The 57,671-nt window shown below is 69.3% G+C and carries 49 protein-coding genes (1 of these 49 running past the window's edge); 37 read left to right on the plus strand and 12 right to left on the minus strand.

Translation table 11 applies throughout. From position 1 onward, the window contains the following. Positions 1-85: 85 nt before the first annotated feature. Positions 86-1,072: a Gfo/Idh/MocA family protein gene (locus RUR49_RS03755; RefSeq protein ID WP_409144952.1), complete on the minus strand. Its 987-nt coding sequence runs from the start codon at positions 1,070-1,072 to the stop codon at positions 86-88. A gap of 521 nt (positions 1,073-1,593) precedes the next feature. On the opposite strand from RUR49_RS03755, the gene RUR49_RS03760 reads away from it, so the two are divergent. The 9 genes from RUR49_RS03760 to RUR49_RS03800 all read left to right on the plus strand — a co-directional run bounded on the left by RUR49_RS03760 (position 1,594) and on the right by RUR49_RS03800 (position 13,074). After that, positions 1,594-2,523, plus strand: coding sequence for a 3-keto-5-aminohexanoate cleavage protein (locus RUR49_RS03760; RefSeq protein WP_409144953.1), 930 nt, complete (start codon positions 1,594-1,596; stop codon positions 2,521-2,523). 75 nt (positions 2,524-2,598) lie between these two features. Further along, complete coding sequence (locus RUR49_RS03765; RefSeq protein WP_409144954.1) at positions 2,599-4,395, plus strand: hydantoinase B/oxoprolinase family protein; 1,797 nt, start codon at positions 2,599-2,601, stop codon at positions 4,393-4,395. Beyond that, the gene (locus tag RUR49_RS03770; RefSeq protein ID WP_409144955.1) at positions 4,392-6,455 is read left to right on the plus strand and encodes a hydantoinase/oxoprolinase family protein; all 2,064 of its coding nucleotides are present in this window, start codon (positions 4,392-4,394) and stop codon (positions 6,453-6,455) included. The genes RUR49_RS03765 and RUR49_RS03770 overlap by 4 nt, the downstream gene beginning before the upstream one ends. 51 nt (positions 6,456-6,506) lie before the next feature. After that, positions 6,507-7,490 carry a sugar ABC transporter substrate-binding protein gene (locus RUR49_RS03775; RefSeq protein ID WP_409144956.1) on the plus strand — a complete coding sequence of 328 codons (984 nt, stop codon included), beginning with the start codon at positions 6,507-6,509 and terminating at the stop codon, positions 7,488-7,490. After that, on the plus strand, positions 7,487-8,995 hold the full coding sequence (locus RUR49_RS03780) for a sugar ABC transporter ATP-binding protein (RefSeq protein ID WP_409144957.1): 1,509 nt from the start codon (positions 7,487-7,489) through the stop codon (positions 8,993-8,995). The genes RUR49_RS03775 and RUR49_RS03780 overlap by 4 nt, the downstream gene beginning before the upstream one ends. Then, entirely contained in the window at positions 8,992-9,975 is a 984-nt protein-coding gene (locus RUR49_RS03785) for an ABC transporter permease (RefSeq protein WP_409144958.1), read from the plus strand. Before RUR49_RS03780 ends, RUR49_RS03785 begins: the two co-directional genes overlap by 4 nt. After that, positions 9,972-11,009 (plus strand): ABC transporter permease, encoded by a 1,038-nt coding sequence (locus tag RUR49_RS03790; RefSeq protein ID WP_409144959.1) that lies wholly within the window; start codon positions 9,972-9,974, stop codon positions 11,007-11,009. Before RUR49_RS03785 ends, RUR49_RS03790 begins: the two co-directional genes overlap by 4 nt. Beyond that, positions 11,006-12,337, plus strand: coding sequence for an aspartate aminotransferase family protein (locus RUR49_RS03795; RefSeq protein WP_409144960.1), 1,332 nt, complete (start codon positions 11,006-11,008; stop codon positions 12,335-12,337). The genes RUR49_RS03790 and RUR49_RS03795 overlap by 4 nt, the downstream gene beginning before the upstream one ends. Continuing rightward, positions 12,334-13,074, plus strand: coding sequence for a GntR family transcriptional regulator (locus RUR49_RS03800; RefSeq protein ID WP_409144961.1), 741 nt, complete (start codon positions 12,334-12,336; stop codon positions 13,072-13,074). The genes RUR49_RS03795 and RUR49_RS03800 overlap by 4 nt, the downstream gene beginning before the upstream one ends. A gap of 12 nt (positions 13,075-13,086) precedes the next feature. Here RUR49_RS03800 and RUR49_RS03805 read toward each other — a convergent pair whose 3' ends face one another. After that, the gene (locus RUR49_RS03805; RefSeq protein WP_409144962.1) at positions 13,087-13,776 is read right to left on the minus strand and encodes a GntR family transcriptional regulator; all 690 of its coding nucleotides are present in this window, start codon (positions 13,774-13,776) and stop codon (positions 13,087-13,089) included. Between the two features lie 132 nt (positions 13,777-13,908). Here RUR49_RS03805 and RUR49_RS03810 point away from each other — a divergent pair, with 132 nt between their 5' ends. The 9 genes from RUR49_RS03810 (at position 13,909) to RUR49_RS03850 (ending at position 24,153) form a co-directional block, all read left to right on the plus strand. Next, positions 13,909-15,237 carry an FAD-dependent oxidoreductase gene (locus tag RUR49_RS03810; protein ID WP_409144963.1) on the plus strand — a complete coding sequence of 443 codons (1,329 nt, stop codon included), beginning with the start codon at positions 13,909-13,911 and terminating at the stop codon, positions 15,235-15,237. 13 nt (positions 15,238-15,250) lie between these two features. Then, positions 15,251-15,994 carry an enoyl-CoA hydratase/isomerase family protein gene (locus tag RUR49_RS03815; RefSeq protein ID WP_409144964.1) on the plus strand — a complete coding sequence of 248 codons (744 nt, stop codon included), beginning with the start codon at positions 15,251-15,253 and terminating at the stop codon, positions 15,992-15,994. Continuing rightward, entirely contained in the window at positions 15,991-17,622 is a 1,632-nt protein-coding gene (locus tag RUR49_RS03820; protein ID WP_409144965.1) for an acyl CoA:acetate/3-ketoacid CoA transferase, read from the plus strand. The genes RUR49_RS03815 and RUR49_RS03820 overlap by 4 nt, the downstream gene beginning before the upstream one ends. A gap of 60 nt (positions 17,623-17,682) precedes the next feature. Continuing rightward, complete coding sequence (locus RUR49_RS03825; protein ID WP_409144966.1) at positions 17,683-18,777, plus strand: dihydrodipicolinate synthase family protein; 1,095 nt, start codon at positions 17,683-17,685, stop codon at positions 18,775-18,777. Positions 18,778-18,816: 39 nt separating this feature from the next. Next, positions 18,817-19,881, plus strand: a complete 1,065-nt coding sequence (locus RUR49_RS03830; protein ID WP_409144967.1) for an NAD-dependent epimerase/dehydratase family protein — start codon at positions 18,817-18,819, stop codon at positions 19,879-19,881. Positions 19,882-19,972: 91 nt separating this feature from the next. Beyond that, entirely contained in the window at positions 19,973-20,806 is an 834-nt protein-coding gene (locus RUR49_RS03835; protein ID WP_409144968.1) for an ABC transporter permease, read from the plus strand. After that, on the plus strand, positions 20,806-21,570 hold the full coding sequence (locus tag RUR49_RS03840) for an ABC transporter ATP-binding protein (protein ID WP_409144969.1): 765 nt from the start codon (positions 20,806-20,808) through the stop codon (positions 21,568-21,570). Before RUR49_RS03835 ends, RUR49_RS03840 begins: the two co-directional genes overlap by 1 nt. Before the next feature lie 9 nt (positions 21,571-21,579). Next, positions 21,580-23,079, plus strand: coding sequence for a mandelate racemase (locus tag RUR49_RS03845; protein ID WP_409144970.1), 1,500 nt, complete (start codon positions 21,580-21,582; stop codon positions 23,077-23,079). Positions 23,080-23,133: 54 nt separating this feature from the next. Next, positions 23,134-24,153, plus strand: a complete 1,020-nt coding sequence (locus RUR49_RS03850) for an ABC transporter substrate-binding protein (RefSeq protein ID WP_409144971.1) — start codon at positions 23,134-23,136, stop codon at positions 24,151-24,153. Between the two features lie 95 nt (positions 24,154-24,248). Here the strand turns inward: RUR49_RS03850 and RUR49_RS03855 are convergent, their stop codons facing one another. From RUR49_RS03855 to RUR49_RS03870, 4 genes are all read right to left on the minus strand, one after another. Next, complete coding sequence (locus RUR49_RS03855) at positions 24,249-25,274, minus strand: Bug family tripartite tricarboxylate transporter substrate binding protein (RefSeq protein ID WP_409144972.1); 1,026 nt, start codon at positions 25,272-25,274, stop codon at positions 24,249-24,251. 13 nt (positions 25,275-25,287) lie between these two features. Continuing rightward, positions 25,288-25,794, minus strand: coding sequence for a tripartite tricarboxylate transporter TctB family protein (locus tag RUR49_RS03860; protein ID WP_409144973.1), 507 nt, complete (start codon positions 25,792-25,794; stop codon positions 25,288-25,290). A 35-nt stretch (positions 25,795-25,829) separates the two neighbouring features. Then, positions 25,830-27,347 (minus strand): tripartite tricarboxylate transporter permease, encoded by a 1,518-nt coding sequence (locus RUR49_RS03865; RefSeq protein WP_409144974.1) that lies wholly within the window; start codon positions 27,345-27,347, stop codon positions 25,830-25,832. Positions 27,348-27,801: 454 nt separating this feature from the next. Further along, positions 27,802-28,941: an alpha/beta hydrolase family protein gene (locus tag RUR49_RS03870; RefSeq protein WP_409144975.1), complete on the minus strand. Its 1,140-nt coding sequence runs from the start codon at positions 28,939-28,941 to the stop codon at positions 27,802-27,804. 572 nt (positions 28,942-29,513) lie between these two features. Between RUR49_RS03870 and RUR49_RS03875 the strand changes: the two genes are divergently transcribed. Beyond that, a complete protein-coding gene (locus RUR49_RS03875) occupies positions 29,514-30,389 on the plus strand; it encodes an NAD(P)-dependent oxidoreductase (protein ID WP_409144976.1) in 876 nt (291 codons plus the stop codon). A gap of 253 nt (positions 30,390-30,642) precedes the next feature. After that, positions 30,643-32,124 carry an NAD-dependent succinate-semialdehyde dehydrogenase gene (locus RUR49_RS03880; RefSeq protein ID WP_409144977.1) on the plus strand — a complete coding sequence of 494 codons (1,482 nt, stop codon included), beginning with the start codon at positions 30,643-30,645 and terminating at the stop codon, positions 32,122-32,124. A gap of 33 nt (positions 32,125-32,157) precedes the next feature. Here the strand turns inward: RUR49_RS03880 and RUR49_RS03885 are convergent, their stop codons facing one another. Then, positions 32,158-33,267 (minus strand): LLM class flavin-dependent oxidoreductase, encoded by a 1,110-nt coding sequence (locus tag RUR49_RS03885; protein WP_409144978.1) that lies wholly within the window; start codon positions 33,265-33,267, stop codon positions 32,158-32,160. A gap of 251 nt (positions 33,268-33,518) precedes the next feature. Between RUR49_RS03885 and RUR49_RS03890 the strand changes: the two genes are divergently transcribed. After that, positions 33,519-34,043, plus strand: a complete 525-nt coding sequence (locus tag RUR49_RS03890) for a flavin reductase family protein (RefSeq protein WP_409144979.1) — start codon at positions 33,519-33,521, stop codon at positions 34,041-34,043. Positions 34,044-34,059: 16 nt separating this feature from the next. Here the strand turns inward: RUR49_RS03890 and RUR49_RS03895 are convergent, their stop codons facing one another. Beyond that, positions 34,060-34,968 carry a MurR/RpiR family transcriptional regulator gene (locus RUR49_RS03895; RefSeq protein WP_409144980.1) on the minus strand — a complete coding sequence of 303 codons (909 nt, stop codon included), beginning with the start codon at positions 34,966-34,968 and terminating at the stop codon, positions 34,060-34,062. 448 nt (positions 34,969-35,416) lie between these two features. On the opposite strand from RUR49_RS03895, the gene RUR49_RS03900 reads away from it, so the two are divergent. The 16 genes from RUR49_RS03900 to RUR49_RS03975 all read left to right on the plus strand — a co-directional run bounded on the left by RUR49_RS03900 (position 35,417) and on the right by RUR49_RS03975 (position 54,276). Then, positions 35,417-36,520 (plus strand): sugar ABC transporter substrate-binding protein, encoded by a 1,104-nt coding sequence (locus RUR49_RS03900; RefSeq protein WP_409144981.1) that lies wholly within the window; start codon positions 35,417-35,419, stop codon positions 36,518-36,520. A gap of 46 nt (positions 36,521-36,566) precedes the next feature. Further along, on the plus strand, positions 36,567-38,225 hold the full coding sequence (locus RUR49_RS03905; protein ID WP_409144982.1) for a sugar ABC transporter ATP-binding protein: 1,659 nt from the start codon (positions 36,567-36,569) through the stop codon (positions 38,223-38,225). Then, positions 38,225-39,232 (plus strand): ABC transporter permease, encoded by a 1,008-nt coding sequence (locus RUR49_RS03910; RefSeq protein ID WP_409144983.1) that lies wholly within the window; start codon positions 38,225-38,227, stop codon positions 39,230-39,232. The genes RUR49_RS03905 and RUR49_RS03910 overlap by 1 nt, the downstream gene beginning before the upstream one ends. Beyond that, positions 39,232-40,188: an ABC transporter permease gene (locus RUR49_RS03915; RefSeq protein WP_409145017.1), complete on the plus strand. Its 957-nt coding sequence runs from the start codon at positions 39,232-39,234 to the stop codon at positions 40,186-40,188. Before RUR49_RS03910 ends, RUR49_RS03915 begins: the two co-directional genes overlap by 1 nt. A gap of 131 nt (positions 40,189-40,319) precedes the next feature. Next, complete coding sequence (locus tag RUR49_RS03920) at positions 40,320-41,420, plus strand: LLM class flavin-dependent oxidoreductase (RefSeq protein WP_409144984.1); 1,101 nt, start codon at positions 40,320-40,322, stop codon at positions 41,418-41,420. A 75-nt stretch (positions 41,421-41,495) separates the two neighbouring features. Continuing rightward, a complete protein-coding gene (locus RUR49_RS03925; RefSeq protein WP_409144985.1) occupies positions 41,496-42,578 on the plus strand; it encodes an SDR family oxidoreductase in 1,083 nt (360 codons plus the stop codon). 122 nt (positions 42,579-42,700) lie between these two features. Then, on the plus strand, positions 42,701-44,362 hold the full coding sequence (locus tag RUR49_RS03930; RefSeq protein ID WP_409144986.1) for a thiamine pyrophosphate-binding protein: 1,662 nt from the start codon (positions 42,701-42,703) through the stop codon (positions 44,360-44,362). Positions 44,363-44,382: 20 nt separating this feature from the next. Further along, a complete protein-coding gene (locus RUR49_RS03935; RefSeq protein WP_409144987.1) occupies positions 44,383-45,495 on the plus strand; it encodes an Ldh family oxidoreductase in 1,113 nt (370 codons plus the stop codon). 193 nt (positions 45,496-45,688) lie between these two features. Next, the gene (locus tag RUR49_RS03940) at positions 45,689-46,630 is read left to right on the plus strand and encodes a helix-turn-helix domain-containing protein (RefSeq protein ID WP_409144988.1); all 942 of its coding nucleotides are present in this window, start codon (positions 45,689-45,691) and stop codon (positions 46,628-46,630) included. Positions 46,631-46,829: 199 nt separating this feature from the next. After that, positions 46,830-47,129, plus strand: a complete 300-nt coding sequence (locus tag RUR49_RS03945; protein WP_409144989.1) for an ABC transporter permease — start codon at positions 46,830-46,832, stop codon at positions 47,127-47,129. 60 nt (positions 47,130-47,189) lie between these two features. After that, positions 47,190-49,427: a N,N-dimethylformamidase beta subunit family domain-containing protein gene (locus RUR49_RS03950; protein WP_409144990.1), complete on the plus strand. Its 2,238-nt coding sequence runs from the start codon at positions 47,190-47,192 to the stop codon at positions 49,425-49,427. 47 nt (positions 49,428-49,474) lie between these two features. Beyond that, positions 49,475-50,839, plus strand: a complete 1,365-nt coding sequence (locus tag RUR49_RS03955; RefSeq protein WP_409144991.1) for an ABC transporter substrate-binding protein — start codon at positions 49,475-49,477, stop codon at positions 50,837-50,839. Between the two features lie 26 nt (positions 50,840-50,865). After that, positions 50,866-51,660, plus strand: coding sequence for an ABC transporter ATP-binding protein (locus RUR49_RS03960; protein WP_409144992.1), 795 nt, complete (start codon positions 50,866-50,868; stop codon positions 51,658-51,660). After that, complete coding sequence (locus RUR49_RS03965; protein ID WP_409144993.1) at positions 51,657-52,373, plus strand: ABC transporter ATP-binding protein; 717 nt, start codon at positions 51,657-51,659, stop codon at positions 52,371-52,373. Before RUR49_RS03960 ends, RUR49_RS03965 begins: the two co-directional genes overlap by 4 nt. Before the next feature lie 5 nt (positions 52,374-52,378). Further along, positions 52,379-53,257, plus strand: a complete 879-nt coding sequence (locus RUR49_RS03970; protein WP_409144994.1) for a branched-chain amino acid ABC transporter permease — start codon at positions 52,379-52,381, stop codon at positions 53,255-53,257. Continuing rightward, on the plus strand, positions 53,254-54,276 hold the full coding sequence (locus tag RUR49_RS03975; protein WP_409144995.1) for a branched-chain amino acid ABC transporter permease: 1,023 nt from the start codon (positions 53,254-53,256) through the stop codon (positions 54,274-54,276). Before RUR49_RS03970 ends, RUR49_RS03975 begins: the two co-directional genes overlap by 4 nt. A gap of 27 nt (positions 54,277-54,303) precedes the next feature. Here the strand turns inward: RUR49_RS03975 and RUR49_RS03980 are convergent, their stop codons facing one another. The 4 genes in view from RUR49_RS03980 to RUR49_RS03995 are tightly spaced (at most 23 nt apart) and all read right to left on the minus strand, a layout consistent with a single transcriptional unit that may run on beyond the window. Further along, on the minus strand, positions 54,304-55,197 hold the full coding sequence (locus RUR49_RS03980; RefSeq protein ID WP_409144996.1) for a carbohydrate kinase family protein: 894 nt from the start codon (positions 55,195-55,197) through the stop codon (positions 54,304-54,306). Between the two features lie 3 nt (positions 55,198-55,200). After that, positions 55,201-56,409: an SIS domain-containing protein gene (locus RUR49_RS03985; RefSeq protein WP_409144997.1), complete on the minus strand. Its 1,209-nt coding sequence runs from the start codon at positions 56,407-56,409 to the stop codon at positions 55,201-55,203. A gap of 23 nt (positions 56,410-56,432) precedes the next feature. After that, positions 56,433-57,314, minus strand: coding sequence for a polysaccharide deacetylase family protein (locus RUR49_RS03990; protein ID WP_409144998.1), 882 nt, complete (start codon positions 57,312-57,314; stop codon positions 56,433-56,435). Between the two features lie 8 nt (positions 57,315-57,322). After that, positions 57,323-57,671: the end of an amidohydrolase family protein gene (locus RUR49_RS03995; protein ID WP_409144999.1), read on the minus strand. 1,196 nt of this gene lie beyond the right edge of the window; the window shows 349 of its 1,545 coding nt (coding positions 1,197-1,545); the start codon falls outside the window, past its right edge; the stop codon is at positions 57,323-57,325.

Consider the following 57,671-nt stretch of genomic DNA (forward strand, 5'->3'; position numbering starts at 1 on the left):
GGCACGCCGGGAGTACGGCTTCTGCACGGCTGGAAAACCATGGCGGCGCCGCCGGGGTGTGCTCGAGCCTGCTCGCGAAGGCCGGTCAGACGCCCTCCCAGTCTCCGCTGGTGCCGGAGCGGAAGACGGCGTCGATGACCTTCTGGTTGTTGACCGACTCTTCCAGCGTGAAGACACGGTCGGCACCGCCACGGGCTGCGCGCACGAACGTCTCGACCTCCAGCTGGTATTGCTGCGTGCCGGGGAAGCGGAAGACCGTCGCCTCGGTATGTGACGCGTTGTGCAGTTCGATCCGGTGATGGTCGTAGCGGCCGGCGTTGAAGGGCGCGTGCACCTCGATGAAGCCGCGGTCTCCATGAAACACCATCACCTGCCGGGCGGCGAGATGCGTCGCCACGTAAAAGGTGAGGTCGATGTCGCCGAAGTCGGCGTGGACGTTCGAATACATGTCGGTGCCGTAGGCCGCGTGGCGCTCGACGGAGGCGTGGACGCGCAGCGGCTCCCGGTCGGTGACGAACCGGGTCGAGACGACGGGATAGACGCCGATGTCCGGCAGCGCGCCCCCGCCGAGCGCCAGGATGTTGCGCATGTTGGTCGGGTCGTCGTTGAAGTAGGTGAAGGCGCCCTGCACGTGCCGCAGCCGTCCGATGGCACCGTCGCGCACGAGCTCGCGGACCTTGATCCACTGCGGGTGGTAGATCACCATGAAGGCCTCGCAGACGAGGACCCGGTTGCGGTCGCGCGCTGCGATCACCGGCGCGATGTCGGCGGCGTCGAGAGCGAGCGGCTTTTCGACGAGAACATGCTTGCCGGCCTCGGCCGCCCTGATCGCCCATTCGACGTGCTGTGACGTCGGCAGCGGAATGTAGACGCCGTCGATCAGATCGGACGCGAGCAGCGCCTCATAGGATGAGAAGGCATGCGGTGCGCCGAACTGCTCGGCCAGCGCCCGCGCCCGCTCGCCGTCGCGGCTGGCGATGGCGCTGAGGACGCCGTTCTCCGAAGCGACGATGGCCGGGATCACATGCTCGCGCGCGATCCTGGCGGTCGACAGCACGCCCCATCGAAACATCAGTCGGTCCTGTTCCTTGCGCCGTCGGACCGCCGTCGCGCGGGGGCGAGAGGCCGCCGGTGGCGTGGCGATGAGGGCGTCGGTTGTGAAAGTCGGTCGGCGGGCGGCTTGCGGGACGGCTCCGATCCGGCAGGCGGACGGTTCCCACCACATCCTCCTTCAGGTTCCCACCGTCGCGCAAGTCGTTGATCTTGCGCGTCACGAAGCGGGGTGGGGGGCGAGACCGCGGCTGCCATGGAAGGCGTCATCGACTCTTTTTGATCAAAAAATCGCCGCCGGGTCTTGATCAATCCCTCTGACTCATGATGGACTGCATCTCGCCGACAGAGCACACCAGATTGTATCTGATCAAATCAGGTACTTTCGTGACGACCCGAGGCCGAGCGTGTGCTGGACGCTGGTGTTGCGGCGTAGTCCACGCAACTGATGGCTGATGACGGCGAAGCAATGTGCGCAGGAAGCCGCGGACGGGCTGTCGTCCTCGCCTCGTGCGGCAGGCAACCTGAAGAGCGAGACGGCGGATGTCGCAGAAAGTCATCATCACCTGTGCGGTGACCGGCTCGATCCACACGCCAACGATGAGCCCCTATCTGCCGATCACGCCGGACGAGATCATCGAGGCGTCGGTCGGGGCGGCGGAGGCGGGGGCTGCGATCATCCACCTGCACGCCCGCGATCCGGAGACCGGCAAGCCGTCGCCCGACCCGAAGCTGTTCATGCAGTTCCTGCCGCGCATCAAGCAGCAGACCGATGCGGTGATGAACGTCTCGACCGGCGGCGGTCTGACGATGTCGCTGGAAGAGCGGCTCGAGGCGGCGCACGTCGCCAGGCCGGAGCTCTGCTCGCTCAACATGGGCTCGATGAACTTCGGCCTCTACCAGATCGCTGACAAGCACAAGGACTGGCAGCAGCCGTGGGAGCGCGACTATCTGGAGGCGACGCGGCACGGCATCGTCTCCAACACCTTCGGCCAGATCGAGCGCATCATCTCCGAGGTCGGCGGGGCCTACGGCACGAAGTTCGAGTTCGAGTGCTACGACGTCTCGCATCTCTACACGCTGGCGCACTTCCTCGACCGCAAACTTCTGACGCCACCCTTGTTCGTGCAGACGATCTTCGGCCTGCTCGGCGGCATCGGCCCGGCCGCCGAGGACCTGATGCACATGCGGCGGACCGCCGACAAGCTGTTCGGCAAGGACTATCTCTGGTCGGTGCTGGCGGCCGGGCGGCACCAGATGAACCTCTGCACCATGGGCGCCATCATGGGCGGCAACGTCCGGGTCGGGCTCGAGGACAGCCTCTACATCGCCAAGGGTAAGCTCGCGACGTCGAACGCCGCGCAGGTCGCCAAGATCCGCCACATCATGGAGGAGCTGTCGCTGGAGATCGCGACGGCCGACGAGGCGCGGCAGATGCTGGACCTGAAGGGCGGCGACCAGGTGGGCTTCTGACGACGCCGAGCCCGGCGAGATGCTTCCGCGAGGACTTTGATCAAGGCAAGACCGACCAGGGAGACCGCGTCCACCATGCCGATCGGTGAACCTTCGCAGACCGACTTCGACCCGCTGCTGCTCGCGGTGCTGTCCAACCGGATGGCCTCGATCGTCCGCGAGATGTCGAACATCGTGAAGAAGGCGAGCCGGTCGACTGCGATCACCAACGCGCGCGACTTCTCCTGCGGGCTGCTGACCTTCGACCACCGCCTCGTCTGCGTCGAGGAGGCGATGCCGGTGCACGTCACCGCGATGGACCTGTCGACGCGGCCGATCGGCGAACTCTTCGACGACGTCGCCGAGGGCGACGCGTTCTTCTCCAACAGCCCGTACCACGGCGGCACCCACCACGCCGACATGACGCTCTGCGTGCCCGTCTATCTCGGCGGCGTGCCGATGTTCTGGACAGTGGCGCGCTCCCACCACGCCGACACCGGCGCTCATATCCCGACGACGATGGATGCGCACATGCGCTCCGTCTACGAGGAGGGCATGCACATCCCGGTCGTCCGCTTCCAGGCGGACTACCGCGACCGCGCCGACGTCATCCGCTGGTGCCGCCACAACATCCGCGAGAGCCATATCTGGTATGGCGACTACCAGGCCCAGGTGGGGGCGACGCGCACGGCCGAGACGCGCCTCAAGGAACTCGGCGAGCGCTACGGCCGCGAGACCATCGCCGCCTTCGTCGAGGCGTGGATGGAGTACGGGCGCCGGCGCGCCCGGGCGGCGATCGCAGCACTGCCGAAGGCGGAGCTCTCCTGGACGACGCGCCACGACCCGGTGCCCGGCGTTGCCGAGGCGGGCGTCGAGATCACCGCGAAGGTGTCGATCGAGCCGGAGAACGGCCGCATCGTCGTCGACCTCCGCGACAACCCGGACTGCGTCGACGGCGGCATCAACCTGTCGGAGGCCTGCGCGGCCGGCGCCGGGCGCATCGGCGTCTTCTACAATCTCGACCCGTCGCTGCCCCACAACGACGGCTCGGCGAGCTGCATCGAGGTGCTCTTGCGCGACGGCTGCATCGTCGGCCGCCCGCGCTATCCGGCCGGCACGTCGAACGCCACGATGGGCATCAACGACCGGCTGATCAACGCCGTGCAGTGCGCCTTCACCGGCCTCGGCGCGCCCTACGGCCTCGCCGAGGGCGGCACCGAGTTCGGCGCCAACATGGGCGTCGTCGCCGGCACCGACACCCGCTCCGGCACCCCGCGCCCCTACATCAACATGGTGTTCTTCGGCCTCTCCACCGGCCCCGGCCTCTCCGGCCACGACGGCTGGCTCACCTACGAGGCGCCGAACGGCGGCGGCGTGCTGGCGCTTGACCAGATCGAGATCGACGAGATGACCTATCCGATCCTCGTCGAGGAACGCCGGATCTCCACCAACGCCATCGGCATGGGCGAGTGGAATGGCGCCCCGGCGATGCAGGGCGTCTACCGCTCGCTGTCGGGCGACATGACCGTCGCCTACTGCAGCGACGGCGACGTCAACGCCCCGCGCGGCGTCCTCGGCGGCCTTCCCGGCGCCTGCGCCATCAACGCCAAGCGCGACTGCGCCGGTCACACGGCGACACTGCCCGCCTTCCACATGGAGACGGTGCAGGAGGGCGAACGGGTGATCTTCCGCACCGTCTCGGGCGGCGGCTACGGCGATCCGCGCCGGCGCGACCCGGCCCGCGTCGTCCGCGACGTCAACCGCGGCTGGATCGACGCGGCCACGGCCCGCGACACCTACGGCGTCGCGGTGCGGCACGCCGCCAACGGCGTCGACTTCGAGCTCGACGCTGCCGCGACCGCTGCGGCTCGTGACGCGGAGGTCCCGGCATGACCTTCCGCATCGGCATCGACATCGGCGGCACCTTCACCGACTGCGTCGTTCAGACGCCGGACGGGGCGATGGTGATCGTCAAGGCGCCGTCGACGCCGCCGGCCTTTGCCACCGGCTTCATGAACGCGCTGTCGCGCGCCGCAGAGCGCTTCGAGCTGCCGCTCGCCGACTTCCTCGGCCGCGCGAGCGTCATCGTCCACGGCACCACGGTGTCGACCAACGCCCTCGTCACCGGCCGCACCGCGCCGACGGGGCTGATCGCGACGAAGGGCCATCCAGACGTGCTGACGCTGCGCGAGGCGCCGCGCAAGCAGGCGTGGAACTGGCGGCTCGACTATCCCGACCCGTTCGTGCCGCAGAACCGCACCTGCGAGGTCGGCGGCCGCATCGATTCCCTCGGCAACGAAGTCGAGCCGCTCAGTGAAGACGACGTCCGCGCCGCCGTCCGCCGGCTGCGGCAGGCCGGCGTCGAGGCGATCGCCGTCAGCCTGCTGTGGTCGTTCGTCAATCCGGCGCACGAGCGGCGCGTGGCGGAGATCATCGAGCAGGAGTGGCCGGGCGTGCCGGTCAGCCTCGGCCACCGGGTCAACCCGATCCCGCGCGAGTACCGCCGCACCATCGCCACCGCCATCGACGCCTCGCTCCGGCCGGTGGTCAACGGCTATGTCGAGGATCTCTCGAAGGCGCTGGCCGCGGCGGGGTTCACTGGCCGGCTGCTGATCGCCAACTGCGGCGGTGGCATGATGCCGCCGGACGAGATCGTCGCGAGCCCGATCCAGTCGGTGATGTCCGGCCCGACGCTCGCCCCCGTCGCCGCCCGGCACGCCGCCCCCGGCCAGGACGTCGTCGTTGCCGACATGGGCGGCACCACCTTCGACGTGGCGGCGATCCGCGGCGGCCAGATCCTCGTCACCGCCGAGGCGATGATCTACGAGCACGACATGCTCGGCCTGCCGAAGGTCGACGTGCGCTCGGTCGGCGCCGGCGGCGGCTCGATCGCCTGGGTCGACGACGGCGGCCTCCTGCACGTCGGCCCGCAGAGCGCCGGTGCGCGGCCGGGCCCCGCCTGCTACGGCACTGGGGGCACCGAGGCGACCGTCACCGACGCCAACGTCGTGCTCGGCATCATCGACCCCGATTTCTTCCTCGGCGGTTCGATCCTGCTCGACCGGGCGCTCGCCGAACAGGCCGTCGGGCGCATCGCGGCACGGCTCGGGCTCGACCTCGTTGCGGCGGCGCACGCGATCCATGCCGTTTCGAACCACAACATGATCGGCGCGATCGAGAACATCACCGTCAGCGAGGGCCTCAACCCGCGCGACAGCCTGATCGTCACCGGCGGCGGCGCCACCGGCTGCCACATCGCCGGCATGGCCGAGGCGCTCGGGCTGCCGCGCTTCATGGTGCCGCGGCTCTCGGCCGGGCTCAGCGCCTTCGGCGGCCTCGTCTCGGACCTGCGCTGGCAGGCCGCGACCAGTGCCTATTCCGACAGCGAGGGCTTCGCCTTCGACCGCGTCAACGCGGCGCTCGCCGTCCTCGTTGGCCGCTGCCGCGACTTCCTCGAGCGGTCCGCCGTGCCGGAGGCCGACCGGGCGATCGAGGCCTCGTTCATGGGGCGCTACCAGTTCCAGTCGTGGGAGATCGAGGTCCCGTTCGAGCTGCCGGCGGACGGCGTGCTGGCGGAGGCCGACCTGCCGCGCCTCGTCGCCGCTTTTCATGCCACGCACCGGCGCATCTACGGCATCGCCGACGAGGGCAACATGGTCGAATTCGTCGCCTGGAAGGCGACGGCGGTCGGCCGGACGCGGCCGCGCGCCGCCGCCCCCGCGCCGGACGCCGACGGGCCGGTCCGGACGCCAGCACCGAAATCCTCCCGCCTCGTCTACCTGCCGTCCGCCGGCTGGCAGGAGAGCGTGCCCGTGTATGCCGGAGCGAGCTTTGGCGTCGGCGGCGGCGTCACCGGGCCGGCGATCATCGAGGAAGAGACGACGACCCTGTTCCTGTTGCCCGGCATGACCGCGCGGGTCGACGGCGACGGCAACTACTGGGTCGCGTGCTGAAGAAGAAGGCCGAGAAGGCGACATCCAGAGGCAGAGAACAGGAGAAGCACCATGACGAAGACCACCAAGGGGGCGATAGCCCTCGCTTTCGCCACCACTTTGCTGTCGACGCCGGCGCTGAGCGCCACGGACCTCTCCTCCAAGCACGTCATCCTGGTGACGTGCGGCCCGTCGAACCCCTGGTGCAAGGTCTACAACGAGCGCATCGTCGGCCTGCTCAAGGACGCCACGGTGAAGGTGACGGTGCTCGAGAACGACCTCGACCCGGTGCAGGTCAACCAGCAGATGGCGCAGGCGGTGTCGCAGAAGCCCGACCTCGTGATGGTGGAGCCGGCCGACGACAAGTCGCTGATCGGCGCCGTCAAGAAGGCGAAGGCCGAGGGCGTGCCGGTGCTCTACATGGACAGCCCGGCTGACGCGGCGATCATGGACGACATCGCCTTCCAGGTGGTCGCCGACAACTATTCGCTCGGCAAGTATGCCGGCGAGAACATCATCGAGGGGCTGAAGGCGCAGGGCCGCACCGAGGCGAACGTCATCTCGATCACCGGCTCGGCTGGCACCGCGATGGTGTCGGACCGCCAGCGCGGGTTCATGGACGCGATGGCCAAGGAGCCCGCCTTCAAGGTGGTCGAGGTGGTGTCGAACAACTGGGATCCGGTCGAGAGCGGCCGTCAGGCACAGCAGCTCTTCGCCAAGTACGCTGCCCAGGGCGGCATCCAGGCGGTGCGCGCCGACGCCGACTACATGGCGATCCCCGTCCTCGAGGCGGCCCGTCAGGCCGGCATGACGCTCGGCGGCAAGGATGGGCTCATCGTCTCCGGCTCCACCTGCTCGCCGGAAGGCATCGCGGCGATCCGCGCCGGCGACATGATCGGCACCGTGACAGCCGATCCGTGGACGCAGGGCGGCGCCAGCGCCGAGGCGGCGATCAAGTTCCTCTCCGGCGAGACGATGGAAAAGACGATCATGGTGCCGGAGTTCCGCGTCACCGCCGCGAACGTCGAAGAGTACGCGGAAGTCTGCGAGAAGTGACGGCGACGCTGCCGCTCCTGTCGGTCGAAGGGGTCTCGATCCGCTACGGCCGCTTCGAGGCCGTGCGCGACGCCAGCTTCGCGCTGGCGCCGGGCGAGGTGCTCGGCCTCTGCGGCCACAACGGCGCCGGCAAGAGCTCGATGGTGCGGGCGCTGTGCGGGCTGGTCACGCCGGCGAGCGGCCGCATCGTCCTCGCCGGCCGGGAGCGGCAGTTTGCGAGCGTGCGCGACGCCCAGAAGCAGGGCGTCGCGCTCGTCGACCAGGAGCTCAGCGTCATCCCCGCCTTGACGGTGGCGGAGAACCTCGCCCTCGGCGAACCGGGGCTCGGGCTACGCGGCCGGCTGCCGGCGGCCGAGGCCCGCCGGCGGCTCGACGCCGTCGGCCTCGCCGCGCTCGACCCGGCGCTGCCGCTCGAGGACCTGTCGATCGGCGAGCGCCAGCTCGTCGAGATCGCCCGCGCCATCGGCCGAAAGGCGCAGCTCTTCATCCTCGACGAGCCGACGGCGACGCTCAGCGCCGCCGACATCGCCCAGGTGTTCGCCGCCGTCCGGCGCGTCACCGCGCAGGGGCACGGCGTCATCTACGTCTCGCACCGCCTCGACGAGGTGCTGGAGCTCTGCGACCGCATCGTCGTCATGCGCGACGGCGCGGTGGTCGCGCGCGAAACGACTGTCGGTCTCAAGGCAGAGCGGCTCGTCACGCTGATGCTCGGCGAGACGCCGGAGCGCGCCGCCCCCGCCGCTGCGGCCGCCGCGACCCGGCCGCCAGTGCTCGCCGTGCGCGGGCTCGCCGTCGGGGCGCAACTGAGCGACCTCGACCTCGCGGTGCGCCCCGGCGTCGTCACGGCGCTCGCCGGCCAGGTTGGCTCCGGCGCGAGCGAGGTGCTGCGGGCGCTCGCCGGCCTGTCGCCGCACGCCGTCGGCGACATCCGCGTCGCCGGGCGCCGCGTGCCGCTCGGTGACCCGCGCGCCTCGCTCGCCGCCGGCATCGGTTTCCTGTCGTCGGACCGCAAGGCCGAGGGGCTGTTCCTGACGCGGTCGATCGCCGAGAATCTTGTGGCGACGCGGCTCCCGGCGCTGTCGCCGCGGGGCATGCTGTCGCGCCGCCGAGTCCGCGACACGGCGCGCCGGATCGCCGAGCGCGCGGGCGTCGACCGCACCCGCCTTGGCGAGGCGGTCGGGCGCCTCAGCGGCGGCAACCAGCAGAAGACCTTCCTCGGCCGCTGCCTCGAGCGCGACGACGTGCTCGTGCTTCTGCTCGACGAGCCGACGCGCGGCGTCGACGTCGGCGGACGGGCCGACATCCACGCGCTCCTGCGCGGCCTCGCGGCAAACGGCAGCGCGGTCGTCTTCGCGTCCTCCGACCTCGACGAGGTGCTGGCGCTCGCCCACGAGGTGGTGGTGATGCGCGCCGGCCGCATCGTCTCGCGCCGCCCCGTGGCGCAGACCGACAGCGTGCGACTCTTGTCTGACATGACGCACGGCGAGGAGGCGGTGGCGCCATGAGCGAGGCCGCCCTGTCGCCCGCCACCGTCCGCCAGCGTGCGTCCCTGTCCGCGACCCTGCGGCGGGCGCTGCTGCCGGCGCTGGTCGCTGTCCTCGTCGTCGCCATCCTCGCGACCGCCGTGACGACGCAGGGCTTTTTCACGCTCGCCAACCTGCAGGCGATCCTGTCGTCGATGATCTTCGTCGGCATGGTGTCGGTCGGCATGACGCTGGTGATGGTCTCCGGCGCCTTCGTTTCGCTGGCGCTCGCCACCACCGCGACGGTGTCGGCGATGATCTTCATGGCGAGCCTGTCACTCGGCCTGCCGGCGGCGATCGCACTGACGCTGCTCGCGGCACTCGCAGCGAGCGCCGTGCAGGGCGTCGTCATCAGCGGCTGGAACGCCAACCCGATCATCGTCACGATCGCCGCGGCGGCGGTGCTGGAGGGCGTCGCCGTCGCCTTCTCGCAGGGCGCCACCATCAACCCGGCGAACACGTCCTACCAGCTGCTCAACGGCCGCCTGCTCGGGCTGCCCGTCGGCCTGTTCGCGCTCGCCGGTCTCGTCGTGCTGACGGAAGCGATGCTGCGCTTCACCCGGCTCGGCCCGATGATCTACCTGATGGGCGACAACCGCGTCGCCGCCGTCGCCGCCGGCCTGCCGGTCGACCGCATCGGCGCCGGCGTCTTCGCCATCGCGGGCGTCTCGGCGGCGATGGCCGGCATGTTCATGGCGAGCTTCAACCACTCGGCCTCGCTGCTCCTCAACCGCGGCAGCCTCGGCTTCGACGCCATCGCGGCCGTGCTGATCGGCGGCGCCGCCATTTCCGGGGGCCGCGGCACGGTGTTCGCCACGATGATCGGCGTCGCCGTCATCGCCGTCGTCAACGACCTCGTGCTGCTCCGCGGCTTCTCGACCGGATCGCAGATCCTGCTGAAGGGCCTCGTGGTGATCGCCTTCGCCCTGGCGGCGCACCTGCGCCAGGAGCAGCGCCGATGAGCGCGGCCGCCGCCACCTCCGCCGCCCGGCAGCGGCGCATGCGGGCGATCCTGCCGCCGACGATCCTGGCCGTGATCGCGGTCCTCGCGGTCACCGTGCCGCTCGCGGCGGGCGTGCCGCTGACGACCTTCTCCGTCTTCAACACCTTCCAGAACGCGGCGACCCTCGGCCTCGTGGCGCTCGCCGTCGGTCTCACCGTGATGGCGGGCGAGTTCGACCTCTCGACGATCGCCGTCTTCACCCTCGGTGGCCTGCTCGCGGTGAAGTTCGGCGAGGCCTCGCCGTTCCTCGGCGTCGCCGTTGCCGTCGGGGCCGGCATGGCGCTCGGCGCCGTGCAGGGTGGCATCCAGGCGGCGACCGGCATCAGTTCGGTGCCGCTCACCCTCGGCGGCTACATCGTCATCGCCGGCCTCTGCCACATCGTCGCCGGCGAGAGCATCCTCGTCTATGGCGACTACGACGTCGGGCTGTGGCTCGACGGAACGGTGGCCTTCGTCTTCTCGCCACGCAGCCTCATCGTGCTTTCGCTCTTCGTCCTCATCTGGCTGGCGATGCGCCACACCGCCATCGGCCCGATGGTCCGCTCGGCCGGCGCCGACCGGCGGGCTGCGCGGGCGTCGGGCGTGCCGGCAGGGCGTGTCGTCACCGGCGTGTTCACCCTGTCGGGCGCGCTCTGCGGGCTCGGCGGGGCGCTGTTCGCCTATTCGACAACGGCGGCGAAGTACGACCTGGGGCTCGACCCGTTCATCTTCGCCGTCACCGCCGTGCTCGTCGGCGGCATCGACGTGCGCGGCGGGCGGGGCAGCGTCATCGGCATCCTCGTCGGCGTCCTCGCCCTGAGCCTGCTCGACACGATCTTCATCCAGCTCGCGATGCCGACCTGGGTGATCGACCTCGCCCGCGGCGGCATTCTGCTCGTCGTCGTGCTCGTCGAGGCCCCCGATCTCGCCAAGCGCCTCGCCGCCTGGCGCAACGACCGTCGCAGCCGCGAGGCGGCCGCGAGGCTGAACCAACGGGATACACAACAGCCATGAGCAACGCCGCGCCGCTCCGCCGCAATGCCGATCTCGGACAGGCGATCTCCGATGCCTACGCCCGCTACACGGCGGCGAACCCGAAGAGCCACGACCGCCACCGCGCTGCGATGGACGTGCTGCCGGGCGGCAACACCCGCGCCGTCCTCTACTATCCGCCGTTCCCGCTGACCTTCGTCGCCGGCGAGGGCTGCCGCGTCACCGACCTCGACGGCCACGTCCACGTCGACCTGATCTCCGAGTATTCCGCCGCGCTCTACGGCCACTCCAACCCGGTGATCGCCGCCGCGCAAAAGGCGATCATCGACGGCGGCCTGTCGCTCGGCGCGCCCAACATGATCGAGGCCGAGTACGCCCGCGCCCTCGTCGAGCGCTTCCCGGCCTTCGAGCGCGTCCGCTTCTGCAATTCCGGCACCGAGGCGAACATCATGGCGATCGCCACCGCCCGCGCCGTCACTGGCCGGTCGACCGTGATCGCCATGCACGAGGGCTATCACGGCGGCGTGCTGACCTTCGCCCATGGCGGCTCGCCGCTGAACCTGCCCTATCCGTTCGTCTTCGCCGACTACAACGACCTCGAGGGAACGCGTGCGCTGATCCGCGCCCACGCCGCCGACCTCGCGGCCGTGATCCTCGAGCCGATGATGGGCGGCGGCGGCTGCATCCCGGCGACGAAGGCGTTCCTCGACCTCGTTCGGGCGGAGACGGAGGCCTGCGGTGCGCTGATGATCCTCGACGAGGTGATGACCTCGCGCCTCGACTTCCGCGGGCTTCACGGCCGCCATGGCCTGACGCCCGATCTCGTCACCATGGGCAAGTATCTCGGCGGCGGTGCAAGCTTCGGCTGCTTCGGCGGCCGCGCCGACGTCCTCGACCGCTTCGACCCCTCGCGCCCCGGCGCCTTCTCCCACGGGGGCACCTTCAACAACAACCTGCTCAGCATGGCCGGCGGCATGGCCGGCTTCACGCAGGTGCTGACGGAGGCCGCGAGCCGCAGCGTCAATGACCGTGGCGACCGCCTGCGGTCCGACCTGCAGGCCTGCTTCGACCGGCACGGCGTCGCCGCCACCGTCACCGGTGTCGGCTCGCTGATGAACATCCACTTCATCGCCGGCCCCGTCGACGACCCTCACGTCCTCGACACCGTCGACCCGCAGTACCTCGCCCTGCTGCACGTCGACCTGCTGCTGCGCGGCTTCTACATCGCCCCGCGCGGCATGATCGCCCTGTCGATCCCGTTCGGCGACGCCGAGGCGAAGGCCTTCGTGGACGCCGTCGACGAGATCGTCACCGTCAACCGGCCCCTCCTGCCGACGGTGACCGGATGACCGCGGCAAAGCCGGCGATGCCCCCGGCCGCGCCCGAGGCGGGCCGCGAGGTGCGTGGCACCGCCCACGCGGCGATCTACGCCGAGCTCAAGGCGGCGCTGATGAACGGCGACTTGAAGCCGGGCGATCGCCTCGTGGTGCGCGAGCTTTCCCAGCGCTTCAGCACCAGCGCGATGCCGGTCCGGGAGGCGCTTCGGCAACTCGTCAACGACGAGGCGCTGATCGATCACCCGAACCGCGGCGTCTCGGTGCCGGACGTGGACGTCGCCCAGGTCGCTGATCTCTTCCGCATCCGCTGCGCCATCGAGGGGTCGGCGGCCGAGTGGGCGGCCTCGACCATCAGCCCCGAGGAGCGCCGGGAAATCCATGCGATCAACGAGGCGATGAAGCTCTGCGTGCAGTCGGGTGGCGTCGCGGACTATCTCGCCCTCAACCGCCGCTTCCACTTCACGATCTACCGGGCGGCGCGCTCGCAGGGGCTCTTGCCGATCATCGAGAGGCTGTGGCTGCGCGCCGGCCCGCTCCTCAACGTCATGAGACAGGAGGCGACGATCCGCCAGGGCCTCGACCACCACACCGAGATCCTGGAGGCGCTCGACATCGGCGACGGTGCCCGCGCCCGCCGCGCCGTCAGCGCCGACATCTCGGACGCCGGCAACATCATCCAGCGCGCCGTGCCCCACTGGGACGCCGGCCGTCGCCACCGCGTCCCGAGACCCTCCGCCGAGACCGTCTGACGCTGTCGCCGGTCACAGCCGCCGGTGCAGCGCCCGCTGGGTGAGGTCGTTGAGGAAATCGAGCAGGCGCGCCGCCCCGTCGGCCGCGCCGGCGGCGTCACCCGCCGCGATCGCCCGCAAGGTCACCGCGTGCAGGCGGGCGCCGGTGTCGAAGGTGCCGGTGTCCTCGATATAGGCGTACCAGAACCGCCGCGACAGGCCGTGGATGACGCCGATGGTCTTGGCGAGCACGGCGTTGCGCGCCGCCCGCGCCTCGATCTCGTGGATCGACCGGTTGGCGGCGAGGTAGCCCGCCTGGTCCGCCGCTGCTGCGGCCGCCACGATGGCGTCGGCGAGCCGCAGCATCTCCGCCCGCTCGGCGGCGTTGGCGCGCTCGGCGGCGAGGCGCACCACGAGGTCCTCCAGCGAGCGCCGCACCTCGAGAAGCTCGATCTGGCGCATCACGTCGATCGAGCTCACCAGCGCGCCGCGGCGCGGGTGGATCTCGACGAAGCCCTCGTTGCGCAGCCGCTGCAGAGCCTCGCGGACCGGCGTGCGGCCGCACTTCAGCTCCTCGGCCAGACCGTTCTCCGAGATCATCGAGCCCGGCGGCAGCGCCCGCGTGACGATCATCTCCTCGATGCGGCGATAGGCGAACTCGGCGAGCGATTCCGGCGCCGCGTCGGGGGTGGGCGGTGTCGGGGAGAGGTTCGGGACCGGCATCGAGCCACCTGCTGCACGGGGTGCGACGCCCGCAACATACGACTTGACCATCAATCGGCACAACTGATATGTCAGTTGCATAGCAAGGACGGCGCGACCGCAAGCGCCGCCGGTTCGGGTCGAGGAAACGCCGTGATCGATCGCCGTCCCCGCGAGCGCCTGGATGTCGACGTCGCCGTTCTCGGCGGCGGTGCGGCCGGCGTCGCGGCGGCGGTGGCCGCGGCCGGGCAGGGGCTCCGCGTCGCCCTGATCGAGCGCTACGGCTTCTGCGGCGGCGGTGCGGTGGCCGGTCACTCGGGCACGATCTGCGGCCTCTACGAGGCGAGCGACGACGCGGGCGCCCCGCCGCGCCAGGTCGTCTTCGGCTTTGCCGCCAGCTTCGCCGACCGCCTCCAGGCGATGGGCGGCCTCGCGCCACCGGTCCGCTACGGCAAGACCTACACCCGTGTCCACGATCCGCTGGTCTGGCGCGAGACGGCCGACGCGCTCCTGGCCGAGGCGGGCGTGAAGGTGATCTTCCACGCGGTCGCGACCGGCGTCCACCTCGACGGTGACCGTGTCGACGGCCTCGAGGTATGGACCAAGCAGGGCCCGCTCGACCTGCGCGCCCCCGTCACCATCGACGCGAGCGGTGACGCCGATGTCGTCGCCATGGCCGGCCTGCCCGACTTCATCGGTGACAACGGCCGCGTGCAGAACCCGACGATGATCTTCCGCCTCATGGGCGTCGACACCGCGCGCTTCCTCGCCCGCTACGGCACCGATACCATCATGCCGGCGGAGGTGACCGCGCTCATCCAGGAGGCCGGCGCCGGCAACAACTACCGGCTCCCGCGTGCAAAAATCTGGCTGTTCACGACGACGCGGCCCGGCGAGCTCCTGTGCAACTGCACGCGGGTCATCGGCGCCGACGGCCGCGAGCTCAATCCCCTCCTGCGCGACGACTTCACCGAGGCCGAGATCGAGGGTCGCCTGCAGGTGCGCGAGTACGCGCGCTTCTTCCGCGACCACCTCGCCGGCTGCGAGGAGGCCTTCGTCGAGGACACCGGCGTGCAGGTCGGCGTCCGCCAGACCCGGCAGATCGAGGGCGTCGCCAAGCTCACCAATGCGGACGTCGTCGCGGGCACCAAGTTCCGCGACGGCATCGCCCGCTCGCCTTGGCCGATCGAGCTGCACGCCGGCGCCAAGCCCAAGGTCGAGTGGCTGATCGAGGACGTCTACGAGGTGCCCTACGGCTGCTTCGTGCCCGTCCAAGGCGAGGGGCTCATCGCCGCCGGGCGCTGCCTCTCGGCCGAGCACGAGGCCGTCGCCTCGGCCCGCGTCACCGCCCAGTGCTTCGGCTACGGCCACGCCGTCGGCCACGCCGCGGCGATTGCGGTCCGCGATCGCGTCGCCCCGCGGGCGATCGACGGCGCCGACCTCCGCCTCCTCCTCAACCGCGACGGCGCCCGCCTCGACTGACGAGAGTTCCGAGATGATCCTGAGCGAACGACAGGGCGGCGTGATGCGGCTCACCATCGACCGGAGCGAGCGCCGCAATGCGCTCGGCACCGAGCTGATGGCCCGCCTCGCCGACGCGCTGGCCGCCGCCGACGCTGATCCAGCCGTCGGTGCCGTCGTGCTCACCGGCGCGCCGCCGGCCTTCTGCGCCGGCAGCGACCTGAAGGAGCTCGGCCGTCTCGACGTCGCCGGCATGGGCCGCCACGAGGCCGAGACCGCCGCCGTCGCCCGCGCCATCGGCGCCCTCGACGTGCCGGTCGTCGCGGCGGTGGAAGGCTATGCGCTCGGCGGTGGCTTCATCCTGGCGATCTCCTGCGATCTCGTCGTCACCGCCGCCGACACCCGCTGGCACCTGCCGGAGGTCGTCAACGGCTGGCTGCCGCCGTGGGGGCTCGGCGCGCTCGCCGCCCGCGTCGGACCGGTCCGCGCCCGCGCCCTCGTCTGGGGCGCCGAGCTGATCGACGGCACCGAGGCCCACCGCCTCGGCGTCGCCGACGTGCTCGCGCCGAAGGGTGAGGCGCTCGCCCGCGCCACCGCACTCGCCGAGCGGCTGGCGGCGCTGCCGCGCGCGGCTGCGGTGTCCACCAAGCGCTTTTTCGAGCCGCTGGTGGCGGCCGAGGGCGAGCGGCTCGACCGCGAGGCCGGCCGCCGCTTCGTCGCCGACTGCGCAAGCGCTGAAGCCCGCACGACGCTCGCCCGCTTCACGGTGAAGGCATGAACACGCACGTTTCTCCCCGCGCCCCCGGCCGCAGCGCCAAGGTCGTCTCGGCCGAGGCGGCCGTCGCCGCCATCCCCGACGGCGCCACCGTCGCCTCCGTCGGCGTCATCGGCTGGATCACGCCGGACCGCGTGCTGAAGGCGCTCGGCGACCGCTTCGCCGCCACCGCCGCGCCGCGCGACCTCACCTTCTACTTCCCGTGCGGCACCGGCGACGCCCAGGGCATCCGCGGCATGGACCACGTCGCCCGCGAAGGGCTGATGAAGCGGATCGTCTCCGGCTCCTACATCAACCCCGTCGATCCCGTCACCGGGCGCCGGCCGGAGCTGATGCGGCTCATCCGCGAGAACCGCATCGAGGCCTATTCCTGGCCGATCGGCGCCTCGATGCACTGGCTGCGCGAGGTGGCGCGCCGCGGCCCGGGCTACCTCACCCGCGTCGGCCTCGGCACCTACATCGACCCCGACCACGGCGGCGGCCGCTTCACCGAGCGCGCCCGCGAGGAGCTCGTCCGCAAGGTCAGCTTCGAGGGCGAGGACTTCCTCTACTACCCGACCTGGCCGATCGACGTCGCCATCCTGCGCGCCTCCAGCGCCGACGAGCACGGCAACCTCTCCTTCGAGGACGAGGCGCTGGTCTCCTCCAACATCGGCCTCGCCCTCGCCGCCAAGGCCTCGGGCGCCCGGGTGATCGCGCAGGTGCGACGCATCGTCGAGGCCGGCGCGCGGGCGGCGCCGGACGTGCGCATCCCCGGCATGCTGGTCGATGACATCGTCGTCGACGCCGGCATGATGATGACCACCGGCACGCCCTTCGACCCCGCCTACTTTTCCGGCAAGCGCCGGCCGCTCCACGAGCTGCCGCGGCCGGAGGCCGGTCCCGACCGGCTGATCGCGGCGCGGGCGGCGCGCGAGGTCAGGCCGCGCGAGCTGTCGATCTTCGGCTTCGGCGCCGCCGCCGACATCCCCCTCGTCATGGCCGAGCAGGGCCTGTTCGACGACGGCCGCCTCGCCGACTACTGGTTCACCACCGAGCACGGCTCGTTCGGCGGCGTCGTCATGTCGGGCTGGCAGTTCTCCGCCAACATCAACCCCGACGCGATCCTCGACGGCCTCTACCAGTTCGACGTCATCGACGGTGGTCTCTGCCGGTTCGCGGCGCTCGCCTTCGCGCAGTTCGACGGCGACGGCATCGTCAACGTCAGCCGCTTCGGCACCGCCAATCCCGGCGCCGGCGGCTTCACCGACATCGCCCAGAACGCCGCCCGCCTCGTCTTCACCGGCACCTTCACGACCGCGGGTCTGGAGACGGTGATCGAGGACGGTCGGCTCCGGATCGTCCGCGACGGCAAGGTGTCGAAGTTCGTCAAGACCGCCGAGAGCATCACCTACCGCGTCCGCGACGGGGTGCGGAACCACGGCCAGCAGGCGATGATCGTCACCGAACGGGCGGTGTTCGAGGTCGCCGCGGACGGCCTCGTCCTCACCGAGATCGCCCCCGGCGTCGACGTCCGGGCGCACGTGCTCGACCGCATGGAGTACGCGCCCGTCCGCATCCTTGACCCGCTGCCGGTGATGGACCCGGCGCTGTTCACCGCACCCGCCGCGCCGCTCGCCACCGCCGTCTGATCCGCGACCACTGGTCCGCTGAAGAGACCAGTTCCGCACGCACCCCTTGGGAGGCCGCCCATGATCCGAACCATCAGCGACATCCCGGTGCCGATCCTGGATGCGATCCGCCGCGGCGCGGTGCTGCCCGCCCATCCGCTGGCGCTCGACGCCTCCCGCAAGCTCGACCGCGTCCGCCAGCGCGCGCTCACCCGCTACTACATCGACGCCGGCGCCCACGGCGTCGCCGTCGGCGTCCACACCACCCAGTTCGCCATCCGCAAGGCCGGGCTTTACGAGCCGGTGCTTGCGCTCGCCGCCGAGACGGCGACCGACTGGAGCGGCGGCAAGGCCGTCCTCGTCGCCGGCGTGACGGGGCGGACGGCGCAGGCGATCGGCGAGGCGGAGATGGCCCGCGGGCTCGGCTACCACGCGGCACTCGTCAACGTCGCCGCCTTCCGCGGCGCCGGCGAGGACGAGATCCTCGCGCACTGCCGCGCCATCGCCGGCGTCATGCCGATCATCGGCTTCGCGCTGCTCCCCGCCGTCGGCGGCATCCACCTCTCCTACGACTTCTGGCGCGGCTTCGCGGCGATCGACAATGCGGTGGCCATCAAGATGGCGCCCTTCGACCGCTACCGGACGATCGACGTGGTCCGTGCCGTCGCCGATGCCGGCGCGGAGGATCGCGTCACCCTCTACACCGGCAATGACGACCACATCGTCCTCGACCTTCTCCAGCCGTTCGTCGTGCGCGACGGCCAGGGCGGCGAGCGGCGGGTGCGCATCCGCGGCGGCCTGCTCGGCCACTGGAGCGTCTGGACGAAGTCGGCGGTGGCGATGCTGGGTCGCATCCACGCGCTCGCCGACGACGCCGACGTGCCGGCGGACCTTTTGGCGCTCGACTCCATCGTCACCGATTGCAACGGCGCGATCTACGACGCCCACCACGACCTCAGGGGCTGCATCCCCGGCTGCCTCGAGGTGCTGCGCCGGCAGGGCCTCGTCGCCGGCACCTGGTGCCTCGACCCGGCCGAGACGATGAGCCCGGGGCAGGAGGCGGCGATCGACCGCGTCTACGCCCAGTATCCCGAGATGAACGACGACGCCTTCGTCGCGGAGCACCGCGACCGCTGGCTGTCCGACCGCGGCGCCGCCCTGCCGCGCGTCGCCTGATCCATCCGTTTCGACCAACAAGACGCCCGGGAGGACCCCATGCTCGACCGATCCGCGACCCCGGTCACCCTCGACCCCTCGATGTTCCCGACCCACTTCGAGGACGTCGCCCACCTCGAGGACTTCATGTCGACGCCGACGGCGGCGCTGGTCGCGGACCTCGCCCGCATCGACGGCGACGTCATCATCCTCGGCGTCGCCGGCAAGGTCGGCATCTGCCTCGCCCGGATGATCAAGCGCGCCGCTCCCGACAAGCGCGTCGTCGGCGTCGCCCGCTTCTCCGAGGCCGGCCTCGCCGAGAACCTCGAGCGCGCCGGCGTCGAGACGATGCGCTGCGATCTTCTGGACGAGAAGGCCGTCGGCGAGCTGCCGAAGCTGAAGAACGTCATCTACATGGCCGGCCTGAAGTTCGACTACAAAGGCCGCGAGGACCTGCTCTGGGCGATGAACGTGCTGGCGCCTGCGATCGTCGCCAAGCACTTCGCCGGCTCGCGTATCGTCGCGTTCTCGACCATCCACGTCTATCCGTGGGCGAACCCGCTGCACGGCGGCGTCACCGAGGCCTCGCCGCCGTTCGCGCGGCCCGGCGAGTACGCCAACTCCGTCGTCGGCCGCGAGCGCGTCTTCCAGCACTACTCGCGCCTGACCGACACCCCCGGCCGCATCGCCCGCCTCGTCTACGCGATCGACATGCGCTACGGCGTCTTCCAGGAGATCGCCGGCTGGGTGCTGAACCGCAAGCCGGTGCCGCTCGCGACTGGCCACGTCAACGTCATCTGGCAGGGCGACGCCGCCGCCCAGATCGCCCGCCTGCTTCTCCACTGCGAGGTGCCGTCGTCGCCGATCAACATCGGCGGGCCGGAGTGCGTCAGCGTCCGCCGCATCGCCACCGCCTTCGGCGAGCACTTCGGCATCGAGCCGAATTTCGTCGGCGAGGAGCAAGCCGACTGCCTCTACGTCAACTGCGACGCGGCCGCCGACCTCCTCGGCAACCCGGTGGTGCCGATCAACACCATGGTCCGCTGGGTCGCGGAATGGGTGAAGAGCGGCAAGGACGCCTACGGCAAGCCGAGCAAGTTCGAGGTCCGCTCCGGCGTCTTCTGAGCCGGGGCAGGGGGCTCGTTCGGCCGTCCCCCGCTCGCTGCTCTTCCCACCCACGCGAAACCGCACGACCGACGCGGAGGCCCTGCCGCCCATGTCGCCCACCACCCTCGACGCCGGCAACACTGCCGGCACAGCCCCGGAGCGGCGCGGTGTCGACGCGGCCGCCGTCGGCGCGTGGTTCGTCCGCGCGCTGCCGGCGGTGCTCTCGCACCTGGCGCTGCTCGCTCTCTGGCAGGTCGCGAGCATGCGCCTGCCGGCCTACATCCTGCCCTCGCCGATGGCGGTGCTCGAGACGCTCTGGCAGCCGAGCTACAACTGGGGCCTCCACATCGGCACGACTTCGGCCGAGGTGTTCGGCGGCTATGTCCTGGCCGTCGCCGTCGGCATCGCGCTGGCGCTGGCCTTCTCCTGGTTCCGGCCGCTGCGCAACCTGCTGATGCCGCTGCTCGTCACCCTCAACATGATCCCGAAGGTGGCGATGGCGCCGCTGTTCGTCGTCTGGCTGAGCTACGGCATCGTGCCGAACATGGTGATCGCCTTCACCATCTGCTTCTTCCCGATCGTGCTGACCACCGTCCGTGGCCTGAAGGAAGTCGAGCCCGATCTCCTCGACCTCGTCCGCTCCCTGCACGGCACGCGCTGGCAGGTGTTCGTCAAGATCCAGCTGCCGAGCGCGCTTCCTTACGTCTTCTCCGGCATGAAGGTCGCCGCCATCCTGGCGGTGGCCGGTGCGGTCGTCGGCGAGTTCATCGGCTCGGAGAAGGGCCTCGGCTACCTGCTCTTGAGCGTCCAGGCGAGCCTCGACACCGCCGCGATGTTCATGTCGCTGATCCTCATCACGCTGATCGGCATGGCGCTCTACGGCGCGGTGCTGGCGCTCGAAGCCGTCTGCGTCGTCGGCGACGCCCGGGCGGAGGACGCGTGATGGGCGAGCCCTTCATCCACCTCGACGGCGTCCGCAAGGTCTACGAGACGCGCGCCGGCGACTTCCTCGCCGTCTCCGACGTGACGATGGACATTCAGCCCGGCGAACTCGTCTCGCTGGTCGGGCCGTCCGGCTGTGGCAAGACCACGCTCCTCAAGATCCTCGCCGGCCTGCACTCCTACGACGCCGGCACGGTCAGGATCGGCAACGCCGCCTTTCCCTTCGACCCGAAGCGCGACGTCGGCATGGTCTTTCAGCAGGCGCTGCTCCTGAAGTGGCGGCGCATCCTCGACAACGTGCTGTTGCCGGCGGAAATCCTCGGCCTGCCGATGAAGCCGGCCCGCGACCGGGCGCGCGATCTCCTGGCGATGGTGGGCCTCGCCGGCTTCGAGCAGAAGTACCCCTACGAGCTCTCCGGCGGCATGCAGCAGCGCGCCGCCATCGCCCGCGCCCTCGTCCACGACCCGAAGCTCGTCCTGATGGACGAGCCGTTCGGGGCGCTCGACGCGCTCACCCGCGAGAAGATGAACCTCGAGCTGCTGCGCATCTGGAAGGAGAGCGGCAAGACCATCATCTTCGTTACCCACGGCATCCAGGAGGCGGTGTTCGTCGGCTCCCGCGTCGCCGTGCTGACGGCTGGCCCGGCGCGCATGGCCGACCGCTTCGAGGTCGAGCTGCCCTATCCGCGCACCCTCGACATGAAGACCCACGACGTCTTCGGGGCCTACACGCGGCGCATCTACGCGCTGCTCGGCATGCACTGAGCGGTGCCGGTGACCGCGCTCCTCATCACCGTGCGGGAGGCCGAGGCGTTCGAGCGCCCGGTGCGCTTCCGCCTGCCGTTCCACTACGGCAGCGTGGTGCTGGAGGCGGCGCCGGAGATCGTGCTGCGCGTCGTTGTCGAGACGGCCGACGGACGCCGCGCCGAGGGGTTTTCGGCCGAGCTCGCGGCGCCGAAGTGGTTCGACAAGGACCTAGCGCTCAGCCACGCCGACAATTTCGACCAACTGCGCGACGCCACCGACGCCGCCGCCCGCTCGGCGTCCGAGGTGGGCGAGGCGATGACGCCCGCGCGGCTCTCCGTGGCGGTGGCGATCGACCACGTCCGCCACCGCCGCCGCCCGGCCGGAAACGGCCTCGTCGATGCCTTCGGCGTCTCCCTCGTCGACCGCGCCGTCGTCGACGCGCTCTGTCGGCTCGAGGGCCGGTCGCTGACGGAGATGTTCCACGCCAACGCCGTCGGGCTGGACTTCGCCCTGTTCGCCCCCGATCTCGCCGCCGTCGACGCCGGCCGCTGGCTCGCCGCGCGCGAGCCGCTGGACCGCGCCGCCATCCGACACACCGTCGGCTTCGACGACCCGCTGCGGTCCGCCGACGTTCGCCCCGGCGGGCGGCCGGACGACGGCTGGCCGGTGGCGCTGTCGGAGGTGATCGCCGCGGACGGCGTCCGCCGCTACAAGATCAAGCTCAGCGGCACTGTCGCCGCCGACATCGCGCGCCTGACGGCGGTGGCGGACCTGCTCGACAGGGCGCTGCCGGCCTACGGCGCGACCCTCGATGCCAACGAACAGTTCGCCGACGCCGGCGCGCTCGCCGAATTCTACGCCGCCGTCGCCGCGGAGCCGCGGCTGCGGCGGCTGTGGGCGTCCGTCGACTATGTCGAGCAGCCGCTGCCGCGCCACCGCGCGCTTGCCGGTGACGTCGCGGCGCTGTCTGCGTCAAAGCCGATCATCATCGACGAGTCCGACGACGGCTACGGCGCCGCGCTCGAGGCGCGTCGGTGCGGCTACCGAGGCGTTTCCGTGAAGACCTGCAAGGGCTTCTACAAGTCCCTCGTCAACGCGGCCCGGGCCGAGGCGTGGAACGCCGAAGCTCGCGGGGCAGGGGGAAACGGGGCAGGGGGCTTCCTGCTCTCTGCCGAGGACCTCAGCGCCCAGGCGGGCCATGCGCTCCACCAGAACCTGGCGCTGTGGTCGTTCCTCGGGCTCGAAGACAGCGAGCGCAACGGCCACCACTACGGTCCGGGCCTATCGCGGCTGCCGGCGGCGGAGCGCGACGCCTTCGCAACCGTCCACGGCGATCTCTACGCCGGCGGCCGTTTGCACATCACCGGCGGCTCCGTCGCGCTCGGCACCGTCAGCGCCGCCGCCGGCTTCGGCACCGCCGTTCCTGTGATCGTTCCTGACAGTCCCGCCATGGCGGGAACCGCCAATGACGGAGCGGGCACTGGCGCTGAACTGACCGGCGGCGGCGGCAACACGCAACACCCATGACCATGATCACGGATCACAGATCACGGTTCCAATAAACGAAGTAGGGAGGATGAGATGATGAAGCCGACATCGAAGGCCAAGACCGGGACGCTCGCCGCCGGCCTCGCGACGGCCCTCTTCACCGCCGCGACCGTTCTGCCGACCGGCGGTGCGAGCGCGGCCGAGAAGGTCAACTTCGTGCTGAACTGGGTCGCCCAGGGCGACCACAGCCCCTACTACTACGCGAAGTCGCTCGGCTGGTACGAGCAGGCCGGCATCGACCTCGAGATCGAGAGCGGCCGCGGCACCGCCGTCGCGATCCAGAAGGTGGCCGTCGGCCAGAACCAGGTCGGCATCGCCGACTTCACCAACGTGCTGCAGGCGCGCGCCAAGGACGTCGACGTCACCGGCATCATGGCGATCTACTCCAACACGGCCTTCGGCCTCTACTGGAAGAAGAGCGCCGGCATCGGCTCGCCGGCCGACCTCGCCGGCAAGAAGATCGGCAGTCCGCCCGGCGACGCCGTCCGCCAGATCTGGCCGGCGATCGCCGACGCCATCGGCGTGCCGGCCGATAGCGTCACCTGGGTCAACATCGCCCCGGAGGCGAAGGTCGCTTCGCTGCAGTCGGGCGTCATCGACTTCACCCAGCACATGTATTCCGTCCACGACGTCTACGAGACCACCTTCGGCGAAGACCTCGGCTTCGTCCTCCTGAAGGACACGAAGTTCAACCCCTACGGCCTCTCGATCATCGCCAACCCGGCGTTCCTGAAGGACAAGCCGGAGGTGGCGAAGGCCTTCGTGCAGGTGTCGCAGAAGGCGTTCCTCGCCTGCTTCAAGGAGCCCGAGCCGTGCACCCGCGCGCTCGCCGAGGCGACCAGCCAGAAGCCGGAGGACGTCCTGAAGAACTGGCGCCGCGTCGAGACGCTGATGGAATCCGAGACCAACCGCACGGTGGCCCTCGGCGCCTTCGACGCGAAGCACGTCGAGGCCGACGCCACGACGATCGGCTCGATTTTCGGCATCGAGATCCCGACGGTCGACGCGTCGTTCACCAACGACCTGCTCGACCCGGCCATCCGCCTGCCCTGAGGGCTGCAGGACTGCCCTCCGGGTCTCCCCGGGGGAGCAGCCTGGCGGCGAGATGATGAGCCCCGCCGCCCTGCGGCGGCGGGGCGGCAGTCTGACTACTCGAGGCGCTTGCGCGCGGTCTCGAGCGCCGGGACGACGACGTCGGAGGCCTTGTAGATCGCATCGATCTTGGCTTCCACGTCGGCGCCGTTCTCGTACATGATCGGCAGACGGACCTTTTCGGCCTGGGCGATGAGTTCGGGATCGGTGTGAACCGCGTCCATCACCTTGCGCAGCGCCGCCGTCGTCGCCTCGTCCATGCCCGGAGGGGCGAGGAAGCCGCGATCGAGACTGAGCACCGCGATCATCGCGTTGAGCGCGGCGTTGTCGCTGCCGGCGATCTCGGTGACGGCCGGAACATCCGGGTAGGCGGGCAACCGCTCGCTCGTCATGGACATCAGCGGGACGAAGTCGCCCGCCTCGATGATCGCGGCGGCCGTGGACGGGGCGAGCAGGACGCCGTCGGTATCGCCGTTGAAGACGGAGAGGTTCGAGTCCGAGGCCCCCTCGTAGCCGGTCACCAGCGCCAGCTTCAGGCCGATGGCATCGGCGAAGGTGTTGATGATGTAGAAGTCCTCGTCCGTCCCCTGCACCGGATAGATGAACGGGCGGTCGAGCGTCTTCAATTCTTCTGCGCTCTTGATCGTCGAGTTCTTGCCGACGAGAAAGAGGCGGGGCTGCGAGGACGAGCGGCCGAGATAGGTGATCTCGTCGATCTTGTACTGGACGCCTTCGTTGCCGGAGAGATCCGCGAGGATCACCGACGGCATCGCCGTGAACGACATGGTCAGGCCGTCGGGGGCGCTCGACCACATGGCGTTGTTGCCGATGACGCTCGCGGCGCCGACCATGTTCTCGACCTGGATGCCCTCGGCGCCGGAGTGCTTGACGATGTAGGGCGCGATCATGCGCGCGTAGCTGTCGAGCCCGCGGCCGGCCGAGTGCGGCACGATCAGCCGGAACGTCTTGCCGGCGAAGGGCTTGTCGGCATCCTGAGCGAACGCGGGCGGCAAGGCGAACGTCGAGGCGGCGACGGCAACTCCGGCCGCCAGCAGGACAAGGCGTCTCGTGAGATTTTTCATTTTTTCCTCCCTTTCAAGAAAGCAGCGTCAACAGGATGCCCTGGTTCATCCTCACGCCGAGGGCCGCCACGAAGAGCCCGTAGACGACGACCTCGGTGGCGACAGCGGCCAGCAGCGAGCGGACGAGCCCGAATTTGCTGATGAACAACAGGAAGCCGAAGGTGAACAGGAACACCGCCGGCAACATGCCGACCAGGAAGATCAGCGCCGGAAAGCCGGCGATGATCGCCAGCCCGCTGGCGAGCGAGCCGCCCTGGTAGGTGACGATCTGCCGGCCGTCGTGGGCGGCGAGCGCCTGCTCCTCCGCCTCGGCGGTCTCGGCTGCCCGCCGCACGTCGCGCCCCATCAGTTCGCGCTGGTCGATGTCGAGGGAGGCCCCCCGGATCTGCAGCCCGATGTGCACCAGGAGGAACATCGCCGAGCCGATGGTGACGATGACCGGCACCATGCGGGCCCGTGCCGTGTACTCGCTGGCGATGAAGGCCGCCGTGACGAAGACGGCGAGGACCACGAGGTCCATCACCGTGATCCCCTGGGGAAGGCGCCATCGCATGGTCAGCGGTCCTCGTCGAGGCTGCGCGTCGGTGCCGCGATGCCGAGCTTCTTGCGCCGCCACATGCGCCAGAACGGCCAGGCGACGGTCACCACCACGAAGATGAGCAAAAGCAGCGTCGCCGGCCGCGTCAGCCAGAAGAACGGGCCGTGCAGCGTGAGGGAGATGTGCAGGTATCGCTCGAGGATGGTGCCGAGGACGAAGCCGATCGCGACGTTCGCCAGCGAGTAGCGGTGGACGCGCAGCGCGTAGCCAATGACGCCGAAGATGGCGGCGGCGACGATGTCCATCGGCTGCTGGTTGATCGCGTAGACGCCGACGAAGCAGACGACGAGCACGAACGGCACCAAGAGGTTGGTCGGCAACGCCGTCAGCCTGGCGAAATAGGGCGCGGTGAAGAGGCCGATGCCGGTGGTCAGGATGTTGGCGAAGACGATCGTCCAGATCATCGTGAAGACGAGCGGCAGGCCGGTCGTCAGCATCTGCGGGCCCGGCACGACACCGACGACGATGAAGGCCGCCAGCAGGATCGCCATGCTCTCGCCGCCCGGAATGCCGAAGCCGAGGGTCGGAAGCAGCCCGCCGCCCTCGTTGGCGCCGAGCGTCGTCGCCGGCGCGATCACCCCGGCGACGTTTCCCTTGCCGAAGCTCTCGGGCTCCTTGGAGGTGGTGGCGGCCTGGCCGTAGGCGGCGATGGCGCCGACGTCGCCGCCGAGGCCCGGCAGCACGCCGACGAAGATGCCGAGAAGGCTCGAGCGCAGAACGAGCTTCTTGTGGCGGAAGACGTCGCGCACGCCTTCCCAGACCGTGCTGGTGTCGCCGGTGAGGGAACTCGTGACGGCGGTGCCACCACGCCGGTAGAACACGAGCATCTGCGAGATCGCGAAGAGACCGATCGCCGCGACCGCGAAATCGATGCCCTCGTGCAGGTAGAGAATGCCGAAGGTGAAGCGGTCCGATCCGGTGATTGGGTTCTGGCCGACGAAGGCGAACAGGAGCCCGAGGCCACCCGCAGCGAGACCGCGCAGCACCGACCCTTCGGAAAACACCGCGATGACGGCGAGGCCCCAGAGCCCCATCACGAAGTATTCCGGCGGCCCGAGCGACAGCATGATCGCCCGGGTGGCCGGCAGGATAGCGATCAGGAAGACGACGCCGGTGAGCCCACCCACCATGGAGGCCATCGCCGCGGCGCCGAGCGCCCGCTTGCCCTGGCCCTTCTGGGTCATCGGGTAGCCGTCGAAGCAGAGCGCGATGCCCTTCGAGGCGCCCGGAACGTTGAAGAGAATGCTGGTGATGCCGTCGTTGTAGATCGTCGCGACGTGCGCGCCGAGGAGCAGCGCCATCACCGCCGCCGGATCCTGGCCGAAGATGAATGGCAGCAGCAGCACCATCGCCGCGACACCGCCGAGGCCCGGCAGGAAGCCGATGAGGATGCCGAACAGAACGCCGAGGACGAGAAAAAGCAGGGACTGCGCCGTGAACAGCGCGAGGAGGCCTTCGATCGCTGCGCTCAGCATCGCTCGTTGCTCGTCTGAACGGCAACACCACTGCCGGTCATGCCGCGTCGACCAATCCCGCCGAGGCCATCAACAGGCTTCGTGGCGCAGCACAAAATCATCGTGCGCGTGCACTGCAATGTAGTTCCCTCCCACTCTTTCTTGAACGCACGTTTCGATCGAGCCAATATTCAAGTGGTTCGGTCGATCGCTGCCGTATTATTGTCTCATGAGTGTATATGCGCGACTATAAGGGCCGGCAACTGGAGTGCGTGGCAAGTAACGTAGTCCTTTGGACCTCGGCGTGGCGATAGACGCGTGCGCTGCCGGGGCGAGTTCCCCGCGCGGTCCGGCTGGTTCTCGAGGCCCGGCGAGGCGACTTTGCCCTCGACCCAGAGGATCGGCGCCGCGGCAAAGGCGTCGCCGGCGGGGCAACGTGGAACCGGGGGAGCGTCGCCCATTGCCGGACCCCTCATCAGGAGAGCTTCGATGCCAGCCACTCGAAGGCGGCGGGGCGCCAGATCTTCTGGTACTTGCCCGCGCCGTGGCCCCCGTCCGGATAGATGCGCGCCTCACGTCCCGTCACCGGTCCATGTTCCAGCATGAAGTAGATGTTGCCAATCGGCGCCAGCACGTCGTGCTTTCCGTTGATCATCAGGATCGGCATGGTGATGCGATCAACGAGGCCGAGTTTCGACAGGGCCCACTTGTCGAAGATCTCGTTCTCCCGCTCCTTCGACCAGCGCGGAAACGTCGGAGGGCTGCCGGGCGGGCCATAGACGAACAGCGAGCGGCGATTGCGCCCTTCGACCACCCAGTCCATCTCGTCTGGCGGGAGCTCGTAGCCGAAGGGGTGGCCGGCGGAGGCGACGACGGCCTTCACCATTTCCGGATAGGCGCCGGCGAGCTGCATGACCGAGTAGCCGCCGCGGCTCGTGCCGAAGGCGCCGATGCGCCTGGGGTCGACTTCAGGGCGGGCGGCGAGCCAGTCGATGGCCGCCATCCACGCCTTCACCGATGCGGGATCCCACGGGAACGGGTTCTCGCCGGTGCCGGGGGCATCCATGACGAGGGCGGCGAGGCCGCTGTCGAGCGCCATCTCCGCCGCCCAGGCGCGATCCTCCTTGAAGACGTCCGAGCCGCACATCACGAGGATGGCGGGCACTTTCCGCGTCGCTCGCGGCGCCCGGTAGAATGCCCGGATCGTCTTGCCCTCGCAGGGTATCTCGACGAAGTGCATGGGCGGATCGACGTGGGCGTTCGCCTTCCGGAAGGCGCGCGAACAGTCCTGGCTCACCTCCCGCTTCAGCGGCGAGAGCTCCCAGGGGAACCGGGCGATGGCATAGTAGGTCTTGGCTGTAAGGTAGGCGCGGCGGGCGCCGTCATAGTCGCGATCCGCCTCGAGCCGGTCGCCCGCCTCCTCGTAGGAGCGGCCGGCATTCCGCCAGACGGGGACCCATTTGTCCTCTGTGGACGCTTCGAGGCTGTCGACGAGCCGCCGGACCTCGTCGTGGTCGTCCAGGGTCATCAGCCAGCGCCGGTAGAACCCCCTGGGCGTGACGACAAACGGATTTTCATCCGATTCGATGGCCCGACCTTCGGCGGCAGTCGTCATGCGCCATCCTCGATTCTTCTTTGCCGTCAGGCGCAGACTACGTCTCGAAACCTGATCCCCGTCCCAGCGAGCCCTGCCTGACTGCAGTTAAGCAACGGCCGTGCGCGACGTCAACGGAGATTCATACACTCGTACGAGTTAGTGAACGCTGGCACGCGGGCGCGTGAGGCGGTGATGCGCGACCTCGCCTGACCGGCAGACGGAGCGACGAAAACGCCGACCGGGAGGGCGCCCGATGTGCAGCACTGGCAGAGGTCCCCGTGTCGATGTCGCGTCATGCGCCGAAAGCGACAGTTCCAAAAGCCGCGTCTCACGGCTCTCTCGAAGTCCTCGCCTTTGGATCGGCTTCATATCCCAGGCCAGCATGCGGCCGATCTCCGAACAACACTGTCCACATCGCACCACTTCGCGAGCAGGTTCACTCTGAACGCCGCCACAATGGCGTTGTCTGGCAAGTGCCGCCGGTGGCGACTTGAACCGCATACCGCGGGCGTGCAAGGCTCTGCAAAGCAGGAGCAAACGATTGCACCCCGTCCCCGTGGGGGCTCGCCAGGGAAAGGACCCTCGACAAGATGGATGTCGGCTTCATCGGGGCCGGCCGCATGGGCCGCGTCATGATCGCCAACCTCGTGCGCGCCGGGCATCGTGTCCGTGCCTTCGACGCGGCGCCCGAGGCCGTCGCCGCGGCCGTCGAGGCGGGCGCGCAGGCGGCCTCCAGCGCGGCCGACGCCTTCGGCGGCGACGCCGTCATCTCGATGCTGCCGAACGACAAGGCGATGCGCGCCGTCTTCGGCCCCGGCGGCATCCTGCCGGAGGGCGGGTCCGCCACCGTCCACATCAACATGGCGACCGCCTCGGTCGACTGCGCCACCGACCTCACCGCCTTCCACGCCGAGCGCGGTGTCGCCTATGTGGCGGCGCCTGTGTTCGGCCGGCCGGAGATGGCGGCGGAGCGGCAGCTCAACATCATGGCGGCCGGCGACGACGCGGCGATCGCCCGCGTGCAGCCGCTGTTCGACGCCATGGGCAAGAAGACCTGGCGCCTCGGTCCCGATCCGCGCCAGGCGAATGTCGCCAAGATCGCCGGCAACCTGATGGTCGCCTGCATGCTGGAGGCGATGGGCGAGGCCTCGGTGCTGGCGAAGGCCTACGGGCTCGAGCCGCAGACCGTCCTCGACACCGTCGTCGGCTCGCTGTTCGACGTGCCGATCTACCGCATCTATTCGAAGTTCATCGGGGCGCAGGAGTTCGAACCGCCGGGCTTCGACATGCGCCTCGGCTTCAAGGACGCCAAGCTCGCCCTCGACGCTGGCGAGGCGGTGAACGCCGCGCTGCCGTTCGCCAGTGCGCTGCGCGACATCTATCTCGAGGCGCTCGCCCATGGCGGCGAGGGCAAGGACTGGTCCGGTCTGACGGCGGTCGGCCTGCGCCGCGCCGCGCTCGACTGAGGCGACGGGCGGGCTTCCCGGCGGCGCTCCCTCCGCGCCCGAGACGACCTCCGGCGGGGCGGCGAGGGGAGGGCCGTCGTCGGTGGGCGACCATGGTTCGCCGGGCTTGCACCGTAAAGTGCGGAAGCTTTGGCCGGAACAAAAAATTGCGGGACGACGGGGGAGTGTGTAAGGAACACGCTGCGGCCCGGCCGTGGCAAGGCAACGCCGCGGGGTTGTCGGCGGCTTCAATCAACAACAGGATGTGACGACGATGGCAGCCGTCGACAGCACGACCCACCGCACGCCGGCCCGCGACGTCCGCTTCCCCGAACTCGTTCTGCGCATCGCCGGCCGGCGCATCGAGCGCACCGGCGAGGGAACGCTCGCGGTCGTCAATCCCGCCACGGAGGAGGACCTCGGCCAGCTGCCGATCGCGGGCCGGGCGGAGCTCGAAGCGGCGGTGGCATCGGCGGCGCGCGGGTTCGAGGCGTGGTCCGAGACTGCGCCGCTGGCGCGATCGAACGTGCTGCGCGAGGCCGCGCGGATCGTCCGGTCCCGCCTCGACGATCTCGCACACACGCTGACGCTGGAGCAGGGCAAGCCGGTCGCCCTCGCCCGCGCAGAGTGGACGAGCACGGCGGAAGCGCTGGAGTGGGCGGGGGAGGAGGGCCGGCGCGTCTACGGGCGGGTGATCCCGGCGCGCTCGAACGTCGTGACGCAGACCGCCTACAAGGTTCCGCTCGGCCCGGTGGCGGCCTTCTCGCCCTGGAATTTTCCCGCCTGGACGGCCGTGCAGAAGCTCGCGCCGGCGCTCGCCTCCGGCTGCTCCGTGGTGATCAAGGGCGCCGAGGAGACCCCGGCGACGGTGCTTCTGCTGGCGGAGGCGCTGTTCGAGGCCGGGTTGCCGTCGGACGTGCTGAACGTCGTCTACGGCCGCCCGGCGGAGATTTCCGATTTCCTGATCGCATCACCGGTGATCCGCAAGATCACCTTCACCGGCTCGGTGCCGGTCGGCCGCGACCTCGCGGCCAAGGCGGGCCGGGCGCTGAAGCGGGTGACGATGGAACTCGGCGGCCACGGACCGGTGATCGTCGCCAGGGACGCCGATGTCGAGCGGGCGGCGACGCTCGGCGCCGTCGCCAAGTTCCGCAACGCCGGGCAGGTGTGCGTGTCACCCACCCGCTTCCTCGTGCAGCGCCAGCACTACGACCACTTCCTGGAGCTTTTCGTTGCCGCGGCGGATGCCCTGAAGGTCGGCGAGGGCGTCGATCCGGACACCGGCATGGGGCCGCTCGCCAACCCGCGCCGGCTCGCGGCGATGGAGGAGTTCGTGGCCGACGCTGCGGCGAGCGGCGCGACACGGCACGCCGGCGGGCACCGTCTCAACCGGCCGGGCTACTTCTTCCAGCCGACGGTCTTCGGCGCCGTGCCGACGGCCGCCCGGATGATGAACGAGGAGGTGTTCGGCCCGATCGCGGCGATCAACGCCTTCGACGATATCGACGAGGCGATCGCCGAGGCGAACCGGCTCGACTACGGGCTCGCCGCATACTGCTTCACGGATTCGAACAAGACCGCCGAGCATCTGCGCCGCCGTGTCCGCTCCGGCATGCTGGCGATCAACCACTACCAGATCGCCTCGTCGGAGACGCCCTTCGGCGGCACCCGCGACAGCGGGTTCGGTGCCGAAGGCGGCATCGAAGGGATCGAGGCCTACCTCGAGACCCGCTACGTCACCCACATGACGGCGTGAACCTGCGCGCCGCCCCGGACCGGCGCCCGCCGGTCAGGCGTGCACCGTCGTGGCGGCGTGGCGGGAGAAGGCAGGCATGATACGCTCGGCGAGCTCCGTCATGCCGTAGCGTTCGCGCGCCTCGTTGACGCCGGTCCAGTCCATGGCGGCGAGCAGCAGCGTGCCGAACGGGCCGACCTGGTCGCGGAAGGCGACGAGCCGGTCCAGCACCGTCTTCGGGGTGCCGTAGATCACCATGTGCTCGATCAGGCCCTCGATCGTCACGTCGTCGTCCGACATGTCCCGATGCGGCCGCATGGCGATCGTATAGCCGCTGTTCTTCATGCCTTCCCAAAGATACTTGTAGTAGAAATGCGTACTGCCCCGCGGGTCCAGCGCGCGTTCCTTCGCCTCCGCTGCCGTCGGCGCGACGACGATGTTGCGGGCGACACGCCATTCCTCGCCGTTGGGGCGGCGGCCGGCCTCGCGGCAACCCTCCAGGTACTTCCCCCAGTGCGTCGCGACGCTGTCGGCGGGAATGAAGTTCGCGCTGATCGGAATCCAGCCCTGCATCGCCGCCGTCTTGACGCTCGCCGAGCTCGGGCTCATCGCCGAGACCGCGATCGGGGGATGGGGCTGCTGCAGTGGCTTCGGCATGTAGCCGACACCGAGCGACGGCACGATGGCGCGCTGGATCTCGATGTCCCAGTGGCGCCCGTTGATCTGGTAGGGCGGGTCCTGCGACCAGATCTTCAGGATGATGTCGATGCTCTCGAGCATCTTCTCGCCGCGCAGCAGCGGGTCCTGATTGCCGAACAGCTCGAGATCACTGGCGAGGCCGCCGGGGCCGATGCCGAACAGGAAACGCCCGTTGCTCATGTGGTCGAACTGCGCCACCTCGCCGGCGACGATCGCCGGGTGGTGGTTCGGCAGGTTGATGACGCCGGTGCCGAGCTTGATGCGGCTCGTCAGCGGCAGCAGCGAGGCGAGAAACATCAGCGGCGAGGTCAGCGGCTCGGTCGTCGCGGAGAAATGTTCGCCGACCCACGCCTCCGAGAACCCGAGCTTTTCGGAGAACACGATCTTCTCCGTGTCCTCGTGGAGCATGTCCCGCAGCCGCCGCCCCGGCATGTGGATCGGCATCATGAAGAGACCCAGATGCATCAGACGTCGGGCTCCGGAAGCTGCCTGGAATCCGGCGGATGGCCGACGGCAGCGACGGCTCGGACAGTACCAACGGCACCCCGCGATGCAAGCCGCCCTCACCGTGGACGGGGCCTTCCGGATCGATATGCAACAAAAAATCCAAAGAGCAATCTTTGAACAATCCGTTGCACGCCGCGGCGAGACCGGGTAGACGGGAGGTGGGCCTCGCGGGGCGCAACGGGCGGATACCGGGGGAGCGGAGATCGCAGATGGTCGACGTCGAGGCAGTCGAAGCCGGCTTCAAGCGCGCGATGCGCCAGCTCGCCGGCGGCGTCGCGGTCATCGCCTCCGGCCGGGGCGACCTGCGCCGCGGACTGACGGCGACGGCCGTCTGCAGTCTCTCCGCCTCTCCGGCCCGGCTCCTCGTCTGCGTCAACCGCTCCGCCGAGGCGCACGACGTCATCGCCGGGACGCGCAGCTTCTCGGTCAATATCCTCGGCGACGACCAGCAGTGGGTCGCCGAGCGGTTCGCGGCGATGGACGGCTCGAAGGGGGCCGTCCGCTTCGCCGGCGAACCGTGGACGGAGCTCGTCACCGGGGCGCCCGTGCTGCCCTCGGCGATCGCCGCCTTCGACTGTGAGCTCGAGACCGAGATGGCAACTGAGACGCACACCATCTACATCGGCCGGGTTGTCGAGACGAGATGCGACGATGCCGGCATGCCGCTCGTCTACCACCAGCGACAGTTCTGCGCCCCGACGCCGCTCTCCGAGCGCCTGCTCGCGACGGGTTGACGGGGCGGTGCCGGCGTCACCAGCCGAGTGGATCGAACTGGGCCATGTCCGGCAGCTGGAAGCGGCTCGGGTTGGTGCGGTTGGCGACCTGCATGCCGAGGATGTGCACCAGCGTCAGCGGGCCGGCCAGCGTCGGCACCGGCTGCGTGCTGTTGGTCGACGCCTGCAAGGTGACATGGCCGTCCTCGCGCGGCCGCGGATCGGGGCCGATGACGATCAGCTTGCAGTTGGCGCGGAGCGCCACGGCGATCTCGGCGAGGGTTTCGTCGGAGCGCTCGTGGGATATCTCGATGAAGACGATGACGTCGCCGGCCCTCGCGAGATGGATCGCCTCGGCCGATCGGGCGCTGCCGGCCTCCAGCAGTCTGGCATCGCGCGGCAACAGGGTCAGCATTCGAGTCAGGTGCGCGCCGACGGCCATCCCGTCCAGGCCGCAGACCACCCAGACGATGCGGGCGGCGACCAGCAGCTTCACCGCGCGCTCGAGCTCCTCCATCGACAGGCGCTCCAGCAGCGTCTGCAGGCTGGTGATCTCGGCGGCGATGATGTTGCGCACACCGTCGCTCGACTTCTGGTTGCCGCGCGCCGCGAGCTGCTGGTCGAGGCGTGAGATGCGCGAATTCAGGCCCTGAGCCTTCGCGTACATCCCGGCCTTGAAGATCAGCTGCATCTCCTTGAAGCCGTCGTAGCCCATATGCTTTGCAAAACGGACGATGGTCGACGGATGAACTCCGATATGCCCGGCGAGTACACGAACCGGTGCCAGCGCCACCTCGTCAGAATTGTCGATGAAGTAGCGCGCGACCTGCTGGAACTGCGGGCTCAACTGGGCGAGGCGATCGTCGGTATGCTTGAGAAGGCCGGGCAGATCGCGCGGACTGGTGCTGCGCAGGGTCGTGGTGTTCGTGGCGAGAGGCGACGGCATGTCCGGCTCTTGTTCGAGGGCTGCGGCGCCACCCTACCGGCCCGGTGCCGGGTGCGCCAGTTCGCGGCCGGCGGCGACGCGCTGCCCCATCCGCCACCGTGCCCGCACCGGGTCCAACGACGTTCACCCGCACAGGTGGTCGCGCCGATGGCGTCCCCCGCAGCCGACCGCGTTGCCGCCGCGGGGCCGCGAAAGGATGGGTCGCGCGCGTCGCTCCGGCGGGTCGCGCCGACGGAAGGACCACGGCCGCACTCTCACACCAGCGTGGCGGTCTCGCAACACAGAATGCAGAGACGGCACGCCAGCAATTTATGTTGTTGGCCGGCGCGGCCACTTGTAAGATGCGCTGTCTCTGGGGGGAGGTCGCGGCACCTGAGTATAAAATCCAGACGTTTCACGTCGCCCGCGCCACCAGACAATAAAATAAACTCGTCATGGAGGAAACGTCGTGCATTCCTTGTTCTCCTGCAAGATCGGGCTGCTGGCGACGGCAGCCGTGCTGATGTCGATCGCTCCTGTCGCGGCAGCCGAAACCTATAACCCGGCCTGCTTCGTCCCCGCTCCGAATGCCAAGACGATCCAGACGGAAGCGAAGCCCGGCCCGTACCGGATCGCGCTGGTCAACGGGTTCGTTGGCAATGACTGGCGGATCAACATGATCCAGGCCGCCAAGGCATGGGCGGCTCTCCCGGAGAACAAGGCCGATCTCAAGGAATTCAAGATCATCAGCGTCGGCAACGACGTCGCCGCGCAGATTTCGGCCCTCGATAACCTGATCGGCGCCGGCTACGACGGCATCGTGCTGAACGCCGTCAACGCCACCTCCTTCGGTCCGATCGTCAAGCGGGCGAAGCGCGCCGGCGTGGCGCTCGTTGCCTTCGACAACGTGCTCGACACCGACGAGATCGTTCAGGTCAACGAGGACCAGTTCCAGCTCGGCGAAATCAAGGCGAAGGACGTCGTGGAGCGGCTGAAGGGCAAGGAGAACCCGAAGGTCCTCGAGGTGCGCGGCCTGCCGGGCAACTCCGTCGACCGCGACAACCATGACGGCATGCGCAGCGTGCTCGACAAGGTGCCCGGCATCCAGGTCACCGAGGTGGTCGGCAACTGGGACACCGGCACGGTGCAGAAGGTGGTCGCCGACGTGCTCGCCACCCAGGGCCAGTTTGACGGCGTCGTCTGCCAGCACGGCTGCGCCGGCGTCGTGCGGGCGCTGATCGACGCCAAGATGCCGATGATCCCGATCGCCGGCGACGCCGAGAACGGCACGCGCATCATCATGGCCGAGCAGAAGGTGCAAGGGCTGTCCGCCGCGCAGGCCCCGGCGATGTCGGCCGTGACGATGCAGGCGCTGATCGCCCAGCTGAAGGGCGAGCCGATGCCGAGCCTCGTCAGTCTCGCGATCCCGGCGATCAAGACCGAAGAGCTGAAGGACGGCGTCAACTACTGGACCAGCCTGCCGAACACCTTCTACGCGGCGACCTCCTTCCCGGCTTGCGGGATCGACTTCACCGCCGAGCAGATCATGAGCCAGACGCCCGACAACACGTAAACGCCCCGCCGACCTTACGAAGGTTGCGTCCGGCCGGCGACGCTCGATGCTCGTCATCGACGTCGCCGGCCCCTCCCACCGATTGCGGGCGGTGACCGTGAGTTCCACCATTGCGTCGCACCGGGCAGCGGGCCCGGCTCCAGACGGCCCGATCACGTCCGCCGCCGGTCACAGCGCCGGCGCGGGCGGCGATTTCGTCTCGCTCGCCGGCATCTCGAAGAGCTACGGCGGCACGAACGCGCTGCAGTCCGTCGACCTCCTGATCCGCCGGGCCTCGATCCACGCCATCCTCGGCGAGAACGGCGCCGGCAAGAGCACGCTGATCAAGGTGCTCACCGGCGTCGTTCGCCCCGATGCCGGCACCGTGACGATCGATGGCGAGGAACTGGCCGTGCGCTCGCCGGCGACGGCGGCGGCCGCTGGCATCGCCTGCGTGTTCCAGGAGCTCTCGCTGGTTCCCGACCTGTCGGTGGCCGACAACATCTTCCTGGCGCACGGCAGCGGGCCGGTCGGCTTCATCAACCGCGGCCGGCAGCGGAAGGCCGCTGAGGCGCTGTTGCGCGAACTCGGCTCAGAGGTGCACCCGACCGACATCGTGCGCTCGCTCACCTTGTCGGAGGCACAGCTCGTCGAGATCGCCAAGGCGCTGGCGAAGCGGCCGCGGCTTTTGATCCTCGACGAAGCGACCTCGGCGCTCGGCGAGCAGCAGGTCGGCCGGCTGTTCCAGATCCTGCGGCGCCAGCGCGACGAGGGCGTGTCGATCCTCTACATCACCCACCGGATGCACGAGGTGGACACGCTCTGCGACACCTGCTCGGTCTTCCGAAACGGCCGGCATGTGGAGACCTTCGCGCAGGGCACGCGGTCGCCGGACGCGGTCGTCGAACTGATGCTCGGGCGCTCGGTGTCGCAGATCTATCCACCGAAGCCCGCACCGGCCTCCGGTCCGCCGCTGCTCGAGGTGAGTGGCCTCACCTGGGACGGCCGCATCGACAAGGTGAGCTTCGTCGTCCGGCCGGGCGAGATCTACGGGATCGGTGGCCTCGAGGGCCACGGCCAGCACGAGACGCTGCTCGCACTTTTCGGTGTGCTGCGAAACGTCAGCGGCGAGATCCGCTTCGACGGCCGCCCGGTCACCATCGGCAGCCCCGGGAAGGCAAAGTGCCGGGAACTCGGCATTGCGCTCGTCCCCGAGGACCGCAAGAGCGAGGGGCTGCACCTTCCCCTCACGATCGCCAACAACCTCACCCTCAGCGTGCTCGACCGGCTGACCCGTTTCGGCGTGATCGATGCCGGCCGCCAGCGCCGGCTGGTCGATGAGCTGATGAAGCGTCTGCAGATCAAGGCATCAACGCCCAGGGCACCGGTCTCCTCGCTGTCGGGTGGCAACCAGCAGAAGGTGGTGCTCGCCAAGTGGCTCGCCTGTGACCCGCGCCTGATCCTGCTGTGCGATCCGACGCGCGGCATCGACGTCGGCACCAAGGCGGAGATCTACGGGCTGCTGCGAAGGCTCGCCGACGAGGGCGCGGCGATCGTGCTGCACACCACCGATTATGACGAGCTGATCGGGCTCTGCGACCGGGTCGGCATCTTCTATGGCGGCACCATCCTGCGCGAGCTCACCGGCGACGACATCAACGAGCGCAACATCCTGCGCGCCTCGTTCGCGCTCGCCGACGACGCTGCGGACGTGGGAGGCCGCTGATGGTCGCTGCCGAAGCCTCGCCGGAGCGCCGCCGCCGGTCGCCGCTGTCGCTGCCGCCCGGCGCCTGGCGCCTCGCCCTGCCGCTCGTCGTGCTGGCGATTCTGTTCAGCGTTCTGATCGCCATCCACCCGCGCGGCCTGGCGGTCGCCAGCATGACGCCGTGGGCGAACCAGGCGGTGACGCTCGCCTTCGTCGCGGTCGGACAGTTCTTCGTGGTGGTGACGCGCGGCCTCGATCTGTCGATCGGCGCCGTGCTGGCGCTTTCGAACGCGCTCGCCTCGGAACTCGTCAGCGGCACGCCGTTCGAGATCGCCGTCGGCGTCGTCGCCGTGCTCGCGGTCGGCTGCCTGTGCGGCGCGATCAACGGCGTGGCGGTGGTCTTCGGCCGGATCCAGCCGATCGTCGCGACGCTCGCCACCGGCGCGATCTACACCGGTCTCGCGCTGATCGTCCGGCCGACGCCGGGCGGCGACGTCGACGAGGCGCTGTCCGATCTCCTGACCTACGAGACCTTCGGCTTCTTCCCGACCTCGTTGATCCTGCTCTTCGCGGTCGTCTACCTCGTCTGGTGGCCACTGTCGCGCACCGTGCTCGGCCGCTCGCTCTACGCGATCGGCTCGAACGAGAGCGCGGCCTTCATGTCCGGCCTCAATCCGAAGCGCGCGCGCCTGCTCGCCCACGTGCTGGCCGGCTTCTTCGCCGCTTGCGGCGGCCTGTTCCTCGCCTTCCAGACGCTGTCGGGCGACGCCTCGGTCGGCTTCTCCTACACGCTGAACTCGATCGCGGCGGTGGTGATCGGGGGCGCCTCGCTCGCCGGCGGCGTCGGCACGGTGATCGGCGTCATCGCCGGTGCCTATCTGCTGAGGACGATCAGCACGATCATGATCTTCACCGGCCTGCCGCCGATGGCGCAGCCGCTGTTCGAGGGCCTGGTGCTGCTCGCTGCCGTCTCGGTCGGGGCGATCGAGATGATCACCAGCCGCAACAAGCTGAAGGTGCTCCGGTGATGGCTGCCGTCCTGCGCTCGCCGACGACGATCGTCGGCCTGATGATCATCGCCATCATCGCGGTGGGCGCGAGCGCCTCGCCGAACTTTCTGAGTGCGACCTACCTCCTGCAGCAGCTGCAGATCTCGTCGTTCCTCGGCGTGGTGGCGCTGGGAGCGCTCGGCGTCATCGTGCTCGGCCAGATCGACCTCTCGATACCGTGGACGATGACGAGCGCGGCCATCGCCGCTACCTCGGTGGTGGGTGTCGGCGCCGCGGCGCAGGAGGTCTGGTCGACCGAGCTCGCGATGCCGCTCGGGCTCGCCGTCGGCGCCTTCATCGGCCTCGTCAACGGCATCGGCGTCGCCTTGCTGCGCGTGCCGGCGATGATCTGGACGCTCGGCATCAACGCCGTCATCCTCGGCCTCTGCATCTTCATCACCGGCGGCTTCGCGCCACCCGGCGAGGCCTCGCCGCTGATGCGCAGCCTTGCCGTCGGCCGCACGCTGGGGCTGCCGAACGCACTCTATGTATGGCTCGGCGTCAGCGCCGTCGCCGCGTTTCTGCTGACGCGGACCTATATCGGCCGGGCGATTGTCGCAATCGGCAACGGCGAGCGCGCCGCCTACCTGTCCGGCATTGCGACGCAGGGTGTCGTCATCCTCGTCTTCGTGTTCGCCGGCATGTGCAGCGCGCTCGGCGGCCTGCTGCTCGCCGGCTACGCCAACCAGGCCTACCAGACGATGGGCGATCCCTACCTGCTGCCGGTGATCGCGGCGATCGTCATCGGCGGCACCAGCATCCAGGGCGGCAGCGGATCGGTGACGGGGATGCTTCTCGGCGTCGTCTTCATGACGCTGCTGACGAGCGTGCTGTCGGTGCTGCAGATGCCGGACCCGCACCGCCAGATCATCTACGGCGCGGTGATCCTCGTCACGCTCCTCCTCTACGGCCGCTTCAACCGCCCGATCACCTGACCGCGGTCGCCGCCACCGAGGGAACGTGGCGGCCGATGAAGCAACAAAAAGTGCAGTCGACGCAGGTCTAAAATTTCAGAACGCAGCATCGGTGGCACGTCGCGATGCGCGGGAAGCCAGGGAGACGACAGATGAAGCTCGGACTGTTCATGATGCCGCTTCATACGACGAAGCTGAGCTACAATGAAATGTATCGCCAGGACGTCGAGGCGGCGCTGTTCGCGGACGAGCTGAAATACGACGAGTTCTGGATCGGCGAGCACACCTCCACCAAGGTGGAGCCGGTGACGAATTCGCTGCAGTTCCTGACGGGGCTGGCGTCGCAGACGAAGCACGTCAAGCTCGGGTCGGGCGTCGTCAACCTGCCGCAGTACCATCCCGCCCGCGTCGCGGCGGACGCCGCGATGCTCGACCATCTCTGCGATGGTCGGCTGATCCTCGGCATCGGGCCGGGCGGGCTCGCCTCCGACTTCGAGCTGTTCGGCACCACCGACAAGAACCGCCAGGAGATGATGGACGAGTCGGCCGGCATGATCCGGGCGATCTGGGAGGGCGAGGCTCCGTTCAACATCCAGGGCACGCACTGGTCGGTGAAGGCGAGCGACACCTACCAGCCGGACATGACGATCGGCCTGATGCCGAAGCCGCTGCAGCAGCCGTTCCCGGCTTTCTGTACCTCGGCGATGTCGCCCTATTCGGGGACGGCGAAGCTTGCCGGCGCGCGCGGCTGGCACCTCATTTCGGCGAACTTCAACGCGCCGTGGATTGTCCGCAGCCAGTGGGAGTCCTATTGCGCCGGGGCGCAGTCGGCAGGGCTCAAGGCCGACCCGGCGACCTGGCGGGTGGCCCGCACCATCCTGGTCACCGAGACCGACAGCGAGGCCGAGGACTATCTGGCGACGCCCGGCAATGCCATCTGGAGCTACTACAACTACCTGCTGACGCAGCTGACGCGCGCCGGCGCGATCAAGATCTTCTCGATGACGCCGACCACCGAGCCGGAGGACGTCACCCTCGACAAGGTGATGGCCTCGATGGTGATCATCGGCAGCGCCCGCACGGTCACCGAGAAGCTCGCGAACTTCAGGGACGAGGTCGGGCCGTTCGGCGGCCTGCTCTGCACCTTCCACGAGTGGGACGAGAAGGCGATGTGGAAGGCGTCGATGCGCCGCCTCATCGGCGAGGTGATGCCGGCGCTCCGCCGCCACACGCCGCACCGCGCCGTCGCCTGAACCGACACCGAACCGAGCCGCCGCCGCGCCGCCCCGTCCTTGCCGCGCGCCGATCGAAGCATGGGGAAAGCAGACATGGCCAAGAAGAAGCTGGTCGTCGCCGGCGCCGTCGGCGTCATCGGGCGGACCGTCATCGCGCATTTCGACACGCTCGACGACTGGTCGGTGGTCGGCCTGTCGCGCAGCAAGCCGGACTTCCCGATGAAGGCCGAGCACGTCTCCGTCGACCTGCTGGACGCGGCCGCCTCGCTGAAGACGCTGGGTGGCATCAAGGGCGCCACCCACGCCGTCTTTGCGGCGCTGCAGTGGACGCCTGATCTCGCCGCCCAGGTGGCGCCGAACCGTGAGCTCGTCGTCAACCTGATCAAGGGCCTGGAGGCCGGCTCCGGCGACACGCTGCGCCACGTCACGCTGATGCAGGGCGGCAAGGCCTATGGCTGCCACCTCGGCCCGTTCCGCACGCCGGCGAAGGAGAGCGACCCGCGCCACATGCCGCCGAATTTCTACTACGCCCAGGAGGACTTCCTGCGCGAGGCGAGTGTCGGCAAGGCATGGTCGTGGACCGCGATCCGGCCGGAGGCGGTGATCGGCCCGGCCGTGGGCAACCCGTTCAACCTCCTGATGGTCATCGCCGTCTACGCGCTGATTTCCAAGTCGCTCGGCCTGCCGCTCGTCTTCCCCGGCACCCGCCAGAACTACGAGGTGCTCTACCAGTACACCGACGCCCGCATTCTCGCGCGCTCGACCGAGTGGGCGGCGGAGACGCCGGAGTGCGCAGGCGAGATCTTCAACATCACGAACGGCGACTACTTCCGCTGGGAGCGCATGTTCGAGACGGTGGCGAAGTTCTTCGACATGCCGCTCGGCTATCCGCAGCCCTTCGAGCTGACGACGATGATGGCCGACAAGGCGCCGATCTGGGACGCCCTCGTCAAGCGGCACGGCCTGAAGCCCTACGCCTACGACAAGATCGCCGCCTGGCATTTCGGCGACTTCATCTTCAAGACGCCCTACGACAACATCACCAGCACGATCAAGGCACGGAAGTTCGGTTTCCAGGACTGCCTCGATTCCGAGGACACGATGATCCAGCAACTGACCGAGCTGCAGCGCCTCGGCATCCTGCCGGCCGACATGACGAGCGTCGGCAAGCTCTGAGCGCCCTCGACCCGGCGAACCGGTCGTCGTCGCCGTGCATCGCGGCGGCGGCGACCGTCGGCCTGCCCACATCGATGGTGGCGGCGGCTCGCCTGAATGATGAAGCCTTGTGCGGAGTTCCGATGACCACAGTCGGTGAAGTGATCGTCGAGACGCTGGTGCTGAACGGCATCGACCGCGTGTTCTGCGTCCCCGGCGAGAGCTACCTCGGCCTGCTCGACGCCCTCTACGGGCGGCCCGACATCGACACCGTCGTCTGCCGGCACGAGGCGGGGGCGGGCTTCATGGCGCTCGCCGACGCGCGGCTGACCCAGAGGCCGGGGGTGGCGCTGGTCAGTCGCGGCCCCGGCGCCTGCAACGCCTCGATCGCCGTCCACACCAGCCAGCAGGACGAGGTGCCGTTCATCCTCATCGTCGGCCAGGTGGCGGCCGCCGACGTGCGCCGGGACGCCTTCCAGGAGATCGACTTCGACCAGATGTTCGGCTCGATCGCCAAGTGGACGGCCGAGGTGACCGATCCCGCCCGCATCGCCGAGACGATGCTGCGGGCGATCCAGGTCGCCACCACCGGCATCCCCGGCCCCGTGGTGCTGGCGGTGCCGGAGGACGTGCTCACCGCCATGACAACGTCGGCGCCGGTGCGGCGCCAGGCGCCGGTGCGCAGCTCCCCGCGCGCGGAAGACGTCGCCACGTTGCGCAGCCTGCTCGCCACGGCCGAGCGGCCGCTGGTGATCGCCGGCCCCGAGTTCGAGCGCGACGGGGGGCGAGCCGCACTGCTGGCCTTCCTGGAGGCTTGGGAGGTGCCGGCCGTCGTCAGCTTCCGCCGGCAGGACCTCTTGCCGAACGCCCACCGCCTCTATGCCGGCGACATGGGCCTTTCCAATCCGCCGGCGCAGATGGAGCTCTTGCGGCAGAGCGACCTCGTCCTGGTGCTGGGCGCGCAACTGACCGACATCACCACCCAGGGCTACGGCTTCCCGACGCTCGTCCGGCCGGAGATGACGCTCGTCCACGCCCATTCCGATCCCGCGGTGATCGGCACGCATTTCGCCGCCGACCTCGCGATCGCCTGCGATCCGCGCGAACTGATCGCCGCCCTCGGCGCGCCCATGGCAGGCGAACCCGCCGGCCGCGCGGCCTGGGTGGACCGCCTCAAGGCAGTGCAACGCGACATCGCGGCGCCTCGCCGGCCGGCGGTCGACGATGGCGTGCCGTTCGAGGCGGTGGTCGCGGCGGTCGCCGCGAGCCTTCCCGCCGACGCCATCGTCACCGTCGACGCCGGCACCTTCGGCGCGCCGGTCTACCGCGTCGTTCCGTTCACGCCGCCGCAGCGGCTGCTCGCGCCGATTTCCGGAGCGATGGGCTTCGGCGTCCCCGCCGCCGTCGCCGCGGCGCTGCGCGCGCCGGAGCGGCCGGTGATCTGCCTCGTCGGTGACGGCGGTTTCCTGATGACAGGCAACGAGCTCGCGGTGGCGATCGAGCGCAGGCTGTCGATCAAGCTGATCCTGTCGGAGAACGGCTCCTACGGTTCGATCCGCCTGCATCAGGAGCGCGACTATCCCGGCCGCACCGTCGGCACCAGCTTCGCCAACCCGGACTTCGACCTGATCGGCCGGGCGTTCGGGATGGCGGTGACGCGGATACGCCACGAGGACGAACTCGCGCGCCTTCCGGCGCTGCTGTCAGCGCCGGGAAGTGCGATGATCGTCGTCGAGACGAGCCTCGCTGCGATCCTGCCGAAGTCGCGGCCCGTGGGGGTCGGCGCCGCGGCCGGGTCCGCCTGACACCCAGCGAGGACGATGACATGAACGTCGACGCAGGCCTCGTCCGCCAACAGATCGAGGTGATCCTGCAGGGCTGGGGCGCGACACCGGCGAGTGCCACCGCCACCGCCGCCCTGATGGTCGAGACCGACCTGCTCGGCATCGACTCGCACGGCGTCTCGATGCTGATGATGTACGAGGCGATGCACTCCGCCGGGCAGCTGCAGCTGAATGCCGAGCCGCGGATCGTCCGCGACGCGCCCTGCACCGCCCTGATCGACGCCGGAGCGGGTCTCGGCCACGCCGTCTCTGCGATGGCGATGAACCTCGCCGTCGACAAGGCGGCGGTCTGCGGCGTCGGCCTCGTCGGCGTGCGCAACTCGCACCATTTCGGCGCCGCCGGGCTCTACGCGCGGATCGCGGCGGCCCGCGGCATGATCGGCCTCGTGACGAGTTCGACCCGGATGATCACGATGGTGCCGACCAATGGGACGATGCCCGTGCTCGGCACCAACCCGATCGCCTTCGCGGCGCCGGCCGGGCGGCACCCGCCCTTCGCGCTCGACATGGCGACGACCACCGCAGCCGTGAACAAGGTGAAGGTCTACGACCTCAACAACCGTCCGCTGCCCGCGGGGTGGGTGGTCGACGACACGGGCGCCGTCGTCACTGACGCCGCCGCAGCGATGACCTTCCTGTTCGAGCGCCAGGAAGGTGGCCTGACGCCGCTCGGCGGCACACCGGAACTCGGAAGCCATAAGGGCTACGGCCTCGGCATGCTCGTGCACATCCTCGGTGGGACGCTGATGGGCGGCTCGTTCTCGCCGATCCACCAGCGCACCAAGAAGCCGGCGGATGGCGACAACATCGGTCACTTCTTCCTCGCCATCGACCCGAAGGCCTTCCGCGAGGAGGGCGAGTTCGAGGACGACCTCGACGAGGCGATCGACGTGCTCAGGGCGACGCCGCCGGCCGATCCGGCGCGGCCGGTGCTGGTCGCCGGCGACCCCGAGGAGGCCAACCGGGCCGAGCGGCTGGTCGCGGGCATCCCGATCCCACAGAGGCTCGAGGAGCACCTGCGCGCCATCTGCGGCCGCGCCGGCGTTCCCTTCCTGCTGGTGGAGAAGACTTCCTCGGCACCGATCAAGACGTGACGCCGGCTTTAGCCGGACTGTCCGTGCATAGGGCCGGAAGCGGGAGGGCCGGGTGAATCCTGTGGCGCCGTCCCGACGCTGACTTTGGCCCGATGCCCAAAGGCCGCGCCTCGGTGCGATTCAGGTTTCGCGATGGTCTGCAAGTATTCTAGTTTCGAAGTGCCAGTCCGTCCGACGGCGAGGGGTTGCGCCAGTGACCTATTTCTCTACCTTCGGTTTTGCTCGCCAGAAGCAGGTCGCCGCCTGGCAGGAGATCATGTCGGACGTCTATTACAGCCTCGAGATCAACGGGACCTCGAGCGACGGCCTGCGCGGCACGATCCACCAGTTCGACATCGGCCACCTGTCGATCACCAATTTCGATGCCGACGCCCAGCGCGTGTTCCGGACGCGGCCGCGCATCGCCCGCGATCCGGAGGATGCCTTCGTCTTCGTCGCGCCGTTCCGGGAGGTGCTCTACTTCAGCCAGATGGGTCGCTCGGGCTTCGTCCATCCCGGCGGTTACGCCCTCGTCAGCACGTCGGAGTTCTACGAGCTGTCGTGCCCGGACAACTTCGAGAACTGGACGGTGAAGATCCCCGGCGAGGAACTGCGCCGGCGGATCCCGAACATCGAGGACTATTGCGCCTGCCGGATGCCGAACAATCCGGCGATGGCGAGCATCGCCCGCAACCACCTGCGCAGCGTCGCGATGGCGCGCAAGGCGGGGCCGCTGCCGAATGAGCGGGCGGTGGCGCAGAACCTCGTCGACACCATCGTACTCACCCTCGATTCCGAGGCGAACTGGGATGGCGCCAAGCTCGCCGCCTATCGTGTGCGCGGCCGCATCCTCGAATACATCCGCAGCAACATCCACGACATGAACCTCTCGCCGGCGTCGATCGCGGAAGCGAACGGCGTCTCCGTCAGCTACATCTACAAGCTCTTCCGCAACGGCGACCTCACGGTGGGCGAGTACATCCTCGCGCAGAGGCTGCAGGCGGCCTACGAGTACCTCGCGGTCCCCGGTCGCAGCGGCATGACGGTGGCGGAGGCGGCCTATGCCGCCGGCTTCCGCAACCTGTCGCATTTCTCGCGCGTCTTCCGGGAGAAGTACGGCCTGTCGCCGAGCGCGGTGCGTCGCCGACCCACCTGAGCAGGGCGCTCCGGCGGCAGTCACCGGAGCGAGGGCCCGGCACGCGCCGGGTCCGGACGCGACCTCGCGCGTGGCCGGAACGGCCCGTCCAGTCTCAGCAAAGAAATCGTCCAGTCTGAGCGGTTCCGCCCCTCGGGGGCGAACCTATCATCTCGGTCCTCCGCACCCGTTTGCATCGCCGCCCGTGCGAGGGAGCGCCATGTACAAGATCCAGCCGGACGACCGCAAGGTCGTCGAAGAATTCCGACGCAACCCGATCGGGCGCCACAGCCCGCAGCTCCAGCGCGTGCTCAATCTCTTCCGCGGGGCACCGATGGAAGGCAAGTACGTGCTGATCACCCGCATTCCTCACAAGGAGTGGGTGCTGGGCCAGATGACCGGCAAGCGCGGCGAGCCGATCCGCATGACCAACCAGGTCTTCCACAACATCGAGGAGGTCGAATGGTACGTCTTCCGCCAGCGGTGGAAGCTCCATACCGGCGAAGATCTCGAAGAATAGCGGCCGGCTCCAGGCAGAAAGCGAGCGATTAGTGTCGAGCCGGCAACGGGAGTGACGATCATGAAGTCGATCATGGGCTATAGCGACAAGATCAGCGCATGCCCGGGGGAGCAGGTCACCTTCATGGTGAGTTGCGTCGGCCAGCCGACCTATCGTGCCCGCCTCGTCAAGATCATCCACGGCGACACCAGTCCCGACGGGCCGGGCTACAAGGAGCGCGAGGTCGAGGCGCCCTTCGCCGGCGACCACAAGGCGCGCTTCCAGCACATCTACGCCGGCTCGCACGCCATTGTGGAGAACACCCCCCATTTCGACGCCCTCGGCAGCCTGACGCTGCAGGCGATGGTCTGGCCGACGACGCCGGACAAGGGCCCGCAGGCGATCCTGTCGCTCGGCAGCGACGCCGGCGGCCTGGTACTCGGCATCGACGGCGCCGGCGCGCTCTGCCTCGATGTGACGGGGGAGGGCGGCGCCACAGAGACCGTCTCCACCGGCAAGCCGATGGTGGCGCGCGAGTGGTACTTCGTCGCCGCCGCCTACGACCACGCGACGGGCGAGGTGCGCCTGCACCAGGAGCCGCTCGTTCCCTACGCGCTGACCGCCGGCGCCACCACCGTGACGAAGGCCATCGCTGCGAAACCGGCGCTCGCCGGTGCCTTCATGATGATGGCGGCGCGCCCGGCCGGCACCGGCAACGGCCGCGTCGTCGGCAAGGATCACCTGAACGGCAAGATCGACCGGCCGCGGCTCGCCAATCGCGCGCTCTCGCGCCTCGAGATGGAGCGCCTGCGCGGTGACGTGCTGCCGCCGGATCTTCTCACCAGTATCGTCGCCGCCTGGGACTTCTCGGCCGACATCACCAGCGACGTGATCTCCGACGCCTCGCCGAACCTTCTGCATGGCAAGACCGTCAACATGCCGGTGCGCGCCATGAAGGGCCACAACTGGACCGGCGACGAGATGAACTGGCGCAACGCGCCGGAACAGTATGGCGCCATCCACTTCCACGACGACGACCTGCACGACTGCGCCTGGGAGACCGACTTCACCTTCACGGTGCCCGACGGCCTGCGCAGCGGCCTCTATGCCGCCCACATCGCCACCGCCCACGACGAGGACTTCATCCCCTTCGTCGTCCGCCCGGCCCGGGGCACGAAGACGTCGGACCTCGTCTTCGTCATCCCGACGGCGAGCTACATGGCCTACGCCAACGAGCACATGATGACGGACGCGCCGCTGGCCGAGCACCTCACCGACCAGGTGGCGGTGCTGCAGCAGACCGACGTCTTCCTGCACGAGCACCGCGAGTTCGGCGCCTCCTGCTACGACAGCCACTCCGACGGCAGCGGCGTCTGCTACACATCGCGCCTCAGGCCGGTGCTGACGATGCGGCCGAAGTACCAGTCCTGGCTCGGCGGCAAGGGCTCGTCGCTCTGGCAGATGAACGCCGACACCCACATCACCGACTGGCTGGAAGAGAGCGGCTTCGAGTACGACTGCCTGACCGACGAGGACGTCCACGCCGAAGGCTATGCGGCGCTGGCGCCCTATCGGGTCTTCATGACCTCGACCCACCACGAATACTGGTCGAAGGAAATGTGGGACGGGCTCGACGCCTTCAAGCGGCACGGCGGGCGGCTGATCTACATGGGGGCGAACGCCTGGTACTGGCGCGTCGCCTTCCACCCGACGCTGCCGGGCATCATGGAGGTGCGCCGCGCCGAGGGTGGCATCCGCGCCTGGGCGGCCGAGCCCGGCGAGTATTACCACAGCTTCACCGGAGAATTCGGCGGTCTGTGGCGGCGCTCGGGCCGGCCGCCACAGATGATGGCGGGCACCGGCTTCACCGCCCAGGGCTTCGACATCTCGTCCTACTACCGCAAGACGGCGGACGCCGAGAATCCGCGGGCGAAGTTCATCTTCGAAGGCGTCGAGGAGGAGATCATCGGCGACTTCGGCCTCATCGGCGGCGGCGCCGCCGGCCTCGAACTCGATCGGGCCGACCGGCTGCTCGGCACGCCGCCGAACGCACTGGTGGTGGCCTCCTCGGAGAACCACTCGCAGATCTACATGGTCGTCTGCGAGGAGATCTTCATCAACGCGCCGGGCATGTGCGGCGGCGAGCATCCGCTCGTGCGGGCCGACATGGTGTTCTACGAAACGGCGGCGGGCGGCGCCGTCTTCGCGACGAGCTCGATCGCCTGGGCAGGCAGCCTCTCCCACAACAACTATGACAACAACGTTTCCAGAGTGACGTCGAACGTGTTGAAGCGCTTCCTCGACGCAAAAGCCTTCTAGTGACGGGCTCGCGACGGAACGCATCCTTCCAGACGATGGGGAACATCATGAACAACAGTGGCGATCGCAGCAAGATCATCGACCGGCGCAAGTTCCTCACCCTCGGCAGCAGCCTCGCCGCCTCCGGCGCGATGCTGGCGACGCTGAACGCCGCCGCACTCGGCCAGACGCAGGAACTCATGCCGTCCGTCGAGGGCATGGCAGCCACCGGCGAGCCGATCCCGATCGGCGGCGGTGTACCGCTCACCGGCTGGGCGGCGGCCGACGGCATCGAGTTCAAGCGCGCGCTGGAGATGGCCTGCGACGAGATCAATGCGCTCGGTGGTATTCTCGGCCGGCCGCTCGCGCCGGTGTTCGAGGACACCAAGGAGCAGGGCGCCGACAACATCATCCCGGCGATGCAGCGCCTGATCGACCGCCACGGCGTCCACGCCATCATCAACGGCTACAACACCGGCGCCGTCACCCAGGAATACGACACCATCGCCGACGCCGGCATCATCTACATCCACCACAACACCGACATCGTCCATCACGACACCGTCGGCAAGAATCCCGACCGCTACTACGGCATCTTCATGGGTGACCCGGCCGAGTACTGGTACGGCGAGGGCCTGCTCGCCTTCCTGAACGGTCTCGTCGACAAGAAGGAGTGGGAGAAGCCGAACAACAAGATCGCCATCGTCACCGGCTCGCAAAACTATTCGATGGTGATCGCCAACGCCATCAAGGACAACGCCGAGAAGTATGGATGGGACATCAGCCTGTTCGAGACGGTGGTGGTGCCGATCTCGGAGTGGGGGCCGACGCTCGCCAAGCTGCGCGCCGATCCGCCGGCGGTGATCGCGGTGACGCACTGGGTGCCGCAGGACCTCGCCCAGTTCATGCTGCAGTTCGCGCCGAACCCGACGAACAGCCTCGTCTACATGCAGTACGGCCCCTCGCTCGCCGCCTTCCGCGAGATCGGCAAGGACAGCACCAACGGCGTGCTCTACTCGACCGTCATCGCCGCCCTGCAGGATGAGATCGGCCAGGCCTTCATCAAGCGCTACAAGGACCGTTTCGGCGCGGACTCGAGCCCACTCGTCGGCGCGCAGGTCTATGACAGCTGCCAGTACTACGCCATCGCGGCGGCGCTCGCCGGGGGCACCGGCGCACCGGGAGACGAGGCGCAGAACCGCAAGATCTCGGAGCGTCTGCGCCGCCTCATCTATCGCGGCGTGATGGGCACGACGCACTTCTTCTATCCCGAGCAGGCGGCGATCCCCTATCCCGACGCCACCGACGACCCCTCGCTCGGCATGCCGCACCAGTACCTGCAGATCCAGGACTACACCAAGGACCCGGCGATGATCGCGCCACCGCCCTATGAGACGGCGAAGTTCGTTCTGCCGCCGTGGTGGAAGGCCTGAGGTCAGCAGAATTGGCGGGAGCCGGCGTGAACCAAACCGAGCCGCTGCTGTCGTGCCGGGGCGTGTCGAAGTACTTCGGCGCGATGGCGGCGGTGAAGGACTTCTCCTTCGATCTGGCCCGCGGCGAGGTGCTGGGCATCGGCGGGCCGAACGGGGCCGGGAAGACCACGGTGTTCGAGGTCATCTCCGGCTTCAACCCCGCCGATCGGGGCACCGTGCTACTCGAGGGCCGGCCGATCGAGCGGCTGCCCTCGCACGCGATCTGCCACCTCGGCATTGCCCGCATGTTCCAGTCAAATGCCGGCTTCGACACGCTCACGGCGGAGCAGAACGTGCTCGTCGCCGCCGCCTTCGGCCACGCGCCGCGGCTGATCCCGCCGCTGACCTATGGCGCCGACATCCGGCGGACGGCGGCGGAGGCGCTCGACTTCGTCGGCTTCCGCCGGGCGCGCTCGGCGGAGGTGCGCGGGCTGCCGGCGCTCGACCGCAAGCTCCTGATGATTGCGAGCGCGCTCGCCACGAAGCCGAAGATCCTCATGATGGACGAGCCGGTCGGCGGCCTGAACCTCGAGGAGATCGAGCAGCTGATGGCGCTGGTGCGCAAGCTCGTTGCCGCCGGCGTCACCATCATGCTGATCGAGCACGTCATGCGCTTTCTCGTGCAGCTCTCGACGCGGGTGATGATCATGAACCACGGCGAGAAGATCTATGAAGGCACGCCGGCCGGCCTTGCGCAGGACGAGACGGTGAAGCGCGTCTATCTCGGCGAGCGGATGAGCAAGCGCATCGTCGCCTACTCCGCGGACGTCGGTCCGCGATGACGACGCCGCTCCTGCAACTGCGCGGCGTCGAGGCCGGCTACGGTGGCCAGCGGGTGCTGCGCGGCATCTCCTTCGACGTGCCCGCCGGCCAGGTCGTCACGCTGATCGGCCCGAATGGGCACGGCAAGACGACGCTCTTGCGCTGCGTCTCCGGGCTCGTCCGTCTCGGTGCCGGCGAGATCCTGTTCGCCGATGAGCAAATCTCCGGCGCGCGGGCGCACCGCATCGTCGAGAAGGGCGTCGTCCACATCCCGCAGGGCGACCTGCTGTTCACCGACATGAGCGTCTACGACAACCTGATGATGGGCGCCTATCCGAAGGCTGCCTACGCGGCGGCGCCGCAGCGCCTGGCGGAGGTGTTTTCGCTGCTGCCGCGCCTGCAGGAGCGCCAGTCGCAGATCGTCGCGAGCCTGTCCGGCGGCGAGCGGCGCATGCTGGCGATCGGCCGCGGGCTGATGGCGAACGGCAAGCTCCTGCTCATCGACGAGCCGTCGCTGGGCCTGGCCCCCCTCGTCATCGACCAGATCTACGAGGTCATCGCCGATCTGAAGCGCCACGGCCTGGCGATCCTGCTGGTGGAGGAGAACGCCAGCCGCATCATCGGCGTCGCCGACCACGTCCATCTCCTCGACGACGGCAAGATCGTCTGGAACGGCACATCGGCCGAGATGGAAGAAAACGAGGACATCCTGACCACCTACCTCGGCGGATAGCGGCAGTGGACACCACCACGCAGATCATCATCAGCGGCCTGACGCTCGGGGCGATGTACGCCATCTCCACCGTCAGCCTGTCGCTCATCTGGGGCGCGCTCAACGTCCTCAACATGGCGCAGGGGGCGCTTTTGACGCTCGGCGGCTACGCCGCCTACACCGCCACGGCGGCGCTCGGCCTCAACGCGCCGCTGGCGATCGTCGTGACGGTGGTCGCCGGCGGGCTGTTCGGCGTCGCCATGTACGCGCTCGTGGTGCGCCACATGCTCGATCGCGAGGGCTTCGAGGTCAACGTCATCATCGCCACCATCGGCATCGGCATGGTGCTCGAGGCGGGACTGCAGAAGCTCTACGGCGCCTACCCGATCCGCCAGCCGCTGACGGTCGAGGGCGGCTTCTTCATCGGCAACGTCTACGTGCCCTTCAACAGCGTCATCATCGTCCTCACCTCGGCGGGCCTGATGCTGGTGCTGGCGGCGGTGCTGGCGCGCACGCGCATGGGCCGGGCGATCCGGGCGATCTCGCAGAACCGCGACGCCGCGAGGCTGATGGGCGTGCCGGTCGAGCTCGTCTACGCCCAGGTGTTCGCGCTCGCCGGCGGCCTGTCGGCGGCCTCCGGCATCATGCTGTCGACTATCACCACGCTCGCGCCGACGATGGGCTACGACCCGATGCTGAAGGCCTTCATCATCTGCGTGGTGGCCGGCCTCGGCAACGTCATGGGGGCGCTCTATGCCGCCTTCCTGCTCGGCCTGTTCGAGTCGACCGTGCAGTTCGCCCTCGGCGTCCGCTTCGCTTTCATCTCGATGTTGGTCCTCGTCATCATCGTGCTGATCTGGCGCCCCTATGGCCTGTTCGGCCGCACGCGGGTGACGAAGCTGTGAGCGCCGCCAAGCGCAACGTCGTCGCCGGCCTCCTGCTGCTGGCGATCGCCATCGCACTGCCGTTCGTGCTGCCCGGCCGCTACGTCATCGGGCAGCTGACGCTGTTCTTCATCTGGGCGACCGTGGTCACCCAGTGGAACCTCGTCTTCGGCGTCGCCGGCATCTTCTCGCTGGCGCAGATGGCGATCTTCGCGTTCGGCGGATATGCCACCGCGATGGTCGGCCTTTATGGCGGCTGGAACCTCTGGCTGGCGCTGCCGGTCGGCGCGCTCGCCGCCGTCGTCTTCAGCCTCGTCGTCGGGCTCGCCTGCCTGCGCCTGAAGGGGCCCTACGTGGCGCTGCTGACGCTCGCCATCGCGCAGGGCATGTACCTGCTGATCATCACCGACACCGCCTGCTTCCGGATGGAGGGCGTCACCTGCCGGAACTTTACCGGCGGCACGCGCGGTCTCGCCAAGTATGGCGACTTCGGTTTCCGCGAGTGGCTCGGCTACCAGTACATGGCCTTCGGTGACTACTATCTCGCCCTCGGCGTGCTGGTGCTCGCCACCGCGTTTTCGATGTTCCTGATGTTCGGGCCGATCGGGGCGGCCTTCCAGGCGCTGCGCGACTCCCCCGAATACGCCACGGCGCGCGGTGTCAGCCGCTTCAAGTTCCAGATGCTGGTGTTCGCGAGCTCGGCCTTCTTCACCGGCCTCGCCGGCGGTGTCTTCGCCGGCTACTACAAGGTGATGGGCGCAAACACGCTCTATCTGTCGCCGCTCCTGTTCCTGCTGGCGATGATGGTGGTCGGCGGCCTCGGCCGCACCTGGGGGCCGCTCGTCGGTGCCGCCGCGCTGATGCTCGCCGACGAGGGGCTGAAGGACTTTCCCGAATACCGCTTCATGGGCATCGGCGCCGCACTGGTGCTGTTCGTCATGCTGTGGCCGCGTGGCATCGTCGGTGCCGTCGATGCGATCGCGCAGCGCCTGCGCACGGCGCGCGGGGGGCAGTCGGACACAACCTTGCCGAGAGCGTAGCTGGCAGCGAGCACCGGGCTGCCCGAGCTAAGACCGCCGTCGTTGCACGAAATGAGCGGGGATGGCGAGCCACAGGCGGTCGAGGCCGTAGTCCTCGACGGTGAAGGAGGCTGCGGCGACGCCGGCGTGGGCCGCCGCCACCGCATCGCCGCTCTCGAGCAGTTCGGCGATGAAGGCGCCGCAGAAGCTGTCGCCGGCGCCCGTCGTGTCGACGACGGTCGCCGGCAGCGCGGCGACGTGCGTCATCCGCCCGGAGGCGGCCTCGTAGACGGTGCAGCCGTCGCCGCCGCGCTTGGCGACGACGATGCGCGGGCCCAGCGCCGCGAGCGTCGGCAGGGCGATGTCCCAGTCCTCGTGGCCCAGCAGCTGCCGGACCTCGACGGCGCTCGGCAGGAACACGTCGGTGCCGGCGATCAGCGCCCGCATCGCCGCCTCGTTGCCGACGATGTAGTCCTCCTGGGTGTCGAGCGCGACGAGGGCGCCGGTGTGGCGGCGAAAGTCGTCCACGAGCCGGATCTGCGCCGACAGCGTCATCGCGAGGATGAGGAAGGCCTCGGCGGAGCGGAACGCCGCGGGAATGTCCGCGAAGGTCGGCGACAGGTCGTCGAAGGCGGGCTCGTCGTCGTAGATCGTCCACGTCCGGCCGCCGTCGGCGTCATAGGCGACGCGGTTGTGCAGGGTCGGGCGAGGGCGAGGTGGCATGCCCTTGGTCGACAGGCCGGTGGCCTCGATGCGGGCGAGGACCTCCGCCGGGAAGTCGGTGCCGACCGGCGCGACGAGTTCCACCTCCGGCATCAACAGCCGCGCGCCGAGCGCCGCATAGAGGGCGTCGCCGCCGAGGCAGCCGGGGCGCTCGGTGCCGTCGGGCAGCACCACATCGTCGAACGTCATGTTGCCGAGGCAGACGAGACGGGGTGCCATCGCTCAGGCCGCCGCCTTCGCGAACTTGGCGATGGCGAGGTGGTAGGCGAAGAGCTGCACCGGCACGCACGAGACGAGTGCAGACAGCGCCTCCGGCACGGCCGGCAGCCGCAGCACGGCGTCGGAGAGCGCGTCGAGGCGATCCTCGTCCTCGCTGACGACGCCATAAATGCGCCCGCCCCAGCGCCGCCCCTCGAAGGCTGTGTCGCGGGCGCGGGCGACCGAGGGGCCGTCCGGCGCGATCACGAACAGCGGCTCGCCGGCCTTCTGCGAATTGTAGTGGTGGAACTCCTCCTGCGGGATGGCGAGGGCGTGGTCGGGGGTGCACTCCTTCACCTTCGCCGCCCCGAACAGCGCCGAGGCGTAGCTGGGGCCGCCGCCGGCGAAGAGGTAGATCGCGCCGTCAGCCTCGCGTTCGGCGATGGCGCGCACGGCGTCCTCCTGCGCGGCCGCCGTCGCGGCAATCAGCGCCGGCATGGCATCGAGCGCGGCCTGCAGGTCCTCGACCTCCTGCGACGACCGGCCGAGGGCGCGGGCAAGCTCCAGTCCGAGCTGCATCAGCAGCGCCATCGCCGCGGTGCTCGCTTGCGTCGGCCAGCCCTTGCGCTCGGCGTGGATGCGCAGGGCGACGTCCGACCAGGTCATCAGCGCCGAGCCGGGGGTGTTCGACAGGGCGAGCGTGCGGGCGCCGCGGGCGCGAGCGATCAGCATCGCCTCCACCGTGCGCGTCGTCGTGCCGCTCGAGCTCAGTGTCACCAGCAGCGTGTCGGGACCGACGGTGCGGGCGCCGTAGTAGGCGAAGTCGAGCGCCTGCATCGGCTCGCAGGGCACGCCGAGAACGGTCTCCAGCAGCAGTCGCGCGCCGACCATGACGGCGAGCGAATCGCCGCAGCCGGTCATGACGATGCGGCGCGGCGGCGCCTTGGCGAGGGCGGCGGCGACCGCGGCGATGGCGTCCCTCTCGACGGACAGCGTCGTGCGGATGGCGTCCGGCTGGCCGAGGATCTCCGGCCGGGTGAGATCGACGCGGCGGCGGCGCTTTTCGTCCAGCGGATCGTCCGTCGGCAGAGCGTCCATCAGGCGCGCCTCGGCGTCGAACAGGTCCTGCACCAGCGCGCGTGCCTTCGCGTCGACGGGCGAATCTGCCTCGAGCAGCGGCGTCGGCACGCCGAGCGGCCGGGCGGGGGCGCCGGAACCGGAAGGATGGCTCATGGTCGGGAACTCCAGACGAAAGATCAGACGGCGCGGGCGGGGTCCGCCTCGATGAAGCGGGCGATGTCGCCGGCGCGAGCGAACCACACCCGGTCGCGACGGGCGGCGATGTGTTCGAGCGCGCGGGTCAGAGCCCTGAGGCGGAAGGGCTGGCCGGAAATGAAGGAGTGCACGACGAGGCTCATCACCAGCGGCCGCTCCTCGGCAGCGGCGAGCATCTCCTCGAACTCGTCGATGATCGCTTCAGCGAAGTCGCGCGCGTCCGCCTGCCGGCCGATGATCGTCGAGCTGTCGTTGAGCTCCACGGCGTAGGGAACGGCAAGAAGCGGCCGCGAGCGCGTCTTCAGCCAGACCGGCTGGTCGTCGAGCCGGAGACCCAGCACGTAGCCGTAGCCGGCCTCGGCGAGCAGGTCGAAGGTGTTCTCGGTGTAGGCGAGCCACGGGCTCGACCAGCCGCGCGGCGGCGCGCCCTCGGCCTTGGCGATCGCGGCGGCAACCGCGTCGATGTAGGCGCGCTCGTCGCCCTCGCTCATGCCCGTCAGCGTGTCGGAATTGCTGAGGCCGTGGGCCACGAACTCGGCGCCCGCCCGCCGCGCCGCCTCGATCAGCGCCGGTGCGGTCTCGTAGACTTCGGTGTTGAGGAGGACGGTCGGGGCGATGCTGTGCTGGGTGAGCCGGTCGATCAGCCGGAAGGCACCGACGCGGTTGCCGTAGTCGCGCCAGGCGGTGTTGAGGAAGTCCGGCTGCGGCGTGCCCGGCGCGATGTCCTCGACCATGCCCTCGCCGAAGGCATAGTCCTCGATGCCGAGGCCGACATAGAGCGCCAGCCGCGCGCCGTTCGGCCAGACATAGTCGGGCCGGTCCGTGATCGGGGAATAGTCGTAGCGACCGTGGGTGCGCAGCATGGGACGCCTCAGTGGGGCAGGGGGCCGCCGATCCAGCGGGTGAAGCCAACGTCGCTGCCGGCGGCCATCTCGACCATCTGCCGGTAGGCCGGCCACAGGCGATCGGCTGCCCGCCGCGCCTCCGCGAGGGCCGGCTGGCGCTGTGCGAACAGCGCCCGCGCCTCCGCCCGCAGGGCCTTCTCGTCGACGCGGACGACCCGGTCGTTCTCGAACACCACGGCGCCGTCGACCATGGTGAGGCGCACCGAGGAGCCGTTCTCGCAATAGACGAGCTGGCGCTTCAGGTCGTTCATCGGCGTGAAGGGCAGCGTGTCGAGGTCGACGAGGATCAGATCCGCCTTCCGGCCGACTTCGACC

The organism is Pseudoxanthobacter sp. M-2 (genome assembly GCF_046156265.1).
Lineage (GTDB): Bacteria > Pseudomonadota > Alphaproteobacteria > Rhizobiales > Segnochrobactraceae > CAMDHY01.

Excerpts from the sequence above, each read along its gene's own strand:
- RUR49_RS03825 (WP_409144966.1), top strand. The coding sequence starts at position 17,683 with ATGATCCGAACCATCAGCGACATCCCGGTGCCGATCCTGGATGCGATC.
- RUR49_RS03855 (WP_409144972.1), bottom strand. The coding sequence starts at position 25,274 with ATGAAAAATCTCACGAGACGCCTTGTCCTGCTGGCGGCCGGAGTTGCC.
- RUR49_RS03770 (WP_409144955.1), top strand. The coding sequence starts at position 4,392 with ATGACCTTCCGCATCGGCATCGACATCGGCGGCACCTTCACCGACTGC.
- RUR49_RS03955 (WP_409144991.1), top strand. The coding sequence starts at position 49,475 with ATGAACAACAGTGGCGATCGCAGCAAGATCATCGACCGGCGCAAGTTC.
- RUR49_RS03860 (WP_409144973.1), bottom strand. The coding sequence starts at position 25,794 with ATGGACCTCGTGGTCCTCGCCGTCTTCGTCACGGCGGCCTTCATCGCC.
- RUR49_RS03805 (WP_409144962.1), bottom strand. The coding sequence starts at position 13,776 with ATGCCGGTCCCGAACCTCTCCCCGACACCGCCCACCCCCGACGCGGCG.
- RUR49_RS03885 (WP_409144978.1), bottom strand. The coding sequence starts at position 33,267 with ATGCATCTGGGTCTCTTCATGATGCCGATCCACATGCCGGGGCGGCGG.
- RUR49_RS03965 (WP_409144993.1), top strand. The coding sequence starts at position 51,657 with ATGACGACGCCGCTCCTGCAACTGCGCGGCGTCGAGGCCGGCTACGGT.
- RUR49_RS03925 (WP_409144985.1), top strand. The coding sequence starts at position 41,496 with ATGGCCAAGAAGAAGCTGGTCGTCGCCGGCGCCGTCGGCGTCATCGGG.
- RUR49_RS03820 (WP_409144965.1), top strand. The coding sequence starts at position 15,991 with ATGAACACGCACGTTTCTCCCCGCGCCCCCGGCCGCAGCGCCAAGGTC.
- RUR49_RS03915 (WP_409145017.1), top strand. The coding sequence starts at position 39,232 with ATGGCTGCCGTCCTGCGCTCGCCGACGACGATCGTCGGCCTGATGATC.
- RUR49_RS03935 (WP_409144987.1), top strand. The coding sequence starts at position 44,383 with ATGAACGTCGACGCAGGCCTCGTCCGCCAACAGATCGAGGTGATCCTG.
- RUR49_RS03795 (WP_409144960.1), top strand. The coding sequence starts at position 11,006 with ATGAGCAACGCCGCGCCGCTCCGCCGCAATGCCGATCTCGGACAGGCG.
- RUR49_RS03985 (WP_409144997.1), bottom strand. The coding sequence starts at position 56,409 with ATGAGCCATCCTTCCGGTTCCGGCGCCCCCGCCCGGCCGCTCGGCGTG.
- RUR49_RS03920 (WP_409144984.1), top strand. The coding sequence starts at position 40,320 with ATGAAGCTCGGACTGTTCATGATGCCGCTTCATACGACGAAGCTGAGC.
- RUR49_RS03785 (WP_409144958.1), top strand. The coding sequence starts at position 8,992 with ATGAGCGAGGCCGCCCTGTCGCCCGCCACCGTCCGCCAGCGTGCGTCC.
- RUR49_RS03875 (WP_409144976.1), top strand. The coding sequence starts at position 29,514 with ATGGATGTCGGCTTCATCGGGGCCGGCCGCATGGGCCGCGTCATGATC.
- RUR49_RS03990 (WP_409144998.1), bottom strand. The coding sequence starts at position 57,314 with ATGCTGCGCACCCACGGTCGCTACGACTATTCCCCGATCACGGACCGG.
- RUR49_RS03895 (WP_409144980.1), bottom strand. The coding sequence starts at position 34,968 with ATGCCGTCGCCTCTCGCCACGAACACCACGACCCTGCGCAGCACCAGT.
- RUR49_RS03890 (WP_409144979.1), top strand. The coding sequence starts at position 33,519 with ATGGTCGACGTCGAGGCAGTCGAAGCCGGCTTCAAGCGCGCGATGCGC.
- RUR49_RS03870 (WP_409144975.1), bottom strand. The coding sequence starts at position 28,941 with ATGACGACTGCCGCCGAAGGTCGGGCCATCGAATCGGATGAAAATCCG.
- RUR49_RS03840 (WP_409144969.1), top strand. The coding sequence starts at position 20,806 with ATGGGCGAGCCCTTCATCCACCTCGACGGCGTCCGCAAGGTCTACGAG.
- RUR49_RS03905 (WP_409144982.1), top strand. The coding sequence starts at position 36,567 with ATGCTCGTCATCGACGTCGCCGGCCCCTCCCACCGATTGCGGGCGGTG.
- RUR49_RS03800 (WP_409144961.1), top strand. The coding sequence starts at position 12,334 with ATGACCGCGGCAAAGCCGGCGATGCCCCCGGCCGCGCCCGAGGCGGGC.
- RUR49_RS03755 (WP_409144952.1), bottom strand. The coding sequence starts at position 1,072 with ATGTTTCGATGGGGCGTGCTGTCGACCGCCAGGATCGCGCGCGAGCAT.
- RUR49_RS03830 (WP_409144967.1), top strand. The coding sequence starts at position 18,817 with ATGCTCGACCGATCCGCGACCCCGGTCACCCTCGACCCCTCGATGTTC.
- RUR49_RS03945 (WP_409144989.1), top strand. The coding sequence starts at position 46,830 with ATGTACAAGATCCAGCCGGACGACCGCAAGGTCGTCGAAGAATTCCGA.
- RUR49_RS03910 (WP_409144983.1), top strand. The coding sequence starts at position 38,225 with ATGGTCGCTGCCGAAGCCTCGCCGGAGCGCCGCCGCCGGTCGCCGCTG.
- RUR49_RS03880 (WP_409144977.1), top strand. The coding sequence starts at position 30,643 with ATGGCAGCCGTCGACAGCACGACCCACCGCACGCCGGCCCGCGACGTC.
- RUR49_RS03775 (WP_409144956.1), top strand. The coding sequence starts at position 6,507 with ATGACGAAGACCACCAAGGGGGCGATAGCCCTCGCTTTCGCCACCACT.
- RUR49_RS03850 (WP_409144971.1), top strand. The coding sequence starts at position 23,134 with ATGATGAAGCCGACATCGAAGGCCAAGACCGGGACGCTCGCCGCCGGC.
- RUR49_RS03865 (WP_409144974.1), bottom strand. The coding sequence starts at position 27,347 with ATGCTGAGCGCAGCGATCGAAGGCCTCCTCGCGCTGTTCACGGCGCAG.
- RUR49_RS03930 (WP_409144986.1), top strand. The coding sequence starts at position 42,701 with ATGACCACAGTCGGTGAAGTGATCGTCGAGACGCTGGTGCTGAACGGC.
- RUR49_RS03760 (WP_409144953.1), top strand. The coding sequence starts at position 1,594 with ATGTCGCAGAAAGTCATCATCACCTGTGCGGTGACCGGCTCGATCCAC.
- RUR49_RS03765 (WP_409144954.1), top strand. The coding sequence starts at position 2,599 with ATGCCGATCGGTGAACCTTCGCAGACCGACTTCGACCCGCTGCTGCTC.
- RUR49_RS03815 (WP_409144964.1), top strand. The coding sequence starts at position 15,251 with ATGATCCTGAGCGAACGACAGGGCGGCGTGATGCGGCTCACCATCGAC.
- RUR49_RS03950 (WP_409144990.1), top strand. The coding sequence starts at position 47,190 with ATGAAGTCGATCATGGGCTATAGCGACAAGATCAGCGCATGCCCGGGG.
- RUR49_RS03835 (WP_409144968.1), top strand. The coding sequence starts at position 19,973 with ATGTCGCCCACCACCCTCGACGCCGGCAACACTGCCGGCACAGCCCCG.
- RUR49_RS03790 (WP_409144959.1), top strand. The coding sequence starts at position 9,972 with ATGAGCGCGGCCGCCGCCACCTCCGCCGCCCGGCAGCGGCGCATGCGG.
- RUR49_RS03980 (WP_409144996.1), bottom strand. The coding sequence starts at position 55,197 with ATGGCACCCCGTCTCGTCTGCCTCGGCAACATGACGTTCGACGATGTG.